The organism is Comamonas sp. 7D-2 (assembly GCF_022749555.1).
Lineage (GTDB): Bacteria > Pseudomonadota > Gammaproteobacteria > Burkholderiales > Burkholderiaceae_C > Comamonas > Comamonas thiooxydans.
On record NZ_CP094238.1, the window covers coordinates 451,128 to 507,235 of the forward strand.

54 protein-coding genes (1 of these 54 only partly in view) are annotated in these 56,108 nt (G+C 62.9%); 36 read left to right on the top strand and 18 right to left on the bottom strand.

Annotated elements, in window-relative coordinates:
- Positions 1-135, top strand: the final stretch of a protein-coding gene (locus MPZ60_RS02055; protein WP_052057580.1) for a GNAT family N-acetyltransferase. The gene continues 732 nt to the left of window position 1, outside the view; 135 of the gene's 867 nt are visible here — the last part of the coding sequence; its start codon lies off the left edge, out of view; it ends in the stop codon at positions 133-135.
- A gap of 62 nt (positions 136-197) precedes the next feature.
- Here MPZ60_RS02055 and MPZ60_RS02060 read toward each other — a convergent pair whose 3' ends face one another.
- Positions 198-713: a hypothetical protein gene (locus MPZ60_RS02060; RefSeq protein WP_034353055.1), complete on the bottom strand. Its 516-nt coding sequence runs from the start codon at positions 711-713 to the stop codon at positions 198-200.
- A gap of 313 nt (positions 714-1,026) precedes the next feature.
- On the opposite strand from MPZ60_RS02060, the gene MPZ60_RS02065 reads away from it, so the two are divergent.
- Positions 1,027-1,413 (top strand): VOC family protein, encoded by a 387-nt coding sequence (locus MPZ60_RS02065; RefSeq protein WP_012836833.1) that lies wholly within the window; start codon positions 1,027-1,029, stop codon positions 1,411-1,413.
- Between the two features lie 30 nt (positions 1,414-1,443).
- Here MPZ60_RS02065 and MPZ60_RS02070 read toward each other — a convergent pair whose 3' ends face one another.
- Entirely contained in the window at positions 1,444-3,732 is a 2,289-nt protein-coding gene (locus tag MPZ60_RS02070; protein ID WP_034353058.1) for a protein-disulfide reductase DsbD, read from the bottom strand.
- 204 nt (positions 3,733-3,936) lie between these two features.
- On the opposite strand from MPZ60_RS02070, the gene MPZ60_RS02075 reads away from it, so the two are divergent.
- Positions 3,937-4,911, top strand: a complete 975-nt coding sequence (locus tag MPZ60_RS02075) for a tripartite tricarboxylate transporter substrate binding protein (RefSeq protein WP_034353061.1) — start codon at positions 3,937-3,939, stop codon at positions 4,909-4,911.
- Here MPZ60_RS02075 and MPZ60_RS02080 read toward each other — a convergent pair.
- Positions 4,898-6,538, bottom strand: coding sequence for an MATE family efflux transporter (locus MPZ60_RS02080; protein ID WP_052057581.1), 1,641 nt, complete (start codon positions 6,536-6,538; stop codon positions 4,898-4,900). The two genes, MPZ60_RS02075 and MPZ60_RS02080, sit on opposite strands and share 14 nt — an antisense overlap.
- Positions 6,539-6,634: 96 nt before the next feature.
- Between MPZ60_RS02080 and MPZ60_RS02085 the strand changes: the two genes are divergently transcribed.
- Entirely contained in the window at positions 6,635-7,510 is an 876-nt protein-coding gene (locus tag MPZ60_RS02085; RefSeq protein WP_034353067.1) for a creatininase family protein, read from the top strand.
- A 105-nt stretch (positions 7,511-7,615) separates the two neighbouring features.
- Here MPZ60_RS02085 and MPZ60_RS02090 read toward each other — a convergent pair whose 3' ends face one another.
- From MPZ60_RS02090 to MPZ60_RS02100, 3 genes are all read right to left on the bottom strand, one after another.
- A complete protein-coding gene (locus MPZ60_RS02090; RefSeq protein WP_034353070.1) occupies positions 7,616-8,602 on the bottom strand; it encodes a tripartite tricarboxylate transporter substrate binding protein in 987 nt (328 codons plus the stop codon).
- 102 nt (positions 8,603-8,704) lie between these two features.
- Positions 8,705-9,154, bottom strand: a complete 450-nt coding sequence (locus tag MPZ60_RS02095) for a hypothetical protein (protein WP_034353074.1) — start codon at positions 9,152-9,154, stop codon at positions 8,705-8,707.
- A 48-nt stretch (positions 9,155-9,202) separates the two neighbouring features.
- On the bottom strand, positions 9,203-9,880 hold the full coding sequence (locus MPZ60_RS02100) for a histidine phosphatase family protein (protein WP_034353078.1): 678 nt from the start codon (positions 9,878-9,880) through the stop codon (positions 9,203-9,205).
- A 286-nt stretch (positions 9,881-10,166) separates the two neighbouring features.
- Here MPZ60_RS02100 and MPZ60_RS02105 point away from each other — a divergent pair, with 286 nt between their 5' ends.
- From MPZ60_RS02105 to MPZ60_RS02115, 3 genes are all read left to right on the top strand, one after another.
- The gene (locus MPZ60_RS02105) at positions 10,167-11,195 is read left to right on the top strand and encodes an extracellular solute-binding protein (RefSeq protein ID WP_034353197.1); all 1,029 of its coding nucleotides are present in this window, start codon (positions 10,167-10,169) and stop codon (positions 11,193-11,195) included.
- 143 nt (positions 11,196-11,338) lie between these two features.
- A complete protein-coding gene (locus tag MPZ60_RS02110) occupies positions 11,339-12,991 on the top strand; it encodes an iron ABC transporter permease (protein WP_034353081.1) in 1,653 nt (550 codons plus the stop codon).
- Positions 12,992-13,157: 166 nt separating this feature from the next.
- The gene (locus MPZ60_RS02115) at positions 13,158-13,817 is read left to right on the top strand and encodes an ABC transporter ATP-binding protein (protein WP_242881951.1); all 660 of its coding nucleotides are present in this window, start codon (positions 13,158-13,160) and stop codon (positions 13,815-13,817) included.
- A gap of 14 nt (positions 13,818-13,831) precedes the next feature.
- Here the strand turns inward: MPZ60_RS02115 and MPZ60_RS02120 are convergent, their stop codons facing one another.
- Together MPZ60_RS02120 and MPZ60_RS02125 are read right to left on the bottom strand one after the other, a co-directional pair.
- The gene (locus MPZ60_RS02120; protein ID WP_034353086.1) at positions 13,832-14,800 is read right to left on the bottom strand and encodes a PhzF family phenazine biosynthesis protein; all 969 of its coding nucleotides are present in this window, start codon (positions 14,798-14,800) and stop codon (positions 13,832-13,834) included.
- A gap of 178 nt (positions 14,801-14,978) precedes the next feature.
- Positions 14,979-16,157 carry a PLP-dependent aminotransferase family protein gene (locus MPZ60_RS02125; RefSeq protein WP_034353089.1) on the bottom strand — a complete coding sequence of 393 codons (1,179 nt, stop codon included), beginning with the start codon at positions 16,155-16,157 and terminating at the stop codon, positions 14,979-14,981.
- A gap of 382 nt (positions 16,158-16,539) precedes the next feature.
- Here MPZ60_RS02125 and MPZ60_RS02130 point away from each other — a divergent pair, with 382 nt between their 5' ends.
- The gene (locus MPZ60_RS02130; protein ID WP_034353091.1) at positions 16,540-18,012 is read left to right on the top strand and encodes a PLP-dependent aminotransferase family protein; all 1,473 of its coding nucleotides are present in this window, start codon (positions 16,540-16,542) and stop codon (positions 18,010-18,012) included.
- 265 nt (positions 18,013-18,277) lie between these two features.
- Here MPZ60_RS02130 and MPZ60_RS02135 read toward each other — a convergent pair whose 3' ends face one another.
- The 4 genes from MPZ60_RS02135 to flgA all read right to left on the bottom strand — a co-directional run bounded on the left by MPZ60_RS02135 (position 18,278) and on the right by flgA (position 20,208).
- A complete protein-coding gene (locus tag MPZ60_RS02135; protein ID WP_165571698.1) occupies positions 18,278-18,430 on the bottom strand; it encodes a hypothetical protein in 153 nt (50 codons plus the stop codon).
- Positions 18,431-18,616: 186 nt separating this feature from the next.
- Entirely contained in the window at positions 18,617-18,979 is a 363-nt protein-coding gene (locus MPZ60_RS02140; protein WP_003065537.1) for a hypothetical protein, read from the bottom strand.
- Between the two features lie 38 nt (positions 18,980-19,017).
- Complete coding sequence (flgM, locus tag MPZ60_RS02145) at positions 19,018-19,332, bottom strand: flagellar biosynthesis anti-sigma factor FlgM (RefSeq protein WP_034353093.1); 315 nt, start codon at positions 19,330-19,332, stop codon at positions 19,018-19,020.
- Between the two features lie 117 nt (positions 19,333-19,449).
- Positions 19,450-20,208: a flagellar basal body P-ring formation chaperone FlgA gene (flgA, locus tag MPZ60_RS02150; RefSeq protein ID WP_034353095.1), complete on the bottom strand. Its 759-nt coding sequence runs from the start codon at positions 20,206-20,208 to the stop codon at positions 19,450-19,452.
- Here flgA and MPZ60_RS02155 point away from each other — a divergent pair.
- The 18 genes from MPZ60_RS02155 (at position 20,207) to MPZ60_RS02240 (ending at position 39,053) form a co-directional block, all read left to right on the top strand.
- Entirely contained in the window at positions 20,207-20,398 is a 192-nt protein-coding gene (locus tag MPZ60_RS02155) for a hypothetical protein (protein ID WP_131324637.1), read from the top strand. The two genes, flgA and MPZ60_RS02155, sit on opposite strands and share 2 nt — an antisense overlap.
- Positions 20,399-20,411: 13 nt before the next feature.
- Entirely contained in the window at positions 20,412-20,825 is a 414-nt protein-coding gene (gene flgB / locus MPZ60_RS02160) for a flagellar basal body rod protein FlgB (protein WP_003065531.1), read from the top strand.
- A 16-nt stretch (positions 20,826-20,841) separates the two neighbouring features.
- The gene (gene flgC / locus MPZ60_RS02165; protein WP_003059205.1) at positions 20,842-21,246 is read left to right on the top strand and encodes a flagellar basal body rod protein FlgC; all 405 of its coding nucleotides are present in this window, start codon (positions 20,842-20,844) and stop codon (positions 21,244-21,246) included.
- Positions 21,247-21,262: 16 nt separating this feature from the next.
- Positions 21,263-21,925 carry a flagellar hook assembly protein FlgD gene (locus MPZ60_RS02170; protein ID WP_034353098.1) on the top strand — a complete coding sequence of 221 codons (663 nt, stop codon included), beginning with the start codon at positions 21,263-21,265 and terminating at the stop codon, positions 21,923-21,925.
- A gap of 14 nt (positions 21,926-21,939) precedes the next feature.
- Positions 21,940-23,208 (top strand): flagellar hook protein FlgE, encoded by a 1,269-nt coding sequence (flgE, locus tag MPZ60_RS02175; protein ID WP_034353100.1) that lies wholly within the window; start codon positions 21,940-21,942, stop codon positions 23,206-23,208.
- A 69-nt stretch (positions 23,209-23,277) separates the two neighbouring features.
- Positions 23,278-24,018: a flagellar basal body rod protein FlgF gene (locus tag MPZ60_RS02180; RefSeq protein ID WP_003077982.1), complete on the top strand. Its 741-nt coding sequence runs from the start codon at positions 23,278-23,280 to the stop codon at positions 24,016-24,018.
- 18 nt (positions 24,019-24,036) lie between these two features.
- Complete coding sequence (flgG, locus tag MPZ60_RS02185; RefSeq protein ID WP_003065524.1) at positions 24,037-24,819, top strand: flagellar basal-body rod protein FlgG; 783 nt, start codon at positions 24,037-24,039, stop codon at positions 24,817-24,819.
- 171 nt (positions 24,820-24,990) lie between these two features.
- The gene (locus MPZ60_RS02190) at positions 24,991-25,698 is read left to right on the top strand and encodes a flagellar basal body L-ring protein FlgH (RefSeq protein WP_003065522.1); all 708 of its coding nucleotides are present in this window, start codon (positions 24,991-24,993) and stop codon (positions 25,696-25,698) included.
- A 20-nt stretch (positions 25,699-25,718) separates the two neighbouring features.
- On the top strand, positions 25,719-26,867 hold the full coding sequence (locus MPZ60_RS02195) for a flagellar basal body P-ring protein FlgI (RefSeq protein ID WP_003065520.1): 1,149 nt from the start codon (positions 25,719-25,721) through the stop codon (positions 26,865-26,867).
- Positions 26,864-27,892, top strand: a complete 1,029-nt coding sequence (flgJ, locus tag MPZ60_RS02200; RefSeq protein ID WP_012836851.1) for a flagellar assembly peptidoglycan hydrolase FlgJ — start codon at positions 26,864-26,866, stop codon at positions 27,890-27,892. Before MPZ60_RS02195 ends, flgJ begins: the two co-directional genes overlap by 4 nt.
- Positions 27,889-29,835, top strand: coding sequence for a flagellar hook-associated protein FlgK (gene flgK, locus MPZ60_RS02205; protein WP_242881952.1), 1,947 nt, complete (start codon positions 27,889-27,891; stop codon positions 29,833-29,835). Before flgJ ends, flgK begins: the two co-directional genes overlap by 4 nt.
- 23 nt (positions 29,836-29,858) lie before the next feature.
- A complete protein-coding gene (gene flgL / locus MPZ60_RS02210) occupies positions 29,859-31,073 on the top strand; it encodes a flagellar hook-associated protein FlgL (RefSeq protein WP_034353107.1) in 1,215 nt (404 codons plus the stop codon).
- A gap of 55 nt (positions 31,074-31,128) precedes the next feature.
- Positions 31,129-32,397: an HDOD domain-containing protein gene (locus tag MPZ60_RS02215; RefSeq protein WP_034353109.1), complete on the top strand. Its 1,269-nt coding sequence runs from the start codon at positions 31,129-31,131 to the stop codon at positions 32,395-32,397.
- Between the two features lie 184 nt (positions 32,398-32,581).
- Positions 32,582-33,763, top strand: a complete 1,182-nt coding sequence (gene flhB, locus MPZ60_RS02220) for a flagellar biosynthesis protein FlhB (RefSeq protein WP_003065511.1) — start codon at positions 32,582-32,584, stop codon at positions 33,761-33,763.
- A complete protein-coding gene (gene flhA / locus MPZ60_RS02225; RefSeq protein WP_003065509.1) occupies positions 33,763-35,865 on the top strand; it encodes a flagellar biosynthesis protein FlhA in 2,103 nt (700 codons plus the stop codon). Before flhB ends, flhA begins: the two co-directional genes overlap by 1 nt.
- Positions 35,862-37,478 (top strand): flagellar biosynthesis protein FlhF, encoded by a 1,617-nt coding sequence (gene flhF, locus MPZ60_RS02230; RefSeq protein ID WP_034353111.1) that lies wholly within the window; start codon positions 35,862-35,864, stop codon positions 37,476-37,478. The genes flhA and flhF overlap by 4 nt, the downstream gene beginning before the upstream one ends.
- A complete protein-coding gene (locus tag MPZ60_RS02235; protein ID WP_034353113.1) occupies positions 37,471-38,328 on the top strand; it encodes a hypothetical protein in 858 nt (285 codons plus the stop codon). Before flhF ends, MPZ60_RS02235 begins: the two co-directional genes overlap by 8 nt.
- 5 nt (positions 38,329-38,333) lie before the next feature.
- Positions 38,334-39,053 carry an RNA polymerase sigma factor FliA gene (locus tag MPZ60_RS02240; protein WP_003059180.1) on the top strand — a complete coding sequence of 240 codons (720 nt, stop codon included), beginning with the start codon at positions 38,334-38,336 and terminating at the stop codon, positions 39,051-39,053.
- A gap of 254 nt (positions 39,054-39,307) precedes the next feature.
- Here the strand turns inward: MPZ60_RS02240 and MPZ60_RS02245 are convergent, their stop codons facing one another.
- From MPZ60_RS02245 to MPZ60_RS02265, 5 genes are all read right to left on the bottom strand, one after another.
- Positions 39,308-39,607 (bottom strand): flagellar protein FliT, encoded by a 300-nt coding sequence (locus MPZ60_RS02245; RefSeq protein WP_003059178.1) that lies wholly within the window; start codon positions 39,605-39,607, stop codon positions 39,308-39,310.
- Between the two features lie 3 nt (positions 39,608-39,610).
- On the bottom strand, positions 39,611-40,024 hold the full coding sequence (fliS, locus tag MPZ60_RS02250; protein WP_012836860.1) for a flagellar export chaperone FliS: 414 nt from the start codon (positions 40,022-40,024) through the stop codon (positions 39,611-39,613).
- Between the two features lie 93 nt (positions 40,025-40,117).
- On the bottom strand, positions 40,118-41,533 hold the full coding sequence (fliD, locus tag MPZ60_RS02255) for a flagellar filament capping protein FliD (RefSeq protein ID WP_034353116.1): 1,416 nt from the start codon (positions 41,531-41,533) through the stop codon (positions 40,118-40,120).
- Between the two features lie 155 nt (positions 41,534-41,688).
- Complete coding sequence (locus MPZ60_RS02260) at positions 41,689-43,167, bottom strand: flagellin (protein ID WP_034353120.1); 1,479 nt, start codon at positions 43,165-43,167, stop codon at positions 41,689-41,691.
- Positions 43,168-43,461: 294 nt separating this feature from the next.
- Positions 43,462-44,949 carry a flagellin gene (locus MPZ60_RS02265; RefSeq protein WP_034353123.1) on the bottom strand — a complete coding sequence of 496 codons (1,488 nt, stop codon included), beginning with the start codon at positions 44,947-44,949 and terminating at the stop codon, positions 43,462-43,464.
- Positions 44,950-45,331: 382 nt separating this feature from the next.
- Here MPZ60_RS02265 and motA point away from each other — a divergent pair, with 382 nt between their 5' ends.
- The 4 genes from motA (at position 45,332) to MPZ60_RS02285 (ending at position 48,375) form a co-directional block, all read left to right on the top strand.
- Entirely contained in the window at positions 45,332-46,192 is an 861-nt protein-coding gene (gene motA / locus MPZ60_RS02270; protein WP_003059167.1) for a flagellar motor stator protein MotA, read from the top strand.
- Positions 46,193-46,234: 42 nt separating this feature from the next.
- Positions 46,235-47,302: a flagellar motor protein MotB gene (motB, locus tag MPZ60_RS02275; RefSeq protein WP_034353126.1), complete on the top strand. Its 1,068-nt coding sequence runs from the start codon at positions 46,235-46,237 to the stop codon at positions 47,300-47,302.
- A 65-nt stretch (positions 47,303-47,367) separates the two neighbouring features.
- Positions 47,368-47,754 carry a chemotaxis response regulator CheY gene (cheY, locus tag MPZ60_RS02280; RefSeq protein ID WP_003065483.1) on the top strand — a complete coding sequence of 129 codons (387 nt, stop codon included), beginning with the start codon at positions 47,368-47,370 and terminating at the stop codon, positions 47,752-47,754.
- A gap of 3 nt (positions 47,755-47,757) precedes the next feature.
- Positions 47,758-48,375 carry a protein phosphatase CheZ gene (locus MPZ60_RS02285; RefSeq protein WP_012836866.1) on the top strand — a complete coding sequence of 206 codons (618 nt, stop codon included), beginning with the start codon at positions 47,758-47,760 and terminating at the stop codon, positions 48,373-48,375.
- Between the two features lie 188 nt (positions 48,376-48,563).
- On the opposite strand, the gene fliE is transcribed toward MPZ60_RS02285, so the two are convergent.
- Positions 48,564-48,872: a flagellar hook-basal body complex protein FliE gene (gene fliE, locus MPZ60_RS02290; protein ID WP_003065477.1), complete on the bottom strand. Its 309-nt coding sequence runs from the start codon at positions 48,870-48,872 to the stop codon at positions 48,564-48,566.
- 173 nt (positions 48,873-49,045) lie between these two features.
- Between fliE and fliF the strand changes: the two genes are divergently transcribed.
- The 6 genes from fliF to MPZ60_RS02320 all read left to right on the top strand — a co-directional run bounded on the left by fliF (position 49,046) and on the right by MPZ60_RS02320 (position 55,940).
- Positions 49,046-50,758 (top strand): flagellar basal-body MS-ring/collar protein FliF, encoded by a 1,713-nt coding sequence (fliF, locus tag MPZ60_RS02295; RefSeq protein WP_034353129.1) that lies wholly within the window; start codon positions 49,046-49,048, stop codon positions 50,756-50,758.
- 164 nt (positions 50,759-50,922) lie between these two features.
- Entirely contained in the window at positions 50,923-51,918 is a 996-nt protein-coding gene (fliG, locus tag MPZ60_RS02300; RefSeq protein WP_003059149.1) for a flagellar motor switch protein FliG, read from the top strand.
- Entirely contained in the window at positions 51,911-52,738 is an 828-nt protein-coding gene (locus MPZ60_RS02305; protein ID WP_034353132.1) for a FliH/SctL family protein, read from the top strand. The genes fliG and MPZ60_RS02305 overlap by 8 nt, the downstream gene beginning before the upstream one ends.
- A complete protein-coding gene (gene fliI, locus MPZ60_RS02310; protein WP_034353135.1) occupies positions 52,735-54,123 on the top strand; it encodes a flagellar protein export ATPase FliI in 1,389 nt (462 codons plus the stop codon). The genes MPZ60_RS02305 and fliI overlap by 4 nt, the downstream gene beginning before the upstream one ends.
- A gap of 33 nt (positions 54,124-54,156) precedes the next feature.
- Positions 54,157-54,621, top strand: coding sequence for a flagellar export protein FliJ (gene fliJ, locus MPZ60_RS02315; RefSeq protein WP_034353137.1), 465 nt, complete (start codon positions 54,157-54,159; stop codon positions 54,619-54,621).
- Positions 54,622-54,623: 2 nt separating this feature from the next.
- Positions 54,624-55,940 (top strand): flagellar hook-length control protein FliK, encoded by a 1,317-nt coding sequence (locus tag MPZ60_RS02320; RefSeq protein WP_034353142.1) that lies wholly within the window; start codon positions 54,624-54,626, stop codon positions 55,938-55,940.
- Positions 55,941-56,108: the final 168 nt, after the last annotated feature.

The window sequence follows — 56,108 nt, forward strand, 5'->3', positions numbered from 1 at the left end:
CTGCGTGCCGGTGCCAAGGTGCTGGGGGCGCCGGCCTGGGACAGCGACTTCAATACGGCCGATCTGCCCATCATGATGCGTATGCAGGATCTACCCTCTCGCTACCGTCGACTGTTCGGGCGCATGAAGGCCTGAGGCGAGGGCAGAAAGCAAAAAGCCTGTGGCCATGCCACAGGCTTTTTTGATGGCGGGACGGGTCATGCCGCGTGGCCGGGCTCATCTTCCAGGCCTTCGGCAAACAGGCCCAGCGCCGTAACCATCAGGCCCAGCATGAGGAAGGCATAGGCTGCAATGGACAGCACCAGACTCATGCTGTAGCCCCATTGCAGAACCGAGCAGGCCCAATCCCAGGACCCATAAAGCGCGCTGCACTGATTGCTGGCCGGCATGTGCACATACCAGGTGACGGCGATCCACATCAGGATCAGCATCACCACCGTGGTGCGAAGCTTGTGTGACGGCGTCTGGTCCATGTTCTTGAGCAAGACCAACGGTATGGCTCCGCCCCAGACAAACATCATCAGCCAACTGAAGGCAGGAGCCTGCGCCAGTGCCTGTTGCAACCAGTGCATCTTGGGCATGCTGTTGATGCTGGCCAGGATGTCCCAGGCAAAAGGCAGGGCCAGACCGGCGATTGCCAGACTGGCCAGCGCCAGTGCACGCAACAGGCAAAGACGTTTGTGAGACGGCTGGTGGATAAGGTTGGCATGCATGGCTTACCTCCTGTGCAGTTCAGGCAGTCCGCAGTGGTCAACGCGTGCAAGGCTGGCAAGGGCTGGAAACTGCGGTTGCGCCTGGCTTGTGGGCAGTTCCAGTCTAGAGCTTTTGCCTGGTTTGTGCCATAGGCACTATGCGCCTGCTTGAAGTCGCGCTCCACTCCAAGGCGAGGCCGATGTGCACAGTCGTAAAGTTGATTGCGCCAGGTTCATTGAGCTTGCCGGGGCTGGCATCTGCTCACCCCTGGGGCTAAGCTTGGTCTGCTCGACTCAGGGCCATGACCCCGCAGCGCCGGGCAAAGGAGTTCTTATGCTGAGCCATTCTGCTGTGACGACGATGCTGCCGGTGATGGATATGGCGCGTGCTCGTGCTTTCTACGAAGAAAGCCTGGGTCTGCAGCCAGGAGAGCTGCGGCCCGATGGAAAGTTTGTCTACCTGGTTGGCGGCAGTGCGCTGGCCCTGTTTCCAAAGCCTGGCGGCACCAAGGCCGAGCACACGGCCATCAGCTTTCGGGTGCCCGATATCGCTGCCAGCATTCGGGAACTGAAAAGCCGAGGTGTGGTGTTTGAGGACTACGACTTCCCCGACTTCAAGACCGTCAACCATGTCTGCGTGCTGGGGTCCGAGAAAGCCGCCTGGTTCAAGGACACTGAGGGTAACTACCTCTGCCTGCACGAGGAAGTGGCGCCAGCCTGAATTGCGTCATGCTCTGTGCGCGGTAATGGCCTAGATCTGTTTGAGTGCGTCAAGCACCTCGCTTTTGGAGAGCAGCTCGCTCAGCACCACAGGCTGCTTGCCGGGCAGGTACAGCACGTAGACGGGGACGCCGCTGCGCCCCAGCGATTGCAGTGCCTGGGTGATGGCCGGGTCCTGGCGCGTCCAGTCGGCGCGCAGCAGCTGCACCTGGTGCTGCGCAAAGGCCGCAAGCACCTCGGCATTGCTCAGCGTGGTGCGCTTGTTGACCTGGCAGGTCACGCACCAAGCGGCCGTGAAGTCCACAAACACCGGCTGGCCCGAGGCATGGGCAGACTGAACCTTGTCTGCCGACCAGGGTTGCCAGAGTTCGCCGGCCTGTGTTTGAGCCTGGCCCGCAGGCTCGGCCTTGATCAGTGGCAGGGCGTAATAGGCCACGCCAGCGGCCAGCAGCAGGGCGAGAGCGCCGAGGCTGATGCGGCTCTTGCCGCGCAGGCCCAGGGCCCAAATCAGCGCGGCCAGCACCAGCAGCAGGGCCAGCAGGGCCGCAGCGGCATCCATGCCGCCCTGATGGCCCAGCACCCAGACCAGCCAGACCACGGTGGCAAACATGGGGAAAGCCATGGCGTGGCGGAAGGTCTGCATCCAGGGGCCGGGCCGCGGCAGCCAGCCCACGACGGCAGGCACGAAGCTGGCCAGCAGATAGGGCAGGGCCATGCCGACGCCGAGTGCGGCAAACACTGTCAGTGCCTGCGCCGCAGGCATATCGATGGCAAAGCCCAGCGAGGCCCCCATGAAGGGCGCCGTGCAGGGCGAGGCAATCGCCACGGCCAGCACGCCGGAGAGAAAGGAGTCCAGCACCGGGTTGCGCGCCTGGGCGCTGGCAATGCTGCTGGGCAGCAGGCTGCCGAACTCGAACAGTCCGGCCAGATTCAGCCCCAGCACGGTGAACAGCGCCGCCAGCAGCGACACGACCACGGGCGACTGCAGCTGGAAGCCCCAGCCCAGCTGCTGGCCGGCCGCGCGCAGGCCCAGCAGCAGTGCGCCGAGTGCCACAAAGGACAGCACCACGCCTGCGGTATATGCCAGCCCGCCCAGCCTCTGGGCCTGGCGGTTCTGGCCATGGCCCGCAAAGCCCAGCACCTTGATGGCCAGTACGGGAAACACACAGGGCATGAGATTGAGGATCAGGCCGCCGATCAGGCCGCCCAGCAGGGCCGCCCAGAGGCTGCCTGCACTGGCCGTATTGCCTGCCGGTACGGGCTGTGAAGCGGTCTTGTTGGCCTCCAGCGCCGCTGCCAGGGCCGGCGATACGCCAGCCAGTGCGGGGGCGCTCCATCGGCCCTGCACGGCCAGTTCGCTGTGCCAGCCAGCGCTTTCGCCGCGCTCCAGCGCGGCAGCGCGCTCAGCAGGCGGCAGGGCCAGCACCACGGCCAGTTGCGCCGCAGTTTCGCCGCGCATATCGGACAGCGGCATGTTCTCGCCCACCCAGACCTCTCCGTCCCAGTGCTGCTTCCAGTCCTTGCCTGACTCTGCGGCATGTTTGAAGGTGTCGGCGTTCTCGGGATAGAACTCCAGTGTCTTGCCCTTGAGGCTGGCCGGCAGTCCGGGTATGCGCAGCGTCACTCGGTCGTCGGGCAGGTTCGTGCCTTCGGCCTTGCCGGACTCAACAAGGGCCTGACCGCCCTGGCTCAGCGCCTGGGGCTGGCCGGCCTGTGCCTGCACAAAGGCCTGGCTGTGAGGGGCGCTGCTGCCCTGAACGGGGATCTGCAACTGGAAGTTGCCGGACTCGGGAATGCATTCCACGCGGCAGACCAGCCATTCGGCGGCCAGGCCCAGATCCACTACGCCGGAGGCCGGTGCCTTGAAGTCGGCAGCGACCTTGATGGGCACGGGCAGCAGCACCGTGTCCTCATAGCCATAGTTGACCAGGGGTCCCACGCGCAGCGCATGAGGCAGCGGCCAGGCGATGGGGCCGGCCTCCAGGCCCGGGGGCAGTTGCCACTGCAGCACGGTGGGTAGGCCCGAATCGCCAGCATTTTTCCAATAGGTATGCCATTCGGGTTGATGGCTGATCTTCAACCCCAGCCAGAAGACCTGCCCGGCGGCGATGCCCTCGGGGGCCTGGGCCACCAGCTCGGCCTGCACGCGCGGCGTCTGCACGGTGGCGGCACCCGAAGCCGCATTTTTGAGCAGGATCTGCGCGCCAGCGCCGGTGGCAAAAGCACAGGCCCAGACGGCCAGCGCCAGCATCAGCCAGAGTGAAAGGCGCTGCGAGAGGCGGCGGGGTCCGGTGGTCAGGGAAAGGGCTTGAGAAGACATGGCGGACGGTGGGAGTCTGTAGCGGTGTTTTTGGTTCCCTGCACGGGGCGGCCGATTGGCAAAACCAATGCTTGCATAGGCGCATGGTATTGGACAGAAGGCGCGGGCGGACTCCATCATGGCTCGGCCTGCAAGGCTCAAACAGCCCGCAGCCGGAGCCGGTCGCAGGAGTCCGTTGCCGGGCAATTACAGGAGACCAGCATTATGGTGAATACCTCACGCCGCCGCTTTCTTGCCACCTCGACTGCCTGTGCTGCCACCGCGCTGCCCTGGCATGCGGCCGCTGCGCCCGGCTATCCGGACAAGCCGGTACGAGTCATCGTGCCGTTTCCGGCCGGTGGCACCACCGACGTCGTGGCCCGGCTGACCATGCAGAAGCTGGGCGAACTTGCGGGCCAGTCCTTCGTGGTCGACAACAAGAGTGGCGCCAACGGCGTCATAGGCTCCGAGCTGGCGGCCCGCGCAGCACCCGACGGCTATACCTTGCTGATGAACACGGCGGGAGCGCAGACCCTGAGCCCAGTGCTCTACAAGACCAGCTACGAGGCGCTGGCCAGCTTCGAGCCCATCAGCCATCTATGCGATGTGGGCTTTGTGGTGATTGCGCGCAAGGACCTGCCCGTCAACAGCATGCAGGAGCTGACGGCCATGGCCAAGCAGGGCAAGCCGCTGAGCGCCTCCTCGGGCAGCAGCATGATTTCGCTGATCACCGAGCAGTTCAAGAAAGTGATCGAGGCACCGGGCATCGTGAATGCCCAGTACAAGGGCACGGGCCCGCAGATGCAGGCCGTGGTGGCGGGCGAGGTGGACTTTTCGTTCGACTCCTTCACCTCGGTGGAGATGATTCGCGCAGGCAAGGTCAAGGCCCTGGCCGTGCTGCTGCCCCAGCGTGTACCGACCTTTGCGCAGCTGCCCACGCTGCGCGAGCTGGGCATAGCGGGCATGGATTTCAATTCCTGGTCGGGGCTGCTAGCTCCCAAGGGTACGCCTCAGGACATCGTGGGCTATCTGGCCCAGCAGATGGACAAGATCATGCAGATGCCTGATGTGCTGGCCAGGCTTGCCGGCTACAACTACATGCCGCGGCGCAGCACGCCCCAGGAGTTCGGTCGGCTCATTGCCGCCGACCACGAGCGCTGGAAGCGCATCGTCAAGGAAACAGGCATCACCCTGGGCTAGCTTCGCGCGAAGCAGATCCGGCCTCCGCGGCCAGGTTGGCGACGGAGCTGGGCGGCTGCCCGCCCACCTCGGCTGGGATGGCGATGCGCTTGCAAGGCTCGGCACTGGCCATCAGCGCATCGCTGTCCACGGGGGCCTGTGCTTGGAGTTCCTCTGCCGTCTGGGCCTGCGCCTTCGTCCTTGCGGGCTGTGCCGGGGCCTGGGCTGCAGCCGGCAGCATATGCGCCTGGCGCCAGTGGCCCCAGCGGTAGTAGGCCAGCATCATCAGCATGGAGCAGACGGAGCTGATGGGAAAACTCCACCAGATGGCATCCACGCCCATCACGGGTTGCAGCCAGCGCGCCACGGGCACGCGTATGCCCCACATGACAATTGCCAGGATGAGCACCGGCGCCATCACGGCCCCCGTGGAGCGCACCACTCCGGCCAGCACAAAGGTCACGCCGAAGAAGAGGAAGGAGCCTATGGCAATGTGGTTGAGATGGCGGGCCACCTCCAGCGAGGGGCTGCCGCTTGGCAGAAACCAGCCCAGCACATGGCGGTCCAGCAGCACGATGAGGACGATCAGGCTGCCCGTCATCAAGAGGTTGCCCAGCATGCCTGCATTGGCCGTGGCGCTGACACGCTGCCAGAGGCCCGCCCCCACGTTCTGCGCCGCCATGGACGAACAGGCCGCGCCTATGGCCATGGCCGGCATCTGCACATAGGTCCACAGTTGCAGCGCTGCGCTATAGGCGGATGCCGTCTGCACGCCATGCTCGTTGACCATGGAAATCATGGCGATCATGGCCAGCGAGATCATCACGATCTGCACGCCCATGGGCAGGCCCTTGACCACCAGAGTGCGCACAATCGTCAGATCGGGCTTGAACAGTCCCAGCTGCCGGCGACCTATCCACAAGGGATGGCGGCGCAGGCGCAGCCATCCCAGCAGGGCAAAAAAGCTCACGGCATTGGCAATCAGCGTGGCCACGGCCGAGCCCTGGATACCCATGCGCGGCACGGGGCCCCAGCCAAAGATCAGCAGCGGGTTGAGGGCCATGTCCAGCGCCACGACGACGAGCAGAAACCAGAACGGCGTTCTGGTATCTCCCGCGCCGCGCAGGGCCGCCGTCACAAAGCTGAACATGAACAGCAGCGGAATGGCCAGAAAGATGACTTTGAGATAAGCCTCGGCCAGCGGCAGCGCTGCTTCGGGTGTGCTCATCCACAGCATGAGATGGCGCGACAGCGGCCAGCCCAGCAGGGCAATCAGCAGCGAGACAACACCAAAAAACGTCGCGCTGGTGCCAAGCACACGTTTGGCTTGCGCGATGTTTTTCGACCCCATGCTCTGGGCAATCAGGATATTGGTCGCCATGCTGATGCCGAACACCGCGCCGATCAGCGCAAACATCACGTTGTTGGCATTGGCGGTGGCCGTCAGCGCGGCCTCGCCCAGGTGACCGCCGACCCAGATGGCATTGACCGAGCCGTTGAGCGACTGCAGCACATTGCCGGCCAGGATCGGCAGGGCAAAGACCAGCAAGGTGCTGGCAATCGGGCCCTGGGTCAGGTCGCGTGTCTGGGGCTTGGAGTTGGCGGTGCGCGCACTCTGGCGCGGGGCGCTGGCGGAGGCTTCAGGCATCGGCCCATTGTGGGGCATGTCGGCCGGTTGCGGTTGACGGGCGGTGGGCCCGGAATCCGGGGCAGGAGGTGGTTTTGGGGCGCTGGCGCAGCTACGATGATGGCCATGAGCAATACCCCGACCACTCCCGCAAGCGCGCTTCCCCGCTGGCCGTCACGCTTCTGGGCCCAGGCATCGGCCCATGACTTTGCCCTGGCCCAGAACAATGGCCTGGCCGCAGACACCGTGGCCGTGCTGCCCGTGGCGGCGGTGGAGCAGCATGGGCCGCATCTGCCGCTGTCGGTGGATGCCAGCCTGATAGAGGGCGTCATCGATGCCGCTCTGGCGCAACTGCCCGCCGAGCTGCCGGTGCTGTTTCTGCCGCCGCAGAACATCGGCTTTTCGGTCGAGCATACGCACTATGCGGGCACCTTGAGCCTGCAGCCGGCCACGCTGATTGCTCTGTGGACGGAGCTGGGCGCCTGCGTGGCGCGCGCCGGCATCAGGAAGCTGCTGCTGCTCAACGGTCATGGTGGCCAGGTCAGCGTGATGGACATCGTTGCGCGCGAGCTGCGCATCCGGCATGGCCTGCTGGTCTACAGCGCCAGCTGGTTCGGGCTGGTGGACGATGCGGCCAACCAGCAGTTCTGCGCGCATGAGCATCGCTTCGGCATTCACGGCGGCGAAGTGGAGACCTCGATGCTGCTGCACCTGGCGCCCGAGACCGTGCATATGGAGCGTGCGCAGAACTTCGCTTCCAGCTCTGAGCAGCGGGCCGGCAAATACCACTTCATCGGCAATGGCCGCAGCGCCAAGCTGGGCTGGGCCATCGAGGACTACAACCCGGCCGGAGCCGTGGGCAACTCCGCCGCCGCGACGGCCGAGCGTGGCGCGGCCATGGTGCGTTCATCGGCTCAGGGCCTGGTCAGGTTGCTGGGCGAAATTCATGACCTTCCCCTGAGCACGGTGGGAAATCAACCACAGCCGCTTTGAATTCAGGAGCTTTTTACGCAAGAACAGCCTGCATTTGCAGGCTGTTTTGTATTGAAAATCAATGCTATCAATCGCTATAAGCTACTGAAAGCATAGCTATCAGTATCACTGTTTCGGAATCTTGGCCGTGGTGATGACATCGCCCCAGCGCTTGATTTCCGACTGCAGCAGCTTGGCGGTCTGCTCGGGGGTGCTGGCCTGGGCCTGCACATTCAGTTCGCGCAGCTTCTTGGCGACCTCGGGGTTGTTGACGGCGGCGTTGATTTCCTTGTTCAGACGCGCGATCACGGGGGCTGGTGTCTTGGAGGGCGCAGCCAGCGCATTCCAGGACGAGGCCACAAAGCCCTTGACGCCGGATTCCTGGGCCGTGGGCACATTGGGCAGCAGTGGCGAGCGCTTCTCGCCCGTCACCGCGAGCAGGTTCACGGCCTTGGAATTGATCTGGCCCATGATGGGCGTGAGAATTTCCACGGCCGCATCGATCTGCTTGCCGCGCAGCGCCGTCACCACGGCGGGCGTGCCGTTGAAGGGCACGATCTGCGCATCGATGCCGGCCGTGGTCTTGAACAGCTCGGCCGCCAGGTGCTGGGTGCTGCCCACATTGATGCTGCCCAGATTCAGCTTGCCGGGATTGGCCTTGGCATAGCTCACCAGCTCGCCCAGGTTCTTGAAGGGCGACTTGGCATCGGTGATGACGCCAATGTCAAAGTAGCCCAGCGTGGAGATGGGCGTCAGGTCCTTGACCATGTCGAAGGGCAGACTGTTGAACAGATTCACCGTGACGGCGCTGCCGTTGGACATGAGAAACAGCGTATGTCCGTCGGGCGCAGCCTTGGCCACGGTGTCGGCCGCCACGATACCGCCCGCGCTGGGCTTGTTGTCTATGACCACGGGCTGGCCGAGCTGGGTGGACAGCTGCTGCGCCACCACACGGGCCGTCACATCGGCCACGCCGCCGGCACCAAAGGGTACGACGATGCGGATGGGGCGGTTGGAAAGGCCTTCGGCCTGGGCGGTGGTGGCTAATCCGCTCAGCAGGGCAGCCCCCGCTGCGGCACTGATCAGGGATTGGGTAAAACTGCGGCGTTTCATGCTTGTCCTTCTGTCTGAAACTTTTTATCCAGAGAGTGTGCCGCCGAAAGATGCCCGGAGGCAGCCGCAAAGCGTTCTGTCTGCTATGCCGCACAGGTATGGCTAGTTACCGCTTGCTTGCAGGGCAGTCAGCCCCCAGTGATGCATGACCTCGCGCAATATCAGCAGGGCCGCCGCATGTTCAGCGGTCTGCGGCAGCTGCGGGTCGGCATGGCCGGGCTGCTGGGCCTGGCGTGCCAGCAACTCGAACATATTCTCGATCGCCTCGCGCGAGGCCTGTATGGCTTGCGGGTCGGCTGTGGCACTGTGTATCAATTGCCGCAGCAGCGGGTCTGCCGTTTGCAGCATGCTGGCACCTGCAGGCAGCCAGCGTCCTGCCGGCATGACAGCATCCTCCACATCGGCAATCGCGTTTTCCAACATCAGCGCATTGGGCATGCGCTGGCCGAAAGCCTTGACCAGGGTGGCAATGCCTATGGGCAGGCGGTGCTGCTGCGCGCCTATGTCAAGCGTCAGCGCCGTATCGCCAAGACTGAGAAAGATGGAGTCCATGCCGGTTTTGTAGCACTTTGCGTTGGCCGGCTCCAGGCATGAGGGGGATCAGGCGCTGGTGATCCAGCTTCTGTATTCGGCGCTATCGAGATGGCTGAGTGTGTTGAAGCTTTGCAGCATCAAGCGCTTGGGGCTGATGCTGAACTCCGTCACGGCAATATTGCGCAGCCGCATATTGAGGGCAATGGTCACCTCGGGCGCGGTTCCAAGCACCTGGCCCACGGCCGCGGAGATGGGGCCGCCGCTGCTGACCAGCAGCACGTTCTGGCCGCTGTGCTGGTGGCGTATCTCCTCAAGCACCTGGTGCACTCCATCCGCAAAACCGTTCCAGTCAGGCATGCCGACCGGGCTGATGGTGCCTCCCATCCATTGCGCCAGCGCGTCGCACAGCAGGCGGAAATGATGACGGTACAGCTCGGGCGTATCGGGCCTGGGCAGAGGGGCAGGGTGGATGGCGCGCAGCAGGGCTTCGCTGTCGTACTCGTTGAGTCCGGACCGGCTTTGTACCTCAAGGCCTGAAGCGCTGCCAAGGCCCTGGACTATCCCGGCCAGCGTCTGTTGATGGCGCTTGAGCGTGCCTGCATAGACGGCGTCGAACTTCAGACCTCGCTCACGCCAGTATTCACCCAGACGCACCGCCTGTTCCTGGCCGCGTGGGCTGAGCTGGTCGTAATCATCCGCGCCAAACGAGGCCTGGCCATGGCGCACAAGGTAGAGGTTTCCCATGGCGCGGATGTTGGGCCTTGCCCGCTTGCGGCGCTGTCATGCCTGCGACCTGCTGGCGCTTGTGCGACAGCGCACGGGCGGGCATTTCCGCAACCGTCGTCAGGATTGGCGCACGGACAGGGTGTGCTGCTCGGTTAAGATAGTTGAGAGCGATTCTCAAAAACATAAAAAATACGCTCCGCTTTCGGTACTGGTTCACGGATCTCTTGCACTTGGCTGGCAGGAGGCTTGTCGGTTTCGAGGCGGAGCGTGTTTTTTTATGCCTGTTCACCATCTGGAGCCCTCCATGTTTCGACGACCCCTGTTTGCACTGGCCGCCGTTGCCAGCCTGTGCGCCCCTGCGCTGTCCGCCCACGCCGAGGACATCACGCTCTATACCACCCGTGAACCGGCTCTGATCCAGCCCTTGCTGGCTGCCTTCACGGCGCAGACCAAGATCGGCGTGAAGACGGTCTTCGTCAAGGACGGCCTGCTGGAGCGCGTCAAGGCTGAAGGCCAGCGCTCGCCCGCCGACGTGCTGATGACGGTGGATATCGGCAATCTGCTGGATCTGGTGGACGGTGGCGTGACCCAGCCAGTCAAGTCCAGCACTCTGGAAGCCGCCATTCCTGCCCAGTTGCGTGCCGCAGACAACCAGTGGTTTGCGCTGTCCATGCGGGCCCGCGTGCTGTATGCCGAAAAGGACATGAAGATCGGCGCCTTCCGCTATGAAGACCTGGCCAAGCCCCAGTTCAAGGGCAAGGTCTGCAGCCGTGCCGGCCAGCACCCCTACAACACGGCGCTGATCGCCGCCATGATCGCCCATGACGGCGAAGCCAAGACCGAGCAGTGGCTCAAGGGCGTCAAGGCCAATCTGGCGCGCAAGGCCACCGGTGGCGACCGCGACGTGGCGCGTGACATTCTGGGCGGCATCTGCGATGTGGGCCTGGCCAACACCTATTACGTGGGCCATATGAAGGCGGCCAAGGAAGGTACGGACGCACGCAAGTGGGGCGATGCCATCAAGGTCGTCAAGCCTACTTTCAACGATCCCAAGAGCGGCACGCATATCAATATCAGCGGCGCCTCGGTGGCCAAGCACGCGCCCAACCGCGATCAGGCCGTGAAGTTGCTGGAGTTCCTGGTCTCCGAACCGGCTCAGAATATGTACGCCCAGGCCAACTACGAGCACCCTGTGCGCAAGGGCGTGGCGCTGGACCCCGTGGTGGCCCAGAGCATTGGCGAGATCAAGATCGATCCGCTGCCGCTGACAGAGATTGCCAAGCACCGCAAGGCTGCCAGCGTGCTGGTCGACAAGGTGGGATTTGATAAATAAGTAGCCCCCTGAGGCGCTGATGCGCCTTCCCCCTCTCTCGCTTCGCGGGAGGGGGACAACACCTTCGCTGCGAGGCGGCTCTTGCTCGGTGTTCCTTTGATGGAGCATGCCTGTCCAAGGGCCGTTTCCTTTTTGATTTTTTGATGTTTTCTTATCTTCGTTCAGGGCTCAGACCCGTCGGGCCGGTGTGGCAGGGCGCAAGCTGGTTGATTGCGCTGGGGGTGTTTGCGCCCATTGCCTCGCTGGCCTGGCTGGCGCTGGGGGCGGACTGGGCGCACTGGCAGGATCTGCTGCGCTATGTGCTGCCCGATGCCGCTGCCAATACGGCCTGGCTGCTGGGCGGGGTGGGCCTGGTGGTACTGGTGGTGGGCACGGGCTGCGCCTGGCTGGTGACGGCCTGTGATTTTCCGGGGCGGCGCTGGTTGCATTGGGCACTGCTGCTGCCGCTGGCCATGCCGGCCTATATCGTGGCCTTTGCCTATCTGGACCTGCTTCACCCCATAGGCCCGGTGCAAGGCGCGCTGCGCTGGTTGCTGGGTTACGACAGCCCGCGTCAGTGGCGCCTGCCCGATCTTCGCTCCATGGGCGGTGCGATCTTTGTGCTGGGCTTCACGCTCTACCCCTATGTGTACATGACGGCGCGCTCCATGTTCATGACCCAGCCGGCGCATCTGATGGAGGCCGCACGCTCGCTGGGTGAGACCCGCTGGGGTGCTTTTTGGCGCGTGGCCCTGCCCATGGCGCGACCGGCGCTGGTCGTGGGTCTGAGCCTGGCGCTGCTGGAGACACTCAACGATATCGGGGCGTCCGAGTTTCTGGGCGTGCACACACTCACGGTGTCGATCTACACCACCTGGGTCACGCGTTCCGATCTGGCTGGTGCCGCGCAGATTGCCTGCTCCATGCTGCTGGCCGTGGTGGCCCTGGTCTGGCTGGAGCGCCAGGGCCGCAGTCGCCAGCGCTTTGGCTCGGCCCAGCGCATGCGGGCCATAGCGCCGCACCGCCTGCCCGCAGGCAGGGCCTGGCTGGCAACACTGGCCTGCAGCCTGCCGGTGCTGATCGGCTTTGCTGCGCCAGCTGCCTATCTGGCCTGGGAAAGCGGCAAGCGTCTGGTGCAGGGCTCGGGCGTGTCCGAGGGCCTGGTCTCCAGTCTGCTCAACACGCTGGGACTGGCGCTGGGCGTGACCGTGATCGCGGTGGCCGCGGGTCTTGTTGTGGCCTGGGCCACGCGCACCGGCATCAGCACGCGAGCGCCGTCACGCTGGCCAGCGCAGTTGGCGGCGCTGGGCTACGCCGTGCCGGGCACGGTGCTGGCCATCGGCCTGTTGACGCCGGCGCTGGCGTTCGACGCCGGGCTGGCCCAGCTGTTCGGTATGGGCGGCCTGCCGCTGATGGGGCAGGGCATTGTGTTGGTGGCTGCCTGCGTGATTCGCTTTCTGGTCATGCCCGTGGGCGGTATCGAGGCCGGACTGGTGCGTATTCCGCCGACGCTGGAGCAGGCATCGCGTTTGCTGGGCGAAAGCCGCCTGGGCACGCTGCGCCGCGTGCATCTGCCGCTGCTGCGGCCCGCCATGGCCACCAGTGCCATGCTGGTGTTTGTCGACGCCATGAAGGAGCTGCCCGCCACCTTGCTGCTGCGCCCGGCCGATTTCGATACCCTGGCCACCTGGCTCTATGCCGAAGCCGCGCGCGGCACCTATGAGGAGGGCGCGATCGCCGCGCTGTGCATTGTGATCGCGGGGCTGGTTCCCGTCATGCTGCTGGCGCGTGCCCAGCTGTCGGGTAGTCAGCGATGAATATGCATGAAAATCGGCTCAAGCGCTTATGGGTATTGCGCAAGCAGCTATTGAATATGAATAGGATGAACAGGACTTGTGCAAACAAGAATGCAGCAACGGACGGCCTCCTGAGGCAGTCGTCTTGCCCGAATCCGTTTTGCATAAGTCGTGATGAAGTGACTGCATGACCGCCTCTCTACAAATTGCGCAGCTGCAACTGGGCTATGACACGCCCAAGGGCTTGCACACCGTGCTGCAGGGCTTTGATCTGCAGGTGCCTGCAGGTCATATCGCCAGCCTGCTGGGTCCCTCGGGCTGCGGCAAGACCTCCGTACTGCGAGCGATTGCGGGCTTCGAGCCGGTGCGCGCGGGCAGCATTCATCTGGGCGAGGTATTGCTCTCCGGCCCCGGCACGCATCTGCCTCCCGAGCAGCGCCATGTGGGCATGATGTTTCAGGAGTACGGGCTGTTCCCGAATTTGACGGCCGTGCAGAACGTGGGCTTCGGCCTGCGCCGTATGGGCAAGCCAGAGCGCGACAAGCGTGTGCAGGAGCTGCTTGCCGTGGTGGGGCTGGCGAATTCAGGTAGCAAGTTCCCGCACGAGCTGTCCGGCGGTCAGCAGCAGCGTGTGGCGCTGGCGCGGGCCCTGGCGCCGTCCCCGGCCTTGCTGCTGCTCGATGAGCCATTTTCCAATCTCGATGCCGCCACGCGCGAGCGCCTGACGCTGGAGGTCCGCGACATTCTGCGGGCCACCGGGCAGACGGCGATTCTGGTCACGCACAACGCGCAGGAGGCCGAAACCATGGCCGACCAGATCTGCAGGATGACGCCAGTTCAGCTCTGAGCCGGCCCTGAGGTTTAAAGCAGGACGCGGCCTGAGGTGACGGTCACGGTGTGGCCGCCTACCCAGAGCTTGCCGTTGGCTGCGGTCTGGACATGAACCTGTCCGTCACGGCCCACGCATACGCCTTGCGCGGCGATATAGGGAGTCTGCAGCAGATCCTCGCCGGTCAGCCATTGGGCCAGCGCAGCATTCAGGCTGCCGGTGACAGGGTCTTCGCTCGCGGTATCGCCGATCAGGGCGCGTACTTCCAGACGTGGTTGCGCTGAGGTCACTTTTTCTTGAGCTGCTTCTTCCGCCTGCTTGGCAAAAGCGCGGGCCTCGCGGCTGGAGCGGCCAATCAACGGGGCATCCTCTGCCACCTCATAAATGGCCGCCAGACCGGTTTTGGCACCCAGCTTTTTGAGTGCGCCAAAGTCTGGCTCCACACTCAGAACCGTATCGGGGTGGTCCAGCAGCATTCCCAGCCAGGGCGAGCCGTTGTAGAGGCTGCGTGCCATCAGCAACTGCTCACGCTGCAGGCCCAGAGCCTGCAGCACGGGTGCCAGTTCCTCTTCGGAAATCTCCTGAGAGTCGAGTGAGGGTGCTTCGAAAAACAGCGCACCTTGCGCATCGCAGCCAATGGCTACCAGGCCTTTTTTGCACTCCTGAAGCACTTGCTCGGGGTTGCGCGGCTGGCCGCCCTGGGCCAGCCAGGCATGGCAGCTGCCCAGCGTGGGGTGGCCGGCAAAAGCCAGTTCGCCCGCGGGCGTGAAGATACGCAGCTGGTAGTCGGCGCCCGCAGCCAGCCCCTCGGGCGTGGGCTGCAGCACAAAAGTGGTTTCCGACAGATTGGTCCAGCGCGCGAAGGCCTGCATCTGCGCATCGCTCAAGCCATCGGCACCCAGCACCACGGCCACGGGGTTGCCGAGCAGCGCGGTATGCGTGAACACGTCCACGGTCATATAGGGACGAGAGAGAGGGCTGTTATGTGCGGAGGCAGACATGGGCAGCGATTGTCGGCAAAAAGAAAAACCGGCGCAGAGCCGGTCGATGTGGCATTTCACATGCCATGGGGTATCAGAGACAGCGAGGAAGCGCCGCCGCGCACCGAGGCTGTCGTCCCCCTCCGGCGCAAAGCGCCAGAGAGGGGGAGGTGGCAAAGCCGCTCAGGGGGCCTTCAGATCACAAGCTGGCCTTGATGGCCTCGGCCAGGGACTTGATGCCGACGTTGATCTGCTCGGCAGACACCGTCACATACGACAGGCGCAGCGTGTTGTTCTGTGCATCGCCGGCGTAGAAGGGCGCGCCGGGCACGAAAGCCATATTGCGCTCCACGGCCTTGGCCAGCAGGGCCTGGGCGTCCATGCCCGCAGGCAACCTGACCCAGAGGAACATGCCGCCCACAGGACGTGTCCACTTCACGTCGAGACCGGCCATCTCACGCTCCAGAGCCATCAGCATCACATCGCGCTGAGCCTTGTACATGGCACGGATGGTGGGCACATGGCGATCCAGGAAACCGTCCTTGATGACTTCGGCCACCACGCGCTGGTTGAAACTGGGGGTGTGCAGATCGGCGGCCTGCTTGGCCTGGGTCAGCTTGCCATACACGGACTTGGGCGCGACGATGAAGCCGATGCGCAGGCCGGGGGCCAGCACCTTGGAGAACGAGCCCATGTAGATCACACCCTCGGGGTTGCGTGCAGCCAGGGGCAGAGGGGGTTCTTGTTCGTACCAGAGGTCGCCGTAGGGGTTGTCCTCGATCAGGGGAATGTCCAGCTCCCTGGCCTTGTCGACCAGAGCCTGGCGGCGCGCATCACTCATGGTGCGGCCCGTGGGGTTCTGGAAGTTGGGCAGCACATAGGCCAGTCGGGCCTTGTCGGCGCCGCTGCCGATCTGCTTGGCAAAGTCCTCGATCAGCATGCCTTCGTCATCGCTGTCCACGCCCACGGCCACGGGCTCCATGGGGGTGAAGGCCTGCAGGGCGCCCAGGTAGGTGGGCTTTTCGACCAGCAGACGGCTGCCCTTGTCCAGGAACACCTTGCCGATCAGGTCCAGCGCCTGCTGGCTGCCGGTGGTGATCAGGATCTGCTCGGGATCGACGTTCCAGGGCAGGAAGTCGGCAATCGCCTGGCGCAGCGGGGCAAAGCCCTCGGTGGTCGAGTACTGCAGGGCCGCGGCGCCGTCACGCTGCATCACGGCCTGGCAGGCTTCGGTGAACGCATCCAGGGGGAAGGCCTTGGGGGAAGGCAGGCCGCCAGCCATGCTGATGATGCCGGGGCGGTCGGTCAGCTTGAGGATCTCGCGGATGGCGGAGGAATTCATCTTGGCAGCACGTTCTGCCAGCGTCCAGGTTGTCATAAAACAGTACTCGATCTCTACGTTTCCAGCCCGGGCAGGGCTGGCCGGTGTGCATTTTCACGCCGTTGTCGGGCATGTGCCGGCCCGAGCTTGGGGCTCGGGATGCAATCGTTGCGGCGCACAAGGCGCTGCAACCATGCACCAGCAGGTGGGCTTATTGTGTCGCGACCGGTTTGCCTGTGTGGGCTGGCGGGCAATTGCGACGGTGTGGTCTGCAGCCGGTGAGGCCGCAGGCCGTGACCATAGCCCTGTGTGGAGGGCGGCCAAGAGAGGTTGATGGACTCAATATACGCGTGAGACCATTACAGTACCTATACAGACAGTCTCACAATCATGGCTTCTGTATCGGTATCCGCTTCAATACAGTTCGCTGCACATTACCATGTCCATCTCCCTGTCCCGCCAGGCGGCCCTGACCCTGACCCAGCAACTGGCCGAGCGTCTGGCCGAGCGCATACGCACGCGGCTGCTGCCCGCTGGCGCGCGCCTGCCCTCGGTGCGTGAATGTGCGCGCCAGCAGGGCGTGAGTCCGTACACGGTGGTGGCCGCCTACGACCTGCTGCAGGCCCAGGGACTGGTCGAGGCCAGGCCGCAACGCGGCTTCTTTGTACGCGATATTGTGCAAAATCCGCTTCAAACGCAGGAAAGTCAAGCGCAGATAGCTATCAATGAGGGAGCGGTCAACACCCCGGTAGGCATCCCGCCAGGCACGCGCATCAACGCCACCATGCTGATTCGCGGCATGTTCGTGGAGAGCGTGGCCGGAAAGCCCCAGCCTGGTGCCGGTGTGCTGCCTGCCGAATGGCTGGATGCCGGCTTTCTGGTGGCGGCCATGCGCAAGGTCACCAGCGGGCAGGCGCTGCGCGAATCGCTGGTGCGCTATGGCGAGCCCATGGGTGACAGCCGGCTGCGCGAAGCGCTGGCGCGGCGCCTGCAGCGCATAGGCATCGCGGCGGGGACTGGCCAGATCATCACTACCCTGGGGGCGACCCAGGCGCTGGACATCGTGAGCCGAGCCCTGCTGCAGCCCGGCGATCCGGTGATGGTGGAGGAGCCGGGCTGGGCCGTGGAATATGCGCGCCTGGCCGCCATGGGCATGCGCGTGCTGCCCGTGCCGCGCGGGCCCGAGGGGCCGGACATGGCGGTGATGCAGCGCTATTGCGAGACCATGGCCCCCAAGCTCTATGTGAGTGTCAGCGTGTTGCACAACCCCACGGGCTACAGTCTGAGCGCGGCCAGCGCCCATGAGGTGCTGCAGATGGCGCAGCGATACGGCTTCTATGTGGTGGAGGACGATAGCTACTGCCATATTGCGCCCGATCACGCGCCACGCGTGTCGGTGCTGGACCGCTTGCAGCGCAGCATCTACATCAGCGGCTTTGCCAAGGTGCTGGTGCCCAACTGGCGCCTGGGCTATCTGGCAGCGCCGCCCGAGCTGGTCGAGAGACTTCTGGACACCAAGCTGCTGTCCACCCTATCCACGCCGACCCCAATGGAGCAGGCCCTGGCCCTGTGCATGGAGCAGGGCCAGCTGCGCCGCCATGCCGAGCGGCTGCGCCAGCATCTGGCCCAGGCGCGCATGCGCAGCGTGGCTCTGGCCCAGGCGGCTGGCTGTCGGTTTGTGGCCGAGCCTGCTGGCATGTTCGGCTGGGTGGATACCGGCGTGGATACCGAGGTGCTGACCCAGTTGCTGCTGGATCAGGGCTACATGATTGCCCCTGGCGCCATGTTCCATGCCAGCCGGGGCTCCAGCACCTGCATGCGCATCAACTTCGCGACCACACAGGATGCCGCCTTCTGGCGCGTCTTCGAGCGCGTCGTGGCCCAGATGCGGGCCCAGGCACAGAAGTTGTAGAACGTGTTGACGATCTCCTCGCGCCGCGACAGAGGGTTTGCGGGATGGGATGCAAGGCGCGATACCGCAGCAATAGCCGTGCTATTGCGAGGATTCGCAACGCCGCAGACCGCCCGCAAACCCTCTGTCCCGCAGGGTTGGGGCGAAATCGGGCGATTTCTGCGCGCTGACTCTTGCTTGCACCCCGGTGCAAGCGGCGAGCCAACGCTTTGAACTCATCCCGATTGCGCTCCAACGCGACTGCGTAGAGATCGTCAACACGTTCTTAACCCAGTTGGACGGGACCCTGATGGATATGGCAGCCTGTGCGCTGCAGCAGCTCGCCAAAGGCGTCGGACATCGGATAGTCGAACTCCACGGGCCGCTGCCTGCCTATGGCATCGCCCTGCGCCACGCCGCGGACCAACCGGCTGACCATCTGTGTGTCATAGCTGGCTGTGCTGGGGCATCAAAGCCATAGACGCGGGCAAAGCCATGGTTCATGGGGATGTCGGCAGGCGCTGCGGTCAGGTGGCGGGCCACCGCTTAGCGGCCGGCGTGGTTGAGCGCGCCCAGAGCATCTCGTGCCGGGTTGCCCGTGTTGCTTGGAGTTTCCGCGTCGAGCCTAGCTGGCTGCGTGATAGATGCGTGCGCGGCCGGTCTGCGATGCGCCGCGCAGACTGCTTTCATAGGTGCTGTCTTCGGCAGCAGGCACCAGGGCCTTGGTGCGGCGCTGGTTGAGCACGGAAAGCCTTGCCAACTGGTCACGGACCAGGGAAATTTCGCGGTCCAGATTCTGTGCGCGCTCGCGCAGTGCAGGCGTCCAGTCGTCTGCCGAGAAGCGTTTGACGAGCTGGGAGAACGCCACCATGGCGTCACGCAGGCGGGTGCTGGACTGTTCCAGCGCGGATGCGTCCGGTGACTGCAGCGATGCCGAAACGGTCTGAATCACCGCATCCAGCGAATCGAGCATTTCCTGCAAGGTCATCGGGTCAGCCTTTGTTCGGGAGTTCAGGCACGGGCGCTTCAGCCGCGAGCGTGAACCAGGAATTCTTCGGTATTGGCCAGCAGCTTGTCTGCCACGGCCTCGGCGTTGACGCGGAAGCTGCCATTGGCAATGGCTTCGCGCATGGCCTTGACGCGATCGGCATCAAAGTCGGTATTGGTGCGGTTTTGGCTGTCCAGGGCGCGGGCCGAGGACGAAAAGGACACGGGCACGCCGGCGGCGCGCTCGGACAAGCCTTTGGTCGATTCTTCGGTGGCAACCGTGGTGGCGGATTTCGGGGCCTGCTTGGCGGCTGCAGTGGTCTGCTGCAGGTCCGGCTTATTGCCTATCTTCATGCTGGTTCTCCAATCGCCCTGTATCGGCGTAGGGCGCTGTAGCCTTGCTTTCGACAAGGGCGCGTAAAACTTGAGGAATATTTGGCATGGTTGATAAAGTGAGTATGCACCCTCTCGTCATTGAACCAGAACCACGCCACTGGCATTGACCGTTCCTGTAACAAGGCGGCCATTATCCATGCGAACCCGTACCTGCTGCCCTTCTCCGGCTGCAGTCATTGCCTTGCCTGAGCCGGCAACGCTGAAGCCGCCGCCGTTGACCATCACCTGGACGGGCGATCCCGCCGTGAACAAGGCAGGCGGACGTACCATGTTCTGGCGCAGAGCCTGCCCCGAAGTCAGCGGTCGCGCCGCGACCATGCCGATGAAATCCTGTGCATTGGCGAAGACGGGGGCGCTGTCCTCGGCCCAGTCCACTTCAGCGGGGGCTGCGTCCTCGGCGCTCAGCGTCTTGCCTGCCGGAATATTGCCCTGGGCCACCCAGGCCGGGCCATAGGCCCGCACGGTGATGGGCAGGAACACGTTCCAGGGCACGCTGCCCTGCACGCAGCGCAGGCCCAGCCGGGTGCGACCCCAGAGGCGACTGCCCGCAGGCAGATAGGGCTCGACCTTGGCGCAGGCTGCCAGGCGCAGGCGCGAGTCCAGCTGGCCCATCTGAACCTCCATGCGCAAAGCCATGCCATTGCCGGCTTGCGCAGTCTCGGTTGATGGCTGGTGCAGAGCCGCATCGACAAAGCGCTGTCCGATCTGGCTGAGCTGTGCCGCGCCGTCCTGGGCCTGTGCGCCAGCCGTCAGCAGCAGCGCAGCGAGACCCCATGCTGCAGCCAGGCCTTGAGAGGGGCGAAGGCGCAGAAACAGGGAAAAGCGGCCAGACATGCATCAATCCTTTGAAGTATCCGCAGTCACAGGGCTGCAGACGATGCTGGCAAATATAGGCGTGACATGGCTTGCGCAATGGCTTGAAGAGCCAGCGCAATACCGCTTTCTTCGCGCTTTAGTTTGCGCTGCCGATTTTCATAATCCTCGCATGCCGCAGTCCGTGGGCTCCGGCATCCCCGAATTCTGAAAGCGAGGCCGCAATGCTGAACAAAATGACCGAACGACTGGACTTCCAAAGCGAGGCGCTGCTCTTGCGCGCCGAGCGCCAGCGCGCCATTGCCAGCAATATTGCCAATGCCGACACCCCCGGCTATGTGGCGCGCGACTTCAATTTCCGCGAAGCCTTGATGGCCGCGACCAGCGGGCCCAAGCCCTTGACCCAGGCCAGCGTCACGACGGCAGGCCATATCCCGCTGCAGGCGCAGATGTCGGACGAGGCGCTCAAGGCCAAGCTCGGCTATTCGGTCAATTCCCAGCCCAGCCTGGATAACAACACCGTGGATCTGGATCGCGAGCGCGCCAATTTCGTCGACAACTCCGTGCGCTACGAAGCCACGCTGCGCTTCATCAACGGCCAGGCCAAGACCATGCTCAGCGCCATTCAAGGCCAGTAAGCCCAGGAGCTAAACCATGTCCATGTTTTCCATCTTCAATATCTCGGGCAGCGCGGTCAGTGCTCAGTCCCAGCGCCTGAACGTGGTGGCCTCCAATCTGGCCAACGTCGATGCCGTGGCCGGCCCCGATGGCAGCGTCTACAAGGCGCGCCAGGTCGTGTTTCAGACCGTGCCCATGGGCAACGACGGCAGCGCGGGCGTCAAGGTCAATGCCATCAGCGAGGACAACACGCCCGGCCGCCGCATCCACGACCCCAGCAATCCGCTGGCCGATGGCGAGGGCTATGTCACCCACTCCAACGTGAGCGCCGTGGACGAGATGGTCAACATGATCTCGGCGTCACGCTCCTATCAGAACAACGTGGAAGTCATGAACACGGCCAAGACGCTGCTGCTCAAGACTCTGCAAATGGGCCAGTAAGCCCGGGAACACACACATGATCTACGGCGCAAGCAGCGTGGACGGCACCACGACCAACACCACCAGCAATACCAAGAACTCGGTGACCAACCCCAACGAGGCGCAGGACCGTTTCCTCAAGCTGCTGGTGGCCCAGCTCAACAACCAGGACCCCATGAATCCCATGGACAACGCGGAAATGACCTCGCAGATGGCGCAGATCAACACCGTGACCGGTATTCAGCAGCTGAACCAGACCATGGCCTCCATGTCCAGCCAGTTCACGGCCATGCAGGTGCTGCAGGGCACTTCCATGATCGGTCGTACGGTGCTGACCGAGGGCAACACCCTGGGCGTGGCGGCCGATGGCACGCATACCGCTGCCTTCGACCTGGAAAACCAGGCGGCCAGCGTCAAGATCCAGATCACCACGGCCAGTGGCGAGCTGGTGGACACCATCGACCTGGGGGCCGGCGCTGCCGGGCGGAACTACTTCACCTGGGATGGCAAGGACAAATACAGCGGCGATGCCTCGCAGCTGCGCTACAGCGTGGTCGCCACCAATGGCACGACCGCAGTGGCATCCACACCGCTGGCGCCGCATGCCGTGATTGCCACCAGCTCGGCCAATGGCTCTTTGTCGCTGGAGCTCGATAACGGCGACAGCGTGGCTTATTCCGGCGTCAAGGCCGTTTACTGATTGAGGAACACATCATGGGTTTTCAACAAGGTCTCTCCGGCTTGAACGCCGCCAGCAAGAATCTGGACGTCATCGGCCACAACATCGCCAACTCCAACACCACGGGCTTCAAGGCCTCGCGCGCTGACTTTGCCGAGATGGTCGCCAGCGCCATCGGCTCGGCCAGCGGCCAGAGCAGCGGCATCGGCGTCAACGTGGCCTCCGTGTCCCAGCAGTTCAGGCAGGGCTCCATCACTTCGACGGGCAACAACCTTGACATCGCCATCAACGGCAACGGCTTTTTCGTCGTCAAGCAAAGCGACGGCAGCATCGCCTACACGCGCGCCGGCAACTTCGGCCTGGACAAGGAGGGCAACCTCAAGACCGTGGACAACGACAATGTCATGGGCTATGTGGTGGACCCTTCGACCGGCAAGATCCAGTCGGGTGCCACGCCTGTGCCGATGAGCTTTCCCACAGGGCAGCCGATTCCCGCCAAGCAGACGTCCAAGGTGAATGTGGAGCTGAATCTGGATGCACGCGCCACGGCGGCCGCCGGCGACGCGACAGCCACGCCCCCTGTCGCTGCCACGCCTCGTGCCACCTATGGCACCTCGCTGAATGTGTATGACACCCAGGGCACGGCGATCCCGGTCAATCTGTATTTCGAGAAAGACGCCACAGGCAACACCTGGAATGTCTTCAACTCGCTTGATGCCACGGCCACGCCCATTGGTACGGCCGTGTTCGACGCGAGCGGCAAGCTCACCAGCGTCACCCCCAATGCACCGACCACAGGTTCGGGTACCACGCTGAATCTGAGCGTCAGCGGCGGCACGGCCAATCCAAACGGCCTGCAGCCCTTCAACGTCGCGTTCGATTTCGGCGGTCTGACCCAGTTCGGCACCAAGTTTGCCGTCAGCAGCCTCAAGCAGGACGGCTATACCTCGGGCGCACTGACGGGCATCAATGTGGGCCGCGACGGCTCCATCGTGGCTTCCTACTCCAACGGCGTCACGCGCACCGAAGGCCAGATCGCTCTGGCGGCATTCACCAATACCCAGGGTCTGGGCTCCATCGGCAACAACAAATGGGTTGCCACCTCCGACTCCGGCCCTGCACTCAATGGTTCGGCCCAGACCGGCACCTTCGGCTCGCTGCAGTCGGGCGCGCTGGAAGAGTCCAACGTTGACCTGACGGCCGAGTTGGTCAACATGATGACGGCGCAGCGCTCCTACCAAGCCAACGCCCAGACCATCAAGACGCAGGACCAGGTGTTCTCCACACTCGTGAACCTGCGATAACCGATAGGCCCTTGAGGCGCTTTGCGCCGGGGCTGCAAAGGCGATTGATTTGACGGAAGGAAGGTCAGCATGGACAAAATTATTTATACGTCGATGACTGGGGCCAATGCGGCAGCCCAGCGTCAGGCCGTGCTGGCTCACAACCTGGCCAATGCGGGCACCAACGGCTTCAGGGCCGAGATGTCCACCTTCCGTTCGGTACCGCTGCAGGGTTCGGGGGCCGGCACCCGCGTGTTTGCGCTGGAGGCCACCTCCGGCTATCAGGACACTCCCGGCCCGGCCCAGCGCACCGGCCGTGCGCTGGACGCCATGGCCATGGGCCGCGCCTGGTTTGCCGTGCAGGGGCTGGATGGCCAGGAGGCCTATACGCGCAACGGCGTGTTCGAGATCTCGCCCGAAGGGCAACTGGTCAACAGCAACGGCCAGGCCGTGCTCTCCGACGGCGGCGCGCCCATCGATATCCCGCCAGAGTCCACGATCTCCCTGGGTTCGGACGGCACGCTGACTGCCAAGATGGGCAACCAGCTGCCCGTGGCCGTGGGGCGCGTCAAGCTGGTCACGCCGCCCGTCGATGAGCCGCTGGTGCGCGGCGATGACGGCTTTTTCCGCGCGGCGCAGGGCGATGCGCTGCCCAACGATGAAACAGCGCGCCTGCTGTCGGGCTCGATCGAGGGATCGAATGTGAACTCCGTCGAAACCATGGTCGGCATGATCGCGGCCTCGCGCCAGTTCGAGCAGCAGATGAAGCTGCTGCAGACCGCTGAAACCAACGATAAATCCGCCAGCCAGCTGCTGAGCTTGAACGGCTGATAGCCAAAGGAATACGTCATGATCAATTCGCTGTTCATTGCCAAGACCGGCATGGAAGCCCAGCAGACGCAGCTGGACGTGATTTCGCACAATCTGGCCAACGTCTCCACCACCGGCTACAAGCGCGCGAATGCGGTCTTCGAGGATCTGATCTATCAGAATCTGCGCCAGTCCGGTTCGCAGACCACCGAGCAGAATCAGCTGCCGACCGGCCTGCACCTGGGCCTGGGCGTGCGCACCGTGGCCACCAGCCGTAACTTTCTGCAGGGCAGCCTGCAGCAATCGAGCAATGCGCTGGATGTGGCCATCAACGGCAACGGCTTCTTCGAAGTCAATATGCCCGACGGTACGATTGCCTATACCCGCGACGGTTCGTTCGAGGTCGATGCCCAGGGCCAGCTGGTGACCTCCAGCGGCCTGCCCGTGGCCAACGGCATCACCATCCCGCAGGGTGCTACCAAGGTGTCGATCAGCCATGACGGCGTGGTCAGCGTCACCATGCCCGGCCAGGCTGCGCCGCAGCAGGTGGGCAATATCGCGATGAGCCAGTTCATCAATGCCGCAGGCCTGGAGCCCCGCGGCCAGAACCTCTACGTCGAGACCGCTTCCTCGGGCCAGCCCCAGCAGGGCACGCCCGGCACCAACGGTCTGGGCACGATTCAGCAGGGCTATCTGGAAGCCTCGAACGTGAACGTGGTCCAGGAGCTGGTGACCATGATTCAGACGCAGCGCGCCTACGAAATGAATTCCAAGGCGATCCAGACCTCCGACCAGATGCTGGCCAAGCTGGCACAGCTCTGATTGATCACAATGTATTGAGGAGCAGCTTGCGCTTGATGCCTATGGTTTTCAGATCAATTCATTGCTGAATTCCATTAGGAGTAGGCGCTGAAAGCTCTGATTTCAATAGCGTGCCTCGCGCACGCAAGGGCACAAGGGGGCGAAGCGCCTGACTGCCAAGGACTTGCCGCCATGTTCAAAGCCATTGTTTCCCATTGCCCGCCGCTCTGCGCCCTCGCCGGGGCCCTGCTGGTTTCGGGCTGCGTCACGCTCAATCCGCCGCCGCCCGTGGACATGCCATCCACCGCACCTCCCGTGCTGCAGCCGCGCGAGCAGACGGCCCAGGCGCCCACTGGCAGCCTGTTCAACGCCAGCCGCTACCGCCCCATGTTCGAGGATCAGCGCGCCCGCATGGTGGGCGATTCGGTGACGGTGCAGATCGTCGAGCGCGTTTCGGCCAGCCAGAGCACGGACTCCAAGGTCGGGCGAGCCAACGAGCTGAGCACGGGCATCACCTCGCTGCCGCTGCTCAGGGGCGGCGCCGAGAAGACGGTGGCCGATGCGCTCACCCTGGGGGCCGAGAGCAAGAACGACTTCAAGGGCTCGGGGGCCACCAGCAGCAACAACACCTTCACGGGCTCGATCGCAACCACCGTGGTCGATGTGCTGCCCAACGGTCATCTGGTGATTGCCGGCGAGAAGCAGATCGGCGTGAACCATAACGTCGATGTGCTGCGTTTCACGGGCACGGTGGACCCGCGTTCGCTGCGTCCGGGCAGCACCGTGGCATCGACTCAGGTGGCCAATCTGCGTGTCGAGTCGCGCAGCCGTGGCCAGGCCGGTGAAGCCCAGTCAATTGGCTGGTTGTCCCGGTTCTTTTTGAACGTTATGCCGTTCTGATTCTTCCGAGAATGGGCAGTATGAAAGTACTGTCCACGCTCCTGTCACTGCGCCCTGCGCACACCGCCTTGCTGGTGGTCGCAGCCCTTGGCGCCAGCGGGCTCACCCTGCCTGCGCATGCCACACGCATCAAGGAGGTTGCCGCCATCCAGGGCGTGCGCAGCAACCAGTTGACAGGCTATGGTCTGGTGGTCGGCCTCGACGGAACGGGCGACCAGACCACGCAGATGCCCTACACCAAGCAGGCGCTGGCCAATTACCTGGAGCAGATGGGCATCGCCCTGCCGGCCACGGGCAATGCGGCCCAGCTGCAGCTCAAGAATGTGGCGGCGGTGATCATCACGGCCGAGCTTCCGGCCTTTGCACAGCCCGGTCAGGCCATCGACATCAATGTCTCCTCCATGGGCAATGCCAAGTCGCTCAAGGGCGGCACGCTGGTGGCGACACCGCTGCGCGGCGCGGACGGAGAGATCTATGCCCTGGCCCAGGGCAATGTGGTGGTCGGCGGTGCCGGGGCTGCAGCCGGCGGCTCCAAGGTGCAGGTCAATCACCTGAACGCGGGCCGCGTGCCGCAGGGCGCGCAGGTTGAGCGTGCAGTGCCCACTCCCGTCAACCAGGGCAACACGATCACGCTGGGCCTGAATCAGACCGACTTCCAGACAGCCGACAAGATGGTTCGCGCCATCAACCAGCGCATGGGAGCGGGTACGGCCATGGCATTGGACGGCCGCACGGTGCAGGTCAATGCACCCATCGATCCGGGCTCGCGCGTGCGCATGATCGCCGAGATTCAGGAGATGCCCATCGAGACCTCCAAGCCGGCGGCCAAGGTGGTCATCAATGCCCGCACCGGCTCCATCGTGCTCAATCAGGCGGTGACCCTGGGCCCCTGCGCGATTGCGCACGGCAATCTGTCCATCACCATCAGCACCACGCCGGTCATCAGCCAGCCTGCACCGTTCTCGCAAGGGCAGACCGTGGTGGCGCAGAAGTCCGATATCCAGGTCAAGCAGGAGCCCGGCAAGGTCATCAACATGCCCAATTCGCCCCAGCTCACCGATGTGGTGCGGGCACTGAATTCACTGGGCGCCACGCCCCAGGATCTGCTGGCCATCCTGCAGGCCATCAAGGCCGCTGGCGCCATGGACGCCGAGCTGGAGGTGATATGAGCACGTCATTGCCCCATTCTTCATCCCTGGCGGCCAGCAATGCTCTGGCTGTCGATGCACGTTCGCTCAATGCGCTCAAGACGGCAGCCGGCGAGAACAGCCCTCAGGCCGCGCGCGAGACGGCCAAGCAGCTCGAGTCGCTGTTCATGCGCGAGATGATCAAGAGCATGCGCGAGGCGACCATGAAGTCCGGCCTGCTCGACAGCGCGCAGGGCAATCTCAGCACCGATCTGCTGGATCAGCAGCTCTCGGTGGCCATGGCGGGACAGCCTGGCGGTCTCACCGATGCCATCAGCAAGCAGCTGGCGCGCAGCATGGGGGTCGACGCCGCCGAGGACGCAGAAATTGCCGTGCCTTCCACACTGAGCCTGAGCCGCAACGCCTGGCGCAATGTGGGCAGCAACGGCGCCTGGAGCGGCAGCCGCAGCCAGGCTGCGCAATCGATCAACGCCTATGCACCGGCTCCCAAGGGGCGCGACAACTTCGTGACGGCGCACACCGGCGCGGCCCAGCGCGTGGCCAGCGAGAGCGGCATCCCGGCCCACTACATGATCGGCCAGGCCGGACACGAGACGGGCTGGGGCAGGAGCGAGATCCGCAACAAGGACGGCAGCAACTCGTTCAACCTGTTCGGCATCAAGGCCGGTGGAAGCTGGACGGGCAAGGTCGCCGAAGTCACGACCACCGAATACATCAATGGCGCGCCCAAGAAGGTGACGGCCAAGTTCCGCGCCTATGACTCCTACGAGGAGTCCTTCCGCGACTACGCACGCCTGATCGGCAGCAATCCGCGCTACGAAAAAGCCATGGCCCAGACCGGCTCTGCCCAGGCCTATGCCAGCGAGCTGCAAAAGGCCGGCTACGCCACCGATCCGGCCTATGCGCAAAAGCTCAGCCGCGCCATCCAGAGCGTGGCCCAGGTCAGCGTCGCCAACGCCGGCAACAACAGCGCCAATGTCGCAAGCCGTCTGGGCGTCAGCGCCCGTGCCGCCCAGATCAACAAGATCACCGAGAACCAGTCATGAGTCTTCTGAACGTGGGCGCGCGCGCCCTGATGGCCAACCAGATCGCCCTGCAAACCACGGGGCACAACATCGCCAACGTCAACACCGCCGGCTATTCGCGCCAGAGCGTGGCCTTCCAGACCTCGGCGGGCCAGAACATCGGCAATGGCTATATCGGCAATGGCGCCGATGTGGCGACCATCTTGCGCAACTTCAGCGAGCTGGTCAACCGTCAGGCCACGGCGGCCACCGCCGCCAGTGCCGCAGACTCCGCGCGCTCGAACTCGCTCAACCAGTTGCAGGAAGTGTTCTCCGGCGGAACCAACGGCCTGGGCGCGGCCATCAACGACATGATGAATGCGTTTGCCGATGTGAGCAGCGCACCTACCGACTCTTCGGCACGCCAGGTGGTGCTGACGCGCATGAGCGAACTGGCTGCGCGCTTTCGCTCGGCTTCGGCCCAGCTCGACGAGATGGACTACAGCACGCGACAGCAGATGAGCAATGACGTGAATGTGGTCAACAGTCTGTCCCAACAGGTGGCGGCGCTCAACGGCCAGATCAGCAGCGCCATTGCCACGGGCCACACGCCCAATGACCTGCTCGATCAGCGCGACCAGCTGGTGCGTGACATCAACAAATACGTGCAGACCTCGCAGGTCGACGCCGGCGATGGCTCCATCAGCCTGTTCGTGGGCGGCAGCCAGCCGCTGGTGCTGGGGCAGAGCGCGGCCAAGCTCAGCCTGCAGGAGTCCACGCAGTACCCCGGCAGCGGCAAGATGAGCCTGTATTTCCAGCAGCAGGGCGGGCAGCCCGTGGAGCTGACTCCGGCCATGGCCGGCGGCGGCGAGATTGCCGGTCTGCTGCAGTTCCAGAACAACGACCTGAGCGAGGGGCGCAACCTGCTGGGGCGCATGGTGATCTCGATCGGCGATACGCTCAATACGCAGAACCAGCTGGGCCTGACATTGTCGGGTCAGAAGGGCGGGGCGCTGTTCAATATTCCGATGACGACCACGGGCTCCACCACGGGTGCTCAATGGGTACAGCCCGATACGCCCACGGTCACGGTCAAGGACTCGAGCGCGCTCAAGGCTTCGGATTACAAGATCGTTTTCGGCAACGATGCGCCCAAGGGCAAGGTGGTGCGCCTGTCGGATGGCCAGACCACGGCCTTCAACGATCTGACGGACCTGCGCGGCATGACGATCGACGGTCTGCAGTTCGATCTCAAGAACGATGGCCAGGCCGGCCAGTCCGTGCTGTTCAGTCCTGTGGCATCGGCGGCGCACGATATTCAGACCATGGTGCATTCCGGCAACGATCTGGCGGTGGCCAATCCGGTGTCGGCCAAGATCAACTCGCTGGGCGATGCGGCCGTCCGCATGTCCAGCCTGAAGGTGGAAAAAGGCTTCGATGCCTCTGCCTTTCCTGCAGGCACCACCCTGTCTTTCGCGCCTGACGGGGCGGGCGGCATGACCTATACCATCACGCCTGCCCCCAGCGGCGTGGCTGCGACAGGCGCTTATATCTCCGGACAGGCCATCGAGCTGGCTCCGGGGCTCAAGGTGACGCTCACCGGCACGCCTGCGGTGGATGGTGCCACCAGCGATACCGTGAGCTTCGGCCCCAACAGCTTCTACAGCTCGGATACGGGCAATGCCAGCTCCTTCCTGTCGTTGCGCGACGCCGTGATCTTCGATGGCGCGACCACGCTCAGCGACGGTTTTTCCACCGCCATGGCGCAGATCGGCACGCGCACGCAAAGCGCGGCCTATGCAGCCAAGCTGTCCGACTCGATTGCCAAGAATCTGGAGGGCGATCGCACCGCAGTGTCCGGCGTCAATCTGGACGAAGAAGCCGCCAAGCTGCTGCAGTACCAGCAGTCCTACCAGGCCTCGGCCAAGATGCTGCAGGTGGCTCAGGGCATTTTTGACAGCGTGATCCAGGCCGTTGGCCGTTAACCCCCTACAGCCGGAGAACAGGCATGAGCATCAACCGCATTGGCACGGCCAATATGTATGACAGCACCATCAACAACCTGGGCTCGCGTCAGAGCAGCCTGGTGGACCTGATGGAGAAGACCACGGCGGGCAAGCGCGTGCTGCGCGCCAGCGACGACCCCGTGGCGGCGGCCCAGGCCGAGCGCGCACGCACCCGCATCACCCGCTCTGAAAATGACCAGCGTGTGCTCGGTGCCCAGCGCGATGTGATTGCCCAGGGCGAGTCCGAGCTGGGCAAGGCTCATGGTGCTTTGCAGGATTTTCGTGATCTGGTGGTGCAGGCCGGCAACGGTTCGTATGACCAGGTGGCACGCGATGCGCTGGTCCAGCAGATGCAAAGCCTGCGCGATCAGATTCTCGGCTATGCCAATGCCAAGGACTCCAACGGCTTGCCGATTTTCCGCGGGCTGGGCAGTCCCGATACGCCGCTGCAAAGCACGCCTCCGGGCTCGAGCAGCCAGCTCAACCCCGGCCAGAGCACTGGCAGTGACAACGGCCTGCCCATCTCTCTGGATGGTCATGCGGCCTGGTTGAACGTGCCCACCGGCAACGGGGTGTTTGTGGTGAATGGCGCTGCCTCCAATTCCGGCAAGGCCTGGGCGGATGTGGGATCGGTCACCGACCCGAGCAAGGTCACGGGCGATAGCTACACGCTGGTATTCACCAAGGACCCGACTACCGGCGAGGTCAGCTACGAGATCAACTCCAGCTCGGCCACGGCAACCAACCCTGTGGTTCCGTCCACACCCTACAAGGAAGGGCAGGCGATTACCGTCGGTGGTCAGCAGATCAGCATCAAGGGTACTCCGGCCGACGGCGACAGCTTCACCATGTCTCCAAGCACACGCACCGATATTTTCAGCGTGCTGGATCAGGCCATTGCCACGGTCAAGGGCGGCACGGGGGGGTCGACCGCATTGCAGCAGGGTCTGGGGCGCGCCTTGAGCGAACTGGATTCGGGCATGAACCGGGTGCAGGCCATGCGCAGCTATGCCGGCGACCAGCTCAAACGTGCAGACGGCCTGGAGTCCGACATGAAGGATCAGGCACTGACGCAGGAGGGAGCCCGTTCACGTGCCGAAGATATCGATATGATCACGGCGCTGTCGCAAGTGGATACGCAGAAGGTGGGCTTGCAGGCCGCCCTGCAGTCCTATGCACAGATGCAGAAGCTTTCGCTGTTCAACTACATCGGCTGATTCCAGCGGGCTCTGTCCGTCTTGATGTCTCGTCGTCTACCTGTCCAAATCCTCCATGACCCAGTCTGCCCTCAGCTCTTTGACTCTTGGTTATCGGCCGCTCTGGGGACGTACGCGACGCCTGGCAGGGATTCAGCTTTATGTCCACGAAGACTCGGGCTCCTCTGCCGACATGGCGCATTTCCTGCGCACGGTGGATGAGATCTGGAGCCGTCAGGCCCCGCCGCTCTTGATATCGCCGCAGTCCCGCCAGGTTCTGTGCAATCTTCTTGAACATGCACCTCAGGGCAGTCCCTGGATAGAGGTGCGCGGCGACTGGCTGCAGCAGGATGAAGGTATTTACGAGCTGGTGCAGAAGGCCAAGGCACGCGGGCTGATGCTGGTCTGGGGCGGATCGCTGGCCGATGTGCCCGATGCCGATGCTGCGCGCTGCTTTGCCAGCAGCCTGCTGAGCCTGCCGCCAGAAGGTGCCGCTGGATTGCCCAATGCCGTGCGTTCCAGCCAGCCGGCAAAAGGTGCGGACAAGGAGACTGCCTCGGGCTTTTTTGCCACTCAGCCCCTGAATCTGCTGGACGGTCAGATGTACCAGAGCCTGCAAAGCCTGGAGCTGGCGCGCTCCTGCCTCGACGAGCATGAAGCGGCCGCCGTGGCCGGTTGGCCCGTGGCAGACACCATGCAGGCTTTTCGGCTGCAGCAGCCCCAGCCCTCGCGCGATGCGCTTTTCAGGCTCATGAAGGCCATCGACAAGGAACAGTCCCTGGATGTGATGGAGGAGATCCTGGGTTCGGACCCGGTGCTGGCCTATCGCTTTTTGCTCTATACCAACTCGGCCGCACTGGGCCTGCGTCGCGGCGTGGACTCGCTGCGCCGCGGGCTGGTGATGCTGGGGCTGGGCACGCTGGAGCGCTGGCTGGCCGACCAGCTGCCCCATGCCTGTACCGAACAGGACCTGGTGCCTCTGCGCACGCAGGTCGTGCTGCGCGCCAGGCTGGCCGAGCAGCTGATCGAGGCCGGGGTGAGCCTGGACCTGCAGCGTGAGATGTATCTGTGCAGCCTGTTCTCGCAGCTGGATTTGCTGCTGCATGAGCCGGTGGCCACCATCTTGCGACGCACGCCGCTGAATGAGCGCATTTTCGATGCCATCGTCACGCGCTCCGGTCCTTATGCGGCCGTGCTGCAGATGAGCCAGGCTCTGGAGGGTCGTGACCCGGCACCCATCCGGCAGCTGCGCGAGCAGGAGGAGTGGGAGGCAGAAGACCTCAACCGGATGCTGCTGCGCATGCTCAGCGAGCTCAAGCTGGGCATGCCGCAAGCTCAGACCTGAGTGTCTGGGTGAAAATTCGCTAAAAACAGGCTCTATCTCCTGATGGGAGCGCGCAGACAGCTATCAAATTGATGGATGTGCTGTGAGGCAGAGTCGTGCATAAGCAGGGCTTGGCTGCCGCTTATCCGCGCATTGCCTGGGCGCCGGATTCGGACAATTGGGATATCCAATCCGTCCGTGCGCCATGTCCGAATCCCAAGACAAAAACCTGCCCGCCACCGAACGCAAGCTGCAGAAGACGCGTGAAGACGGCCAGGGTGCGCGCTCGCGCGATCTGTCGCATCTGGCCATTCTGGGTACGGGCGCATTGCTGATGCTGATGGGCACGCAGCCCATGATCAATCATCTGCGCGAGGCCATGGCCCGGCAACTGGTGTTCAACGCTGCGGCGGCCAAGACTCCGGCGCTGATGCTGGAGCGCTTTCAGTCCATGCTGGTGCTGGGTCTGGGCATTGCCGTGATCTTTGCTTTGGTGACCACCACGGCCTCGGTGCTGTCCGGCGTGGCTGCCGGTGGCTGGATCTTCAGCTTCAAGCCCATTCAGCCGCGCTTTGGCAAGCTCAACCCCTTGTCGGGTCTCAAGAATCTGTTTTCCAAGCAGCAGCTGACCACGGTGGTCAAGATGGTGTTCATGACCATCGTGCTGGGCTTTGTAGCCTGGAAGTACATGAGTGCCAATATTGCCGAGATTGCGTCGGTTTCGGCCCAGCCATCGCCCATGGCGCTTGCCATGGTCGGCTCCTGGCTGACCACGGGCATCACCTTGCTGCTGATCGTGGTGCTGCTGGTGGCCCTGATCGACGTGCCGCTGCAGGACTTTCTCTTCAAGTCGCGCCTCAAGATGAGTCATGAGGAGGTCAAGCAGGAGCACAAGGAGTCCGAAGGCAATCCGCAGCTCAAGGGCAAGATCCGCCAGAAGCAGCGCGAGATTGCCGACCGGGCCAGCGTCTCGGCCGTGCCGAAAGCCGACTTTGTAGTCACCAATCCCACCCACTATGCCGTGGCGCTGCGCTATGACGACGCCTCCATGGCCGCTCCCCAGGTCATTGCCAAGGGCACGGATCTGGTGGCGCTCAAGATTCGTGAAATCGCGGGCGCGCACCAGATACCGGTACTGGAGTCGCCCATGCTGGCGCGTGCACTCTATGCGCATGCCGATCTGGATCAGGCCATCCCTGCCGCGCTCTACACCGCGGTGGCCCAGGTACTGGCCTATGTCTATCGTCTCAAGGCTGCACTGAGCGGCCAGGGTCCCATGCCCGATGCCCTGGGAGAGCCCCCCGTGCCCGTGGAGCTGGATCCGCACCGTGGCCGCACCCAGCCTGCGGCGGTCGATGCTGCTGCGCAGCAAGAAGGTAATCTGTGATGTCGTCGAATCCTCTGCAACTGTTCCAGAAGTGGTCTGGCTCCAACGCCGGCGCCCTGCAAGGGATGACTGCTCCCATTCTGGTGGTGGCCATTCTGGGTCTGATGGTGTTGCCCGTGCCGCCCTGGCTGCTGGACACCTTCTTCACCCTCAATATTGCCGTGGCGCTGATGGTGATGATGGTGGCGGCCTATATGATCAAGCCGCTGGACTTTGCGGCCTTCCCTTCGGTGTTGCTGCTGACCACATTGATGCGTCTGTCGCTCAACGTGGCATCGACGCGCGTGGTGCTGATGGAGGGCCACACCGGCCCCGGCGCCGCGGGCGCGGTGATCGAGGCCTTCGGTCACTTCCTGATCGGCGGCAACTTCGCCGTGGGTCTGATCGTGTTCAGCATTCTGGTGGTCATCAACTTCGTGGTGATTACCAAGGGTGCCGAGCGCATTGCCGAAGTCTCGGCCCGCTTCACGCTGGACGCAATGCCCGGCAAGCAGATGGCCGTGGACGCCGATCTGAACGCCGGCCTGATCGACGAGAAGGAGGCCAAGCGCCGGCGTGCCGAAGTGGGCGAGGAAGCCAATTTCTTCGGCTCCATGGACGGTGCCAGCAAGTTTGTGCGTGGCGATGCGATTGCCGGCATTTTGATTCTGGTGATCAACGTCATCGGCGGCCTGATCATCGGCATGGCCCAGCACGGCCTGTCCGCGGGTCAGGCGGCCGACAGCTACATCCTGCTGGCCGTGGGTGACGCGCTGGTGGCGCAGATTCCAGGCCTGCTGATCTCCGTGGCATCGGCCATGGTGATATCGCGCGTGGGCAAGGAATCCGACATGGGCCGCCAGATCGTGCAGCAGCTGTTCATGTCGCCCAAGGTGCTGGGTATCACTGCCGGCGTGATGATCTTGCTGGGTCTGATTCCCGGCATGCCGCATCTGGTGTTCATCAGCATGGGGGCCTTGCTGGGCTGGGGTGCCTGGGTGCTGGACAAGAGGGAAAAAGCCCGTCTGGCCGCCCAAAGCAGTGCCCCGGCGCCCCAGCAGCAGGCTGCGCAAAATGATGGCGAAGCGACCTGGGACGATCTGCAGCCCGTGGACTTGCTGGGTCTGGAGCTGGGCTATCGCCTGATCGCGCTGGTGGACAAGAGCCGCCAGGGCGACCTGCTGACGCGTATCAAGGGCGTGCGCCGCAAGTTTGCGCAGGAGGTCGGCTTTCTGCCGCCGGCCGTGCATGTGCGCGACAACCTGGAACTCAAGCCCAGCGCCTATCGCATGACGCTGCGTGGTGTCATGGTGGGCGAGGGCGAAGCCTTCCCCGGCATGTTCCTGGCCATCAACCCCGGCGGCATCACCACGCCGCTGATCGGCACGGCCACGACGGATCCGGCCTTTGGTCTGCCCGCGCACTGGATCGACGAGCGGCAAAAGGAAGCGGCACAAATGGCCGGTTTTACCGTCGTTGATTCGGAAACCGTGATGGCGACGCATTTGTCACACTTGATGCAAGTGCACGCGGCCAAGCTGTTGTCTCGTACCGAGACGCAGCAGCTCGTTGACCATGTGGCCAAGCTGGCCCCCAAACTCATCGAAGAAGTCATCCCGAAAATGGTGCCCATCACAACGTTCCAGAAAGTGCTCCAGCTGCTGCTGGAGGACTCTGTGCACATTCGTGATATCCGCACCATCATCGAGACGCTGGCCGAAAACGCCACGCAGACGACCGACCCGGTGGAGCTGGCGCGTCGCGTGCGCATTGCACTGTCGCCTGCCATCGTGCAGCAGATCTACGGTCCGACCCGCGAGCTCAATGTGATTGCCATCGAGCCCGGCCTGGAGCGTCTGCTGGTGCAGGCACTGTCGAACCCCAATGCGCCATCGCTGGACCCCGGCGTGGCTGAAATCCTCACACAAAAAGCGGTCGATGTGGCCAACCAACAGGAAGAGCTGGGCCTGCCCGCCTGCCTGCTGGTGCCGGACGCGATCCGCAACTCTCTTGCCAAGCTGCTGCGCCGTGTGGCGCCGCGTCTGCAGGTGCTCGCGCACAGCGAGATTCCCGAGACGCACACCATCCGCATCGGCCCGATTCTTAAAGGTGCAACCGCATGAATATCAAACGCTTTTACGCCCCGACCGCCCGTGAGGCCCTGGCCAAGGCGCGCATGGTTTTTGGCGACGGCACCCTGATTCTCTCCAACCGCCAGACGCCGGACGGAGTGGAAGTCATGGCCACGGCCGAAGAGACACTGCAGGACATGGATGCCGGCATGCAGACTGGCTCGCCCCTGCAAAAGGCGCTGGAGCGCCGTGCAAGCGACGAAGGCATGAGCAGCCTGCGCAAGGAGCATTCGCCTCTGGCTCCCGCTGCTGCCAGGCGCAGCCAGGGCGGTGAGGCCATGAGTACGCTGGAGCATGTGCAGGCGCGCCAGACGGCCAAGGAAGAGCAGGCCCGCGAGATGCAGGTCCAGGCCAAGCCTGTCAAGGCCATCAATGAACTGGCCCGGCATTCCGTGCAGGACGATGTGGAACAGCTGTCCATGAGCACGCTGACCTTCCAGGACTATGTGCGCGAACGCATGCTGCGCCGTCGCCATGAGTCGTCGCTGGACAGCAGCGAAGCTCTGCCTACTTTTGCCCAGCGCGTGCAGGAGCGCAATAACGAGCGCCCCGCCATGGCTGCCAAGTCTCAGGCGGCCGGCGCCGCGGTGGTTCGCCACAATCCTCTGCGTCCCGAGAAGATTCAGCTCAAGGAAAGCGCCAGGCCCGCCAGTGTGGCTGCACCCCAGAACTTCATGCAGGAGATGCAGTCCATGAAGGATCTGATCGAGGAGCGCTTCAACACGTTGACCTGGCTGGGCCAGACGCGTCAGAACCCGATCCAGTCCAGCCTGATGCACAAGCTCATCCGTGCCGGATACTCGCCCGCACTTGCACGTGCGCTGATCGAGAAGCTGCCGGAGACGCTCTCCGCTGGCGACGCCGTGCGCTGGCTGATGCAGGTGCTGGAGCGCAATCTGCGCACCGATGCTGCCCAGCCAGCCATCTATGAGCAAGGCGGAGTGTTTGCCCTGGTCGGCGCGACCGGCGTGGGCAAGACCACGACCACGGCCAAGCTGGCTGCGCTGTGTGCGGCCAAGCACGGTCCCGCATCCGTGGGCCTGATCACGCTGGATACCTACCGCATCGGTGGTCATGACCAGCTGCGCACCTATGCCCGGATGCTGGGCATGGTGGCCCATCAGGCCCATGACAAGGCCGCGCTGCAGGACCTGCTGGGCCTGCTGCAAAGCAAGAAGATGGTGCTGATCGACACCACCGGCGTGGCCCCGCGTGATCCGCGTAAGGACGAGATCATGGATGTGCTGGCCATTGAGGGCGTTCAGCAGCTGCTGGCCGTCAATGCGGCCGCGCAGGGCGATGCGCAGGACGATGTCATGCAGGCCTTCAAGGCGCGCGGCTCGCAGCATGCCATCCTCACCAAGGTCGATGAAGCCGTGAAGGTCGGTCCCTCGGTGGATACGCTGATTCGTCATCAGATCCAGCTATGCGGCGTGACCAATGGTCAGCGCGTGCCCGAAGACTTCGAGCGCGCCAATGCGCAGTTGCTGGTCTCGGCCTCCATGCGCTCGGCTGCCAAGTCGGCGTTTGATCCGCAGTCGCTGGATCTGGACTTCTTCTTTACCCCTTCGTCCGCCAGCGGCGCAGAGGCTGCCCATGCTTGAGCGCCGCTCGCCCCTGCATCAGGGCATGGCTCTGCATATGAGCGATGCCAGCACTGCCGGCTTGCGCGTGCTGGCCGTGCTGCACAGCGCATCCGGTGCCGCTGCCGAGCAGGCCGTGCTGTGGCCGCTGTGCGCCCAACTGCAGCGCCTGGGCCAGAAGGTGCTGGTGCTTGATGGCAGCCAGGCCGAATCCTTTCACACGCCAGGTCTTGCCCAGCTGCTGGCGCAGCATGCCTGGCAGGCCCAGGCGGGACTGCGCGCAAGCGTCGGCGACGCCCAGTCGGTGGCCAGCCTGCCGGCGCGGCAGGGTCTCAAACAGCTCAAGGCCTCGGCCGACGAGATGGGGCTGGACATGCTGACGGCCCTGCAAGCCTATGTGCGCGGCTACACCACCGTGATCATCTATGCGAGCAGCGAAACCTTGACGCCGCTGCTGCAAGGTCAGGGCCTGCAGCCGCTGCTGGTCGTACCGCCCGATTCCGAGCACCTGGTAGAAAGCTACCGCCAGCTCAAGCATCTGGCCGTGTTTGCCGGCGTGGAGTGCACGATTGCTGCGCTGGAAGCGCCGCTGACGGCAGACGGCCCGCAGAAATACGACTGGAGCCGCAAGCAGAGCAGCTCGCAGACAGCCAAGCAAAACGCTCAGACACGATTGCAGCGTCTGAATGCGCTGCTACAGTGTTCGCAGCGCCACCTGGGCGATGCCCCGGTGCTCATGCGCCTGCGCTGGCGCCAGGCCAGCGATCTGCATCAGCTCACGCTGCACATGCTCAAGACGGCCTGCATCCTGCCCATGCATGCCCAGCCCACGGCGGCTGCCGCGCCTGAATCCCTTGTCTGGAGCCATTGACTGCCATGTACACCGCCAAAGGCCAACTCGACCGCGACGCGCTGATTCGTCAGCATGTGCCGCTTGTGCGTCGGATTGCCTTGCACATGATCGCCAAACTGCCACCGAACGTAGAGCTGGATGATTTGATCCAGGTCGGCATGATCGGTCTGGCCGAAGCGCTGTCGCGCTTCGAGAGCGAGCAAGGCGTGCAATTCGACACCTTCGCCAGCCAGCGCATCCGTGGCGCCATGCTCGACGAACTGCGCGAAGGCGACTGGATGAGCCGTAGCTCGCGCAAAAGCCAGAAGGAAATCGAGCAGGCGCTCAATCGCCTGGAGCAGCGTCTGGGCCGGCCCCCGCTGGAGTCGGAGATCGCGGCCGAGCTGGGCATGGCCCTGGACGACTATCAGTCCCTGCTGGGCAAGGTGCGCGGCACGCAGCTGGTCTATCTCGAGGACATAGGCGGAGGTGACGGCGACGATGGCGACGACTATCTGGAGCGGCATGTGGCCGACTCGGGCGCCGACCCCTTTGCCTTGCTGCGTGACCAGCGCATGCGCTCCGCATTGGTCGAGGCCATCAAGGCCCTGCCGGAGCGTGAGCAATATGTGATGGGCATGTACTACGAGCACGACATGAACCTCAAGGAAATCGCCGCCGTGCTTGGCGTGACTGAATCGCGGGTCTGCCAGCTGCACAGCCAGGCCATCGCCCGCCTGCGCACCAAGATGCGCTCGCATTGATTCCCTGAAACGGTTCGCCAGGCGCGGGCCGTTCGTCAGAACAGAAGCCGCCGCGCTGGCAGATTCCATCTGCCCACGTGGCTGTTTTGCTTTTGTGACGCAGTCTGGCTGCGTTCTGGTACTTCGCTATTGATAGCTTGTGGCGTTCTACAGCATTGGGTTCATGGATGTCTTGATCGATCACCTGTCGTCGCTGCAAGCAAAAAGCCCTGTTGCATCGCTGCAGCAGGGCTTTGGGTTGGGTGGCTTTGCAATCAGTGCATCACATGCGGCTGACCGTCGAACATATGCTCGAAACTTGCAAGCCAGGGCTCGGCCAGCACGCGAATCTGGGCATCGTTGCGCAAGATGCGCTGCATGATGCGCGCCTTTTCCTTGCGCAGTTCGGGCGCCAGCTTTTCGTCACGCGAGCGAAAGCGCAGCTGCTCGATCAGCACGGCGCAAGTGCCCTCATAGCGCGCAACACCATCCCAGTCTTTGGCCTGGGCGGCTTGCAGCATCTTGGCGCTGCTCTCCTCTATGGCGCGGTAGAAGTCGATCAATGTGTGCTCCATTTTTTAAGCAGCAGCGGGTGCTGGTGCATTGGTTATTTCATTCCAGCCCTGTGCCACCGTGCTCACAAGGCCTGCGACTTCATCGACCATGCTTGCATCGTTGCGGGCATTGGCCAGGGTCAACCGGGTGGTGCAGTACTCATAGAGCGAGGCCAGGTTGCCGGCCAGCTCGCCCCCTTTTTCGCGGTCCAGCGCGCCCAGCAGGCCTTCCTGCAGAATGCGCACCGCCTTGCCGATATGACGCACTTTCTCATTGATATCACCGCGCTCGATCGCGCCGCGTGCTGCATTGATGGAGGCAAGCAGACCATCAAACAGCATCTTGATCAACTGCTGAGGCGATGCGCTGTCCACCATGGATTGCACACCGACCTGACGGTAAGCCGACATTGCGCGCGCATTGGCTGGGGAAAACATCACAAAACTCCTTTGTTGCAGTTTCTCAAATTACTGTTTGGGTTATCGGCCGACTCAGGGGGCAATTAAGTCCTTTCTGCAGGCTTCAATAGCTTAGCTGCTGGACTTGTTCCATGCGGCTACTTGCTGGGCGACATAGGTATCCAGGGCTTTCAGGCTGGCCATCTGCGTATCAAGACGCGAATATTGGGCGCGCACGCGCGCTTCATAGGCCGTCACACGTGCGCTCTGGCGTTCCTGATCGGCCGTATTGCGCTTGAGCGCATTCTTGAGTGTCTCGTCCTTGGTCGAGAAGGTGCCGCCAGTGGCAAGCAGACCGCTTGTGAAATCCTTCATGCGCACTGCCAGGCCGTCCTGGTTGGCATCGGCAACGTCTGAGGTGAAGAACTTGGACATGCTCTCCGGGTCCTTGAGGGCCTTGTCCAGCTTGGTGTCGTCAATCTTGAGGGTGCCGTCTGTCTGAAAGGCAATGCCCATCTGCGACAAGCTGGTGAACGCGCCACCTTCTCCCCCGGGGCCTGATAGCAAACGGCGCATTGCAGACTGGAGGTTGATGGCGGTTGAATCGCCTTGCAAGGTGCCAGCGGTCTTGCTGTCCTTGTCATAGGCGGTCATGGTCTTCAGGGCGTTGCTGAGTGCGTTATAGGACTCCACCAGATTTTTCAGCGCTGTCTTGGCCGTCGCCGTGTCATTGGCAATGGTGATGCGCACAGGGGCGGCATCTGCCGCCGATTTCTGCGCTACTGTCAACGTCACACCCGCGGCGACGTCTTCAAACACATTGGTGTGCGAGGCCATGTCGATGCCGTTGATCTTGGCCAGAGTGTCCTGCGCCTTGACGGAGCGCTTCATGGTTCCGTCGGTGCCGTTGTAGGCGAATTGCTGCAGCCCAGCGCCTTCAGCCTCCACCGAGAAGGCAGAGTTCACGCCCGTGGTCTTGGATTGCAGCACCAGGCGCTCGCCCGTGTGGTCCTTGAGCACGGTGGCGCTGACATCGCCCTTGGCGGCATTGATCTTGGCTGCAATCTTGGCCAGAGAGTCGTCTTCTGCAGTGATATCCACGCTGAAGCTCACGTTCTTGCCATCCTTGGTATTGGGTGTCAGTCCATTGGCGCCATAGGTTCCCATGGAAATGGTCAGCTTGCCAGGTCCCAGAGTGGTGCCACTGGCCACCAGGCCGGAGCCAATGGTCTGGCCCGCTGCCATCTGCGACACTTCCACGTCATAAGTGGCTTGCACGGCGCTGGATGTTGCCGAGCCTGTCACTTGGGCGGAGTTGGAAGAGGTCAGCGTATTGCCAAGCCAGGTGGCAGGCTTGGTCAGCTTGTCCAGCTGATCCTGCAGATTGGAGATTTGCGACTTGAGCTGGCTGAAGGCCGAGATCTGGGTATTGATACCAGTGGCCTTGGTCTGCAGTGCCGCGATGGGCTTGGACTCCAGCGCCACCAGTTGTTTGACAATGGTTTCTACTTCCAGGCCGCTGCCAATACCGATTGAGCTGATTGCCATACAAAACTCCCTCTGCGCAAGACAGCGGGCGTTTGGTACGCCTGGTCTGCGTCATTGAACAAACGGCGCCTTCGCGCCGTCTTTATGGACAGTACTACGCATTGTGTTTCGGCAGGCCGAAGCAGAACTTGAGTACTAAATACCAAGTGCTGATATCAGCCTTGCAGCAGCTTGAGCACTTGCTGTGGCAGCTGGTTGGCCTGTGCGACCATGGCTGTGCCGGCCTGCTGCAGGATCTGGGTGCGGCTCAAGTTGGCGGTTTCTGCGGCAAAGTCGGCATCCATGATGCGGCTGCGAGAGGCAGAGAGATTTTCCGAGTTGACGCTCAGGTTCTCTACGGTGGTTTCAAAACGGCTTTGGATGGCGCCCAGAGTTGCACGTGCACCGTTGACGGCCTTCAGTGCCGCATCCATGGCAAGAATCGCGTTGTCTGCGCCGGATACACTTGAAATGTTCAAGTCCTTGAATCCAGTCTGTTCCGATGCAGGAGTCGCCACCTTGGACATTACAGTAAGACCAGTCTCCTTAGTGAAATCCGCTGCTGTCGGGGGTGAACCTACTTCAATCTTTAGATTGTTTTCGGTGGTTAGCTTGAGTTTCCCAGACTCGATTGAGGCTGTAACTCCTGTTGCCTTGCTTTGGGCGTTAATAGCGCTGACCATGTCATTCATGCGATTAACAGAGCCAACAGTCACTCCAACGCTGATGACGGCGCCGTTGATCTTGAAGTCTGCCGCATCATATGTTTTGTCTCCGATGTTGGCGCCAGCAACTTGAGTGATCGTTCCTGCAGCCTTGATCCCCTCGACTTTGGGAGGGGGCATGGTTCCTTCGACCTTGGCGGTAATCGCGATACCGGTAGCGCCTACAGTTGTGTCATAAACACTCTCCAAGCCTGCATCTTTGAGTGCTTTGTCTAAATTTGTCTTTGTGGTTGCATCGTCCGGCCCTGTAACAAAGGAAACGGACACTCCATTGACTTTCCAGTTGTTCGTGATTCCTGCGGCTTCAACACCAGCAGGGTTCACTGTAGCGCTAGCCTTCTCAGGTGCGGTAGCGGCAGTACCTGCACCAGCGTCAAACGACTCAGCTCCTGCAGGTTGCGTTACGCTTGTCCACGTTCCCAGTGCATCAGTATTCGCGTTAACGATTGCACTTACGTCGATCGTTTGTCCCTGATTTGCTCCTACTTGGAATGCCATGTTGGTGAACGAACCGTCCAACAACTGTGTTCCATTAAAGCTAGTTTGTTGAGCAATGCGCGAGATTTCCGCTTTGAGTTGCTGCACTTCGGCATCTAAAGCCGCGCGATCCTCTGCGGAGTTGGTTGCGTTGCGAGATTGAACGGCTAACTCTCGAATTCGCTGTAAATTGCTGCCCACAGAGCCAAGAGCTCCTTCAGCTGTCTGCGCTAATGAGATGCCGTCATTGGCATTGCGCATGGCAACCGTTAGGCCGCGCACCTGGGTGGACATGCGCTCGGAAATGGCCAGACCGGCTGCATCATCCTTGGCGCTGTTGATGCGCAAGCCCGAGGACAGGCGCTGCATGGAGGTAGCCAGCTGGCTTTGGGATGAGCTCAGATTGCGTTGCGCATTGAGCGACTGGATATTGGTATTGATGATGGCTGCCATGGCGTGTGCTCCTGTTTCAAGCCAGTAAACCGGCGACGTACTAGCCGTTTTCACGACCAGCGACGGCGCTGGCCCACGTGACCGGAAACACGGACGAAGTCTGGTATTCCGGGTACGAGGATTGTTGGAGCAAGCCATGCAGGACATAAGACCGATAAGAGGCCTAAAGTCCTGCCATTTTTACAATTGACGGTTACATATAGGGTGCTGCAGGACAACAAAAAGACCTCCCGAGGGAGGTCTGGAATGGCGCTGACTGCACCGGCGCATGGCTGGCGCAGCTGCTTGACGCAATTAACGCAGCAGGGACAGCACGCCCTGGGGCAGCTGGTTGGCCTGGGCCACCATCGCTGTGCCGGCTTGCTGCAGAATCTGCGAGCGGCTCAGATTGGCGGTTTCTGCGGCGAAGTCTGCATCGGTGATGCGGGACTTGGAGGCCGACAGATTTTCGCTGTTCACGCTCAGGTTGGAAACCACGGATTCAAAGCGGTTCTGGATGGCGCCCAGGTCGGCGCGTGCGGAGTTCACCGATTTCAGAGCAGCATCCATGGCCAAGATGGCGTTATCAGCACCAGCGACAGTCGAAATATCCAGATTGTCAAAGCCGGTTTGCTGGGATGCTGGCGTAGCTACCTTGGACATTAATGTCAAACCGGTTTCTGCGGTGAGCTCAGCGGCGGTGTCTGATGTGGTTTTGGCGCCGACTTCAATTTTCAGATTGTTTTCAGTCGACAGTTTGAGCTTGCCACCATCTACAGATGCAGTAACTCCAGTTGCTTTTGTCTGTGCATTAATGGCACTCACCATATCATTCATGCGATTGACAGAGCCAACGGTTACGCCAACATTGATGACTGTTCCGTTAATTTTGAAATCTGCGGCTGCATAGACTTTGTCGCCAATGCTGGCTCCAGCGGCTTGAGTAACAGTGCCACCAGTCTTAATGCCCTCAACTTTAGGAGGAATCATCGTGCCTTCAACCTTGGCCTCGATTTTCATTTCTCCTGCCGTTGCGGTCTTTGCAGCAGTGAAGACAGAGTCTAGTCCTGCATCCTTCAATGCCTGATTCAGATTAACTGCAGTTGCATCATCGTCTGCACCAGTCACAAACGAAACTGAGGTCCCATTTACCTTCCAGTTGTTTGCTGTGCCTGCTGCTTCAAGGCCTGCGCCAACAATTGCGCTACCTTTCACTGCTACGGTCGCCGCTGTGCCTGCGGCAGCGTCGAAGGACTCTGCAGCTGCAGGCTGAGTTACGCTATTCCAAGAGCCAAGTGTGGACACACTGGCGTTAACAATGTTGTCAACCTTGATGGTCTGGCCTTGGTTTGCACCGACCTGGAACTCTTGTGCGGTAAACGAGCCATCCAGCAGCTTGGTGCCGTTGAACGAGGTGTCGGTGGCAACGCGGTCAATCTCACTCTTGAGTTGTGTCACTTCCTTTTGCAAGGCAGCACGGTCTTCGGTGGAGTTGGTTGCATTGCGCGATTGCACCGCCAGTTCGCGGATACGCTGCAGATTGCTGCCGATGGTGCTCAGTGCGCCTTCAGCAGTCTGGGCCAGCGAGACACCGTCATTGGCGTTGCGCTGTGCCTGGTTCAGGCCGCGAACCTGGGCGCTCATGCGTTCGGCAATGGCCAAGCCAGCTGCATCGTCCTTGGCGCTGTTGATGCGCATGCCGGACGACAGGCGCTGCATGGAAGTCGACAGCGAAGATTGCGAGGTGCCCAGGTTGCGCTGTGCGTTGAGCGACTGGATATTGGTGTTGATGGTCATTGCCATGATGCGAACTCCTTGATGCGATCAAAACGTCGCCGCCACAGTGACCTGAAATATTCAGGGTGGGCGGCGGCGGCAGCCCAATCCAGCACCCCAGCCTGCAGTTCCTTATGTTTTGCTGCTGTGGCTCGCTGGTGACAGGGCTTTGTTTCCCTGTTGAAGCTGTTATCGGAGCGATCCCTCCAAAACTTTAGAGAGTTCTGCAAATATTTTTCGGGATGTAACGATTGCTGGAGCTTTGCTTTGCTTGCATGCCGCAGGCGCCTTCACGTCGCTGCTTGGCTCGGAATTACCCTACATAACGGCGGCTAGCTGCCGATCTAGCTTCCAAACGCCCAGCTTTTTGCACCTATGGCGGGGCTTCTGCAACTTCACAATCGGCACCATGCTTGTTCTCATCGGTTATATCGTCGCCTTCGGCTGCATCTTCGGCATGTATGTGCTGCACGGCGGCAGCGTGGGCGTTCTTGTCAAGGCGCTGCCGTTCGAGATGGTGACCATTGGCGGTGGCGCCCTGGGCGCTTTCATCGTCAGCAACCAGCCCAAGGTGCTCAAGGCCACGGCCAAGGCGATTCCCTCGGCGCTCAAGCCCTCGCGCTATAACAAGGCGCGCTATATGGAAGTGATGGCGCTTCTGTACGAGCTGCTGCAGAAGGCGCGCAAGGAAGGCCTGATGTCGATCGAGTCCGATGTGGAAGATCCGCAGTCCTCGACGGTGTTTCAGAACTATCCGCAACTGATGGCCGACCACCATGTCGTCGAGTTCCTGACCGACTATCTGCGCATGATGGTCTCGGGCAATCTCAACTCGCACGAGATCGAGGCGCTGATGGATAGCGAAATCGAAGCCCATCATGCCGAGGCCCACGCGCCGGTAATGGCACTGAATCGTCTGGCGGGCGCCTTGCCTGCCTTCGGCATTATTGCGGCCGTGCTGGGTGTGGTGAACACGATGGCTTTCGTGGGGCAGCCCCCTGCGGTGCTGGGCGGCATGATTGCCTCGGCGCTGGTGGGTACCTTCCTTGGGATCTTGCTGGCTTATGCGCTGGTGGAGCCCATGGCGGCCCTACTGGAGCAGCGTGCCCAGGATGCGGCCAAGGAGTTTGAGTGCATCAAGGCGACGCTGCTGGCCAGCATGCAGGGCTACAACCCGGGCACGGCCATCGAGTTCGGCCGCAAGGTGCTGTTCTCCACCGAGCGCCCAGGATTTCTGGAGCTGGAGTCGCACGTCAAGGGTAAGAAGTGATGAGTACCTGCTCTCGCCAGGATCTAGTGATGGAGCGCAGCCATGGCTGACAAGAAGCTGCAGCCCATCATCATCAAGCGCGTCAAGAAGACCGCCCATGCCCACCATGGTGGTGCCTGGAAGATTGCCTATGCCGACTTTGTGACGGCGATGATGGCCTTCTTCCTGCTGATGTGGCTGCTGGGCTCGACAGCTCAGGGGGAGCTGCAGGGGATTGCCGCGTATTTCAATTCGCCGCTGAAGGTGGCCATGTCGGGCGGCAGCGGTGCGGGTAACAGCTCCAGCATCGTGCCCGGAGGCGGCAACGACCTGTCCAAGGTGCACGGCCAGGTGCGCCGCTCCGAGTCCGAAGACAATGCCAACCGCCGCTCCAGCCAGGCCATGGGCCGGGCCGATGAGTCCGCACGCGACGCACAGCGCCTGCATGCGCTCAAGGCCAAGGTGGACAGCATGATTGCCAATAATGCGCGCCTGAACGAGTTCCGCTCGCAGATTCGCACGGAGATCACGCATGACGGCCTGATGATCCAGATCGTCGATGATCAGAACCGCCCCATGTTCGATAGCGGCAGTGCCGTGGTCAAGCCCTATATGCGCGACATCCTGCGCGAGATTGGGGCGGCCATGGGCAATGCGGAAAATCGCATCAGTCTCTCGGGGCACACCGATGCCGCACCCTACGGCAATGCCGATCGCGGCTACAGCAACTGGGAGCTGTCGGCCGACCGCGCCAACGCATCGCGCCGCGAGTTGGTGGCTGCCGGCATGCCGCTGGACAAGCTGGCACGCGTGGTGGGCATGTCCAGCAGCGACCTGCTGCTGCCCGAGGAGCCGCGCGCTGCGCAGAACCGCCGCATCACCATTACCGTGCTGACCAAGGAGGCCGAGCGCCGTGTGCTGGGCAACGACAAGGAGCGCAGCACGGAGCAGGTGACCAGTGCCGAGGAAGCTGCCAGCACGATCAACCAACCCAAGGCCCGGCGCGCAGTACCCAGCGCTGCCGACAAGCAGTCTCTGGATGCCAAGGAAGAGTTTGTTGTAACAAACCCTGAAGTTGCCACGGAGACTGTCGAAAAGCCTGACAATGCACGTCCAATGCCGGGAGGTTGACAAATTGTTACCATCACGGCTGAAAACTTGTTCCCACGCACCTATTCCGACCGAAAGGGCCTCTCGTGGCTAATGCCCTGCGATTTTTGATTGTTGACGACTTCTCCACCATGCGCCGCATCGTGCGCAATCTGCTCAAGGAGAGTGGCTTTGCCGATGCCGATGAAGCCGAAGATGGTGTGGTTGCCATCACCAAGCTGCGTGCTAGCAAGTTCGACTTTGTGGTGACCGACATCAATATGCCGAACATGAACGGCTTTCAGCTGCTGAGCGAAATCAAGCAGGACGAAAAGCTCAAGCATCTGCCGGTGCTGATGGTGACCGCCGAAGCACGCAAGGAAGATATCGTGGCTGCCGCCCAGGGCGGAGCGGCCGGCTATATCGTCAAGCCCTTCACCAAGGCCACGCTGGAAGAGAAGGTCAATCTCATCATCAAGAAACTCGATCTCTGAGCCATGAGCAGCGACCAGGCTTCCGCCAACGTCCACTACAAGATTGGCGTGCTCACGCGCCAGTTGCATAACTCGCTCAATGAGCTGGGTTATGCGGATCGTTTGCGCGGCAGTGCGGGGGAGCTTCCCGATGCGCAAAGCCGCCTGTCCTATATCGCCCGTCTGACGGGGGAAGCTGCCAACAAGGTGCTGGGTCAGGTCGAGGTGACTCAGAACCGCCAGGATGCGCTGGCCGAGCGCACTCGAGCCATGCGTGCAGAACTCATCAAGGATCCGGTGGCCGCGGTGGCCAAGGGGCGCGTGATGAACTATCTGCAGGAGGTGGAAGAGGGCACGGAGCAGACCAACAGCCATCTGACCGAGATCATGATGGCGCAGGACTTCCATGACCTCACCGGCCAGGTGATCGCGCGCGTTGTGGCGCTGGCGGCCGATCTGGAGTCGCAACTGCTGGAGCTGCTGATCCAGACTTCGCCGGATGCTGCGCAGGCACCGGCCCTGGCGCCTGTGGAAGCCGCGCAGCCCAAGCTGGCCGGCCCGGTGGTGGATCCCGAAAACACGGCAGACGTGGTGACCTCGCAGTCCCAGGTGGATGATCTGCTGGCCAGTCTTGGCTTTTAAAAAATATAGCTGCCTGCGCTTTGCAGATAAGCGTTTGAGCCTGAAAAGCCTGATCTTTTGAATGGATCGGGCTTTTTTATTGGGCACAGCTGGGCGGGCAGGGCGCAAAAAGCCCGCATGTCATCACAACATGCGGGCAAGCCTTGGAGGGCAATCTGCCTTTTGAGCGATGTGCGGCGTTGCGCCGATCACACCTGCATATTCATCACATCGGAGTAGGCCTGCACCAGGCGGTTGCGCACATGCAGCGTGGCTTGAAAGCCGATCTGCGATTTCTGCATGGCCACCATGGTCTGCTCAAGGCTGACGGCGGGGTTTTCCAGCTGCACTTCGCGCTGCAGCTGGCCGGAATGGTTTTGAGCGGCGCTCACCGATTGCAGGGCATTTTGCAGAGCCTGACCAAAGCCGCCGGCCACGGGCGCAGTGCCGGCGCTGCCGACCTTGGTGAGCTGGTTGCCCAGCTGGGCGGGGTTGATTGCTGGGATCTTCAGGTCCATATATTTATCCAACTGGCTTGGTGAGTTGGAGGTGATCGTAGGTTTTTCGCCTGATCGCAGACGGGCAATAAGTGGGTGAATCGGCTTGCTTATCGGGGGAACGCCGCCGGTCCGAGTCCGAATAATCCACTGGACGCTAGACCTCGTGTGGGGTCTGACACCATGGAATCAAGATGTCTGCTGTAGCTGAAGTACCTGTCCCCAATGCCGCGCCCGGTGCCACGTATGCACCCCGCCCTGCGCTTGCGCAGCGCTGGAATGCGCTCGACCGTGGCCAACGTCTTCGCTGGGGCGCGCTGGCGGCCTTGGTCGCAGTGGGCCTGGTGGCGGCGGCGGTGTTCTATCGCCAGCCTGACTACAAGCTGCTGTTCTCCAACGTCAGCGACAAGGATGGCGGTGCCATCGTGGCGCAGCTGACGCAGATGAACGTACCCTACAAGTACAGCGAGGGCGGCGGCGCCATTCTCATCCCCGCAGACCGTGTGCACGATGTGCGCCTGAAGCTGGCCACGCAAGGTCTGCCCAAGGGCTCGGTGACGGGCTTCGAGCTGATGGAGAACAGCAAGTTCGGCATCACCCAGTTTCAGGAGCGCCTCAATTTCCAGCGCGGTCTGGAAGGAGAGCTGACGCGCTCCATCCTGGCGCTCAATGCCGTGCAGAGTGCCCGCGTGCATCTGGCCCTGCCCAATCAGAACGGATTTTTTCGCGAGCAGCAAAAGCCTTCGGCTTCCGTGCTGCTGAGCCTGCATCCGGGTCGCATGCTGGACCGTGCCCAGATCGCGGGCATCGTGCATCTGGTGGCCTCCAGCGTGCCCGAGATGGAGCCTGCTGCCGTCAGCGTGGTGGACGACACTGGCAAGCTGCTTTCGCAGTCGCCTGACGGCAATGCCGGCGGCGTGGACATGCAGCAGTTCCTCTACACCCAGCAGGTGGAGCAGCAATATGTGCGCCGCATTCTGGATATTCTGGAGCCCGTGGTCGGCAAGAACAATGTGAAGGCCCAGGTTTCGGCCGAGCTGGACTTCAGCCAGACCGAATCGACTTCCGAACAGCATCGTCCCAACCAGTCTGCAGACGGCGGGGCCGTGCGCAGCCAGCAGGTGATGGAAACCAATGGCGAGAAGACGGCCACTCCGCCTACCGGCGTGCCTGGCGCGACCAGCAACCAGCCACCTCAGAACTCCACCGCGCCCATTAACGGTGCCAATCCTGCGCCGCAGGCTGCTGGTGCTGGTGCAGGTCAGGGCAACGGCCAGGGCAACAAGCGCGAGTCCATCACCAATTACGAAGTGGACAAGACCGTCAGGGTCACACGCGGCAGCACCGGCACCGTCAAGCGCCTGACGGCTGCGGTGGTGGTCAATGCACCGCTGGCTGCTGCGGCCGGCACCGATGCCGCGACAGCGGCAACGGCAGCCGCTGTCAGCTCCGGCCTGCGCCCACTGACAGCCCAGCAGCAGGAGCAACTGCTCACACTGGTACGCGAAACCGTGGGCTATAGCGCCGACCGCGGCGATTCGGTGAATCTGGTCAGCGCTCCCTTCATGGACAGCGGTGCCGCACCAGTCGAGCTGCCGATGTGGAAGGACCCCGAAATTCAGGCCATGGCCAAGAGCCTGGGCGTGCCGATTGCGCTGGCGCTGTTTGGAGCCCTGGTGTTGTTGGGCCTGGTGCGCCCCTTGCTCAAGGGACGCAATACCGGCCCCGGCGGCCAGCTCAATGCCATTGAAGCCGAGGCGCTGGATCGCCCCGCTCTGCCCGCCCCTGCGAAGGAGCTGTCTCCGACCAAGGAGCAGGAGCGACTGGATCAGGCCCGTCATCTGGCCAAGCAGAACCCGATCGCGGTGGCGAACATCGTGAAGACATGGATTAACGGAGAAGGCTAGCCCCCTGAGCGGCTGCGCCGCATCCCCCCCGAGGGGGACGACAGCCTTGCTGCGGGGCGGCGGGGCCGCCTAGGCCCTTGCTTGCTGTCACTGGCGAAAGAGTCGGTGGCAAAGCAGGTGATGAGCTGGCCCGGTTTTGGATCATTGAATAGAGAGTTTTGAATATGGACGATAGAGGTCTGAACGACGCTGCCATCTTGCTGGTCTCCCTCGGTGAGGAAGAGGCTGCCGAGGTGTTCAAGCACCTCACGCCCAAGGAAGTGCAGAAGCTGGGCGAGACGATTGCCCGCATGCGTGGCGTGACGCGGGAAAAGGTGGATTTCGTGATCGACCGCTTCACCAGCGATGCCGCGTCGCAGAGTCTGCTGGTCGACGATGCCAGCGACTATGTGCGCTCGGTGCTCAAGCGTGCCCTGGGCGATGACAAGGCGGCGTTGCTGATCGACCGCATCATGCAGGGCGGCGATATCTCGGGCATTGAAAGCCTGAAGTGGATGGATCCGTTGTCGGTGGCCGAGCTGCTGCGCGGCGAGCATCCGCAGATCGTGGCGGCGATTCTGGTGCACCTGGAGTATGAGCAGGCTGCGGCCGTGCTGATGCAGTTCCCCGATCGCGCGCGCAGCGAGGTCATGCTGCGCGTGGCCACGCTGGAAGGCATTCAGCCCACGGCGCTCAAGGACCTGAACGAGGTGCTGTTCAAGGTGCTGGCGGGCGGCGACAAGGTGCGCAAGACCTCGCTGGGCGGCGTCAAGACTGCAGCCGAAATGCTCAACCAGATGGGCGGCAATGCCGATGTGGCGGTGCTCGATACCATCCGCAACTACGACCCCGAGCTGGCGCAGAAGATCATGGACAAGATGTTCGTCTTCGACGACCTGGTCAAGCTCGACGACCGCTCGGTGCAGCTGGTGCTGCGCGAGGTGGTATCCGAGACGCTGATCGTGGCGCTCAAGGGCGGCTCCATGGAAGTGCGCGACAAGATCCTGGCCAATATGTCCATGCGTGCGGCCGAGTCGCTGCGCGAGGACCTGGAAGGCCGTGGCCCCATGCGTCTGTCCGAAGTGGAAGCCCAGCAGAAGGAAATCCTCAAGGTCGTGCGTCGTCTGGTCGAGGAAGGCCAGGTAACCATCGGCAGCGGTCCGGAGGACAGCTATGTCTAAGGGCCAGCCCCCGCGCTCGCACTCGCGCTTTATCCCGCAGGAAGAGATCGACGACAGCACCGTGGTGCAATGGCGCTTCGGCGCGGTGGATGCACAGGATCGAGGCGTCTTCGCGCCAGCACAGCAAGCTGCCTTCATACCGGCTGGGGTAGAGCATTTCAACGGTTTTTCCCCCTCGATTGCCCATCAACCGCAGGCGCAGCCAGAGGTGCAGGCTGTGGAGCCCGTGGAGCCAGCCGCCCCGGCTTTCGACGAGGAGCAGCTGCAGCAGATGCTGGAGCAGGCACGAGCCGAGGGGCATGCACAGGGCCTGGCCGAAGGCCGCACCCAGACCCAGCAGCAATGGCAGCAACACCTGGACGACCATATCAACGGTGCGGGCCGCGAGAGTGCGCAGCGCGTCGATGGCGTGCTGCAGGGCCTGGAAGACAACTTCAAGCAGCTGCAGTCGGGCATGGCCCAGGAGCTGCTGAACCTGGCCTGCGACATCGCACGTCAGGTGGTGCGCCAGGAGCTGCGCAGCCAGCCCCAGGCCTTGCTGCCTGTGATTCGCGAGGCGCTGGACATGCTGGTCGACGAGAGCCGCCCAGTGACTGTGCGTCTGAACCCCGCTGACTTTGAACTGCTCGACGAGGCCCTGCGTACCGAGCATGGCGCGCACAGCCGTATTCAGTGGCTGGGCGATGCCTCGATTGCCCCAGGCGATGTCAAGGTGGAGTCGGGTGGTGCCGAGATCGACGGTGGCCTGGACAAGCGCTGGCGTCGTGCCGTGGCGGCTCTGGGCCTGGTCTCCACCTGGTATGACGGAGACAAGGCATGAACCCCTGGCAGCAGTTCATGAGCCAGGCGCGCGCACGCTATGCCGAGCCAGTGCCGCTGGAATGCCAGGGCCGTCTGACCCGGTTGACCGGCATGGTGCTGGAGGCTTCGGGGCTGCGCGTGCCCGTGGGGGCGCAATGCCATATTCATCAGCATGGGCAGGAGCCTGTGCTGGCCGAGGTGGTCGGCTTTGCCGGCGAGCGCGCCTTTCTGATGCCTGCGGGCGATATTCAGGGGTTGTCTAGCGGCGCCATGGTGACGCCGGCTGCCCCCTTTGTTCCCGTGCCCCAGCTGGGCGTGGTGGAGACCGAGAAGGTCAGCCAGACCGTGGGCGTGCTGCGCCTGCCCATGGGGGATGGCTTGCTGGGGCGGGTGGTGGATTCGCAAGGCATTCCGCTGGATCATGCGGGCGAGTTGGGCAGCGTGGTGCCCGAAGTGCTGGATCGCAACCCCATCAACGCCATGGACCGGGACCCCGTGCGCGAGTCGCTGGATACCGGTGTCAAGGCGCTGAATTCGCTGCTGACCGTGGGGCGCGGCCAGCGTTTGGGTCTGTTTGCCGGCTCGGGTGTGGGCAAGTCCGTGCTGCTGGGCATGATGGCGCGCTACACCCAGGCCGATGTGATCGTGGTGGGGCTGATCGGCGAGCGTGGCCGCGAGGTCAAGGAGTTCGTCGAGGACATTCTGGGCGCCCAGGACCGCAGCCGTGCCGTGGTCGTGGCCGCTCCCGCCGATGCGCCGCCGCTGCTGCGCATGCAGGGCGCCAGCTACGCCACGGCAATCGCCGAGCATTTCCGCGACAAGGGCAAGCATGTGCTGCTGCTCATGGATTCCTTGACCCGCTATGCCATGGCCCAGCGCGAAATCGCCCTGGCCATCGGCGAGCCGCCGGCCACCAAGGGCTATCCGCCATCGTGCTTTGCCAAGCTGCCAGCGCTGGTGGAGCGCAGCGGCAATGGTCTGCATGGAGTGGGCTCGATCACGGCCTTCTACACCGTGCTGTCCGAAGGTGACGATCAGCAGGATCCGATTGCCGATGCGGCCCGCGCCATTCTCGACGGCCACGTCGTGCTCTCGCGGGCGCTGGCCGAGACCGGACATTACCCGGCCATCGACATCGAACAGTCGGCTTCGCGTGTCATGCACAACGTGGTCTCGCGCGAGCATTTCGAGCTGGCACGCCGCTTTCGCGCCGTCTATTCGCGCTACCAGAAGGGGCGCGATCTGGTGCAGGTCGGCGCCTATGTGCCGGGCTCCGATCCGCAGCTGGACGAGGCGATTGCGCTGCAGCCCGCCATGACCGGGTTTCTGCAGCAAAGCATGTTTGAAAGCTCCAGCATGGAGCAAAGCCTGGCCGGCATGGCGCAAGCCATGCAGCGGGGCTGAGCATCAACGGGTTAGCCAGAGGGAGAGTCGCAGATGTCGTCCTTGAATGCCTTGAACGTCGCCATTGAAGCCGCAGAGCGCAAGCGTGACGCGGCCCGCACCACCATGCAGGAGCGCCAGCGTGCTCAGCAGGCGGCGCAGGCCCAGATGGATCAGCTGCAGGGCTATGTCCTGGAGATGCAGGCGCGCTGGGGGGCCCAGGAAGGGCTGGCCGTGCAGCCCGAGGTCATGCATCACCAGTATCAGTTCATGGAGCGCCTGCAGCACGCCATCGGTTTGCAGACCCGTGTGGTGGCGGACCAGGACATTCGGCTGGAGACCGCACGTCAGGCCCTGCTGGCGGCAGAGTTGCGCGTGACCAGCCTGCAGAAGGTGGTGCAGGCCCGCCGCCGTGATGTGGCACTGGCCCAGATGCGGCGCGAGCAAAAAGATACCGACGAGCGCGCCACCATGGCATTTTTTCGACGCAGCTTCGGCCTGCAACTTCAGGAGGCCTGAGCATGGCAGAAACCAGAATTGATGGCCCGCGCAGCGGCGAATCGCGCACCGGCAAGGCCATGGCGCAGTCCATGAGCTCGGCCAAAAGCGCTACGGCTGCGGCAGGCGAGCCCGGCCAGGGCTTTTCATCGCTGCTGGCTTCGCTGGACGGATTCGTGACTGCAGGCCTGCCGCAGGCGGCGCAGCAGCCTGCCGAGACATCGGATGTGAAACTGGCGCCCGGTGAGCAGGATGCGCTGCTGATCGCTCAAGGCCATGCGCCGTGGATGAGCCTGGTCGGGCAGACCGCCCAGCTGGACGGGCAGGGCGATGCCGATCTGCGCCAGGGCGTGGCCACCGACTTTCTTTCAGGCAGAGGCCATGCCGCGCAACTGGCCCATCGCCAGGCTTTGCAGCCCGGGTCCGGGGAGGCGCATGCCGCATTCATGGGTAAGGATTTTCAATCAAATCAAGCCCAAACGTATACGACGCAAACGCAAGCAGCTATTAATTCTGATGCGGCTGTCTTGCAGCCGCAGCAGGACGCAGTCGCGCAGGGGCAGGACAGCGGGCACAGCGCGCTGGCTTCGGTGACTGAAGATGTGCCTGCTGCGCGCGTCGAGCCTGCTGTGCACAAGGCGCAGGCATTGCTGCAGCAGGGCATTAGCCTGCAGGGCATGACGGCTGTGCAGCCCCAGGCCCTGGAAGGTCTCAAGGATTTGCTGCGTGCGGCCCGCTCGCCCCAGCAGGATGAAGCTGCGCCACAGGGCAAGACGGCGGCAGTGCAGGGTGGGGCCGACCTGCAGGCCGTAGCGGCTGCCGTCGGGGCAGCCATGGGAGCAGCGAGCGCGGGCATGCAGGGCGGCGGTCAGAACAGCTCCGACTTCGGCCAGAGCCTGGCGGGGCAGGATGCCGCACCTACAGAGCGTGAGCAGGAAGTGTCCGAGCAGGTGGCCTTCTGGGTGCATCAGAAAACGCAGAATGCCGCGCTGTCGATCCAGCATGAGGGCAAGGCTATCCAGGTCCAGGTGCAGCTGAACGGCCAGGAGGCTCAGGTGCGCTTTGCCGCAGGCGATGAGCAGGCACGCCAGCTGCTGGCCGACGGTCAGGCCCAGCTGCGCGAGCTTTTGCAGGCCCAGGGGCTGAATCTGAGCGGCGTCAGCGTGGATGCGGGCAGTGCCGGCGCCCGGTCCGGGGGGGACAGCCAGGGCGAGGATGCCCAGCGCGGCCAGGCCAGGGTGGCCCGGGTCTCGGTCAATGCTGCCGAGCTGCCCATGAGTGCGGCCAGCGCAGGCAATGGCGCGCGGCCAGTGCAGTCCGGCGTGGACCTTTTCGTGTAAATGATCGGTGCCGGCTCACGGAAACGGTGAGCTGGACATGGTGCGAAACCCGGAATGAAGCCGGGTTTCGCGCTTTTATTCGGGCAATGGTAGGAAGGGCGGGCGGCGAATAATTCAGGCGTGGATCTTCCGTGTCGCGGCAATGGCTGCGGGGTGGATGCAGTCCCC

Coding starts and splice junctions, on each gene's coding strand:
- MPZ60_RS02120 (WP_034353086.1), bottom strand. CDS start 14,800: ATGTCTGCCTCCGCACATAACAGCCCTCTCTCTCGTCCCTATATGACC.
- MPZ60_RS02105 (WP_034353197.1), top strand. CDS start 10,167: ATGTTTCGACGACCCCTGTTTGCACTGGCCGCCGTTGCCAGCCTGTGC.
- MPZ60_RS02130 (WP_034353091.1), top strand. CDS start 16,540: ATGTCCATCTCCCTGTCCCGCCAGGCGGCCCTGACCCTGACCCAGCAA.
- flgM (WP_034353093.1), bottom strand. CDS start 19,332: ATGAAGATAGGCAATAAGCCGGACCTGCAGCAGACCACTGCAGCCGCC.
- MPZ60_RS02260 (WP_034353120.1), bottom strand. CDS start 43,167: ATGGCAGCCATCATCAATACCAATATCCAGTCGCTCAATGCGCAACGC.
- MPZ60_RS02245 (WP_003059178.1), bottom strand. CDS start 39,607: ATGGAGCACACATTGATCGACTTCTACCGCGCCATAGAGGAGAGCAGC.
- flgA (WP_034353095.1), bottom strand. CDS start 20,208: ATGTCTGGCCGCTTTTCCCTGTTTCTGCGCCTTCGCCCCTCTCAAGGC.
- flgG (WP_003065524.1), top strand. CDS start 24,037: ATGATCAATTCGCTGTTCATTGCCAAGACCGGCATGGAAGCCCAGCAG.
- motB (WP_034353126.1), top strand. CDS start 46,235: ATGGCTGACAAGAAGCTGCAGCCCATCATCATCAAGCGCGTCAAGAAG.
- MPZ60_RS02100 (WP_034353078.1), bottom strand. CDS start 9,880: ATGGGAAACCTCTACCTTGTGCGCCATGGCCAGGCCTCGTTTGGCGCG.
- MPZ60_RS02320 (WP_034353142.1), top strand. CDS start 54,624: ATGGCAGAAACCAGAATTGATGGCCCGCGCAGCGGCGAATCGCGCACC.
- fliS (WP_012836860.1), bottom strand. CDS start 40,024: ATGTTTTCCCCAGCCAATGCGCGCGCAATGTCGGCTTACCGTCAGGTC.
- MPZ60_RS02115 (WP_242881951.1), top strand. CDS start 13,158: ATGACCGCCTCTCTACAAATTGCGCAGCTGCAACTGGGCTATGACACG.
- fliG (WP_003059149.1), top strand. CDS start 50,923: ATGGACGATAGAGGTCTGAACGACGCTGCCATCTTGCTGGTCTCCCTC.
- MPZ60_RS02140 (WP_003065537.1), bottom strand. CDS start 18,979: ATGACCTTGCAGGAAATGCTCGATTCGCTGGATGCGGTGATTCAGACC.
- MPZ60_RS02215 (WP_034353109.1), top strand. CDS start 31,129: ATGACCCAGTCTGCCCTCAGCTCTTTGACTCTTGGTTATCGGCCGCTC.
- flhA (WP_003065509.1), top strand. CDS start 33,763: ATGTCGTCGAATCCTCTGCAACTGTTCCAGAAGTGGTCTGGCTCCAAC.
- MPZ60_RS02070 (WP_034353058.1), bottom strand. CDS start 3,732: ATGTCTTCTCAAGCCCTTTCCCTGACCACCGGACCCCGCCGCCTCTCG.
- flgC (WP_003059205.1), top strand. CDS start 20,842: ATGTCCATGTTTTCCATCTTCAATATCTCGGGCAGCGCGGTCAGTGCT.
- fliF (WP_034353129.1), top strand. CDS start 49,046: ATGTCTGCTGTAGCTGAAGTACCTGTCCCCAATGCCGCGCCCGGTGCC.
- MPZ60_RS02265 (WP_034353123.1), bottom strand. CDS start 44,949: ATGGCAATGACCATCAACACCAATATCCAGTCGCTCAACGCACAGCGC.
- MPZ60_RS02285 (WP_012836866.1), top strand. CDS start 47,758: ATGAGCAGCGACCAGGCTTCCGCCAACGTCCACTACAAGATTGGCGTG.
- MPZ60_RS02170 (WP_034353098.1), top strand. CDS start 21,263: ATGATCTACGGCGCAAGCAGCGTGGACGGCACCACGACCAACACCACC.
- flhB (WP_003065511.1), top strand. CDS start 32,582: ATGTCCGAATCCCAAGACAAAAACCTGCCCGCCACCGAACGCAAGCTG.
- MPZ60_RS02240 (WP_003059180.1), top strand. CDS start 38,334: ATGTACACCGCCAAAGGCCAACTCGACCGCGACGCGCTGATTCGTCAG.
- MPZ60_RS02135 (WP_165571698.1), bottom strand. CDS start 18,430: ATGGTCAGCCGGTTGGTCCGCGGCGTGGCGCAGGGCGATGCCATAGGC.
- flgB (WP_003065531.1), top strand. CDS start 20,412: ATGCTGAACAAAATGACCGAACGACTGGACTTCCAAAGCGAGGCGCTG.
- flgJ (WP_012836851.1), top strand. CDS start 26,864: ATGAGCACGTCATTGCCCCATTCTTCATCCCTGGCGGCCAGCAATGCT.
- MPZ60_RS02065 (WP_012836833.1), top strand. CDS start 1,027: ATGCTGAGCCATTCTGCTGTGACGACGATGCTGCCGGTGATGGATATG.
- MPZ60_RS02075 (WP_034353061.1), top strand. CDS start 3,937: ATGGTGAATACCTCACGCCGCCGCTTTCTTGCCACCTCGACTGCCTGT.
- MPZ60_RS02085 (WP_034353067.1), top strand. CDS start 6,635: ATGATGGCCATGAGCAATACCCCGACCACTCCCGCAAGCGCGCTTCCC.
- fliJ (WP_034353137.1), top strand. CDS start 54,157: ATGTCGTCCTTGAATGCCTTGAACGTCGCCATTGAAGCCGCAGAGCGC.
- MPZ60_RS02190 (WP_003065522.1), top strand. CDS start 24,991: ATGTTCAAAGCCATTGTTTCCCATTGCCCGCCGCTCTGCGCCCTCGCC.
- MPZ60_RS02095 (WP_034353074.1), bottom strand. CDS start 9,154: ATGGACTCCATCTTTCTCAGTCTTGGCGATACGGCGCTGACGCTTGAC.
- MPZ60_RS02235 (WP_034353113.1), top strand. CDS start 37,471: ATGCTTGAGCGCCGCTCGCCCCTGCATCAGGGCATGGCTCTGCATATG.
- flgL (WP_034353107.1), top strand. CDS start 29,859: ATGAGCATCAACCGCATTGGCACGGCCAATATGTATGACAGCACCATC.
- MPZ60_RS02125 (WP_034353089.1), bottom strand. CDS start 16,157: ATGACAACCTGGACGCTGGCAGAACGTGCTGCCAAGATGAATTCCTCC.
- flgK (WP_242881952.1), top strand. CDS start 27,889: ATGAGTCTTCTGAACGTGGGCGCGCGCGCCCTGATGGCCAACCAGATC.
- MPZ60_RS02090 (WP_034353070.1), bottom strand. CDS start 8,602: ATGAAACGCCGCAGTTTTACCCAATCCCTGATCAGTGCCGCAGCGGGG.
- MPZ60_RS02060 (WP_034353055.1), bottom strand. CDS start 713: ATGCATGCCAACCTTATCCACCAGCCGTCTCACAAACGTCTTTGCCTG.
- flgE (WP_034353100.1), top strand. CDS start 21,940: ATGGGTTTTCAACAAGGTCTCTCCGGCTTGAACGCCGCCAGCAAGAAT.
- fliD (WP_034353116.1), bottom strand. CDS start 41,533: ATGGCAATCAGCTCAATCGGTATTGGCAGCGGCCTGGAAGTAGAAACC.
- fliI (WP_034353135.1), top strand. CDS start 52,735: ATGAACCCCTGGCAGCAGTTCATGAGCCAGGCGCGCGCACGCTATGCC.
- motA (WP_003059167.1), top strand. CDS start 45,332: ATGCTTGTTCTCATCGGTTATATCGTCGCCTTCGGCTGCATCTTCGGC.
- MPZ60_RS02155 (WP_131324637.1), top strand. CDS start 20,207: ATGCATCAATCCTTTGAAGTATCCGCAGTCACAGGGCTGCAGACGATG.
- flhF (WP_034353111.1), top strand. CDS start 35,862: ATGAATATCAAACGCTTTTACGCCCCGACCGCCCGTGAGGCCCTGGCC.
- MPZ60_RS02080 (WP_052057581.1), bottom strand. CDS start 6,538: ATGCCTGAAGCCTCCGCCAGCGCCCCGCGCCAGAGTGCGCGCACCGCC.
- MPZ60_RS02180 (WP_003077982.1), top strand. CDS start 23,278: ATGGACAAAATTATTTATACGTCGATGACTGGGGCCAATGCGGCAGCC.
- MPZ60_RS02110 (WP_034353081.1), top strand. CDS start 11,339: ATGTTTTCTTATCTTCGTTCAGGGCTCAGACCCGTCGGGCCGGTGTGG.
- MPZ60_RS02305 (WP_034353132.1), top strand. CDS start 51,911: ATGTCTAAGGGCCAGCCCCCGCGCTCGCACTCGCGCTTTATCCCGCAG.
- MPZ60_RS02195 (WP_003065520.1), top strand. CDS start 25,719: ATGAAAGTACTGTCCACGCTCCTGTCACTGCGCCCTGCGCACACCGCC.
- fliE (WP_003065477.1), bottom strand. CDS start 48,872: ATGGACCTGAAGATCCCAGCAATCAACCCCGCCCAGCTGGGCAACCAG.